The 45,855-nt window shown below is 67.4% G+C and carries 40 protein-coding genes (1 of these 40 cut by a window edge); 25 read left to right on the top strand and 15 right to left on the bottom strand.

The genetic code is table 11. The features are described 5' to 3' along the window. Positions 1–1,293 (top strand): hypothetical protein (locus VGK32_14010; GenBank protein HEY3382886.1); only part of this gene is annotated, 1,293 nt, incomplete at its 5' end. A 216-nt stretch (positions 1,294–1,509) separates the two neighbouring features. Continuing rightward, entirely contained in the window at positions 1,510–2,133 is a 624-nt protein-coding gene (locus VGK32_14005; protein HEY3382885.1) for a hypothetical protein, read from the top strand. Positions 2,134–2,376: 243 nt separating this feature from the next. On the opposite strand, the gene VGK32_14000 is transcribed toward VGK32_14005, so the two are convergent. Together VGK32_14000 and VGK32_13995 are read right to left on the bottom strand one after the other, a co-directional pair. Continuing rightward, the gene (locus VGK32_14000; GenBank protein HEY3382884.1) at positions 2,377–2,535 is read right to left on the bottom strand and encodes a hypothetical protein; all 159 of its coding nucleotides are present in this window, start codon (positions 2,533–2,535) and stop codon (positions 2,377–2,379) included. A gap of 396 nt (positions 2,536–2,931) precedes the next feature. Then, positions 2,932–4,365 (bottom strand): amidohydrolase family protein, encoded by a 1,434-nt coding sequence (locus tag VGK32_13995; GenBank protein ID HEY3382883.1) that lies wholly within the window; start codon positions 4,363–4,365, stop codon positions 2,932–2,934. A 167-nt stretch (positions 4,366–4,532) separates the two neighbouring features. Here VGK32_13995 and VGK32_13990 point away from each other — a divergent pair, with 167 nt between their 5' ends. The 3 genes from VGK32_13990 to VGK32_13980 all read left to right on the top strand — a co-directional run bounded on the left by VGK32_13990 (position 4,533) and on the right by VGK32_13980 (position 9,471). Beyond that, positions 4,533–5,303 (top strand): alpha/beta fold hydrolase, encoded by a 771-nt coding sequence (locus VGK32_13990; protein HEY3382882.1) that lies wholly within the window; start codon positions 4,533–4,535, stop codon positions 5,301–5,303. A 70-nt stretch (positions 5,304–5,373) separates the two neighbouring features. Then, the gene (locus VGK32_13985; protein ID HEY3382881.1) at positions 5,374–8,097 is read left to right on the top strand and encodes an amidohydrolase family protein; all 2,724 of its coding nucleotides are present in this window, start codon (positions 5,374–5,376) and stop codon (positions 8,095–8,097) included. A gap of 9 nt (positions 8,098–8,106) precedes the next feature. Then, positions 8,107–9,471, top strand: a complete 1,365-nt coding sequence (locus VGK32_13980; GenBank protein HEY3382880.1) for an amidohydrolase family protein — start codon at positions 8,107–8,109, stop codon at positions 9,469–9,471. Positions 9,472–9,561: 90 nt separating this feature from the next. Here the strand turns inward: VGK32_13980 and VGK32_13975 are convergent, their stop codons facing one another. After that, the gene (locus VGK32_13975; protein ID HEY3382879.1) at positions 9,562–11,715 is read right to left on the bottom strand and encodes a hypothetical protein; all 2,154 of its coding nucleotides are present in this window, start codon (positions 11,713–11,715) and stop codon (positions 9,562–9,564) included. A gap of 74 nt (positions 11,716–11,789) precedes the next feature. Here VGK32_13975 and VGK32_13970 point away from each other — a divergent pair, with 74 nt between their 5' ends. Then, complete coding sequence (locus tag VGK32_13970; protein ID HEY3382878.1) at positions 11,790–13,508, top strand: DUF885 domain-containing protein; 1,719 nt, start codon at positions 11,790–11,792, stop codon at positions 13,506–13,508. 53 nt (positions 13,509–13,561) lie between these two features. Here the strand turns inward: VGK32_13970 and VGK32_13965 are convergent, their stop codons facing one another. Further along, positions 13,562–15,646, bottom strand: a complete 2,085-nt coding sequence (locus VGK32_13965; GenBank protein ID HEY3382877.1) for a M28 family peptidase — start codon at positions 15,644–15,646, stop codon at positions 13,562–13,564. A gap of 251 nt (positions 15,647–15,897) precedes the next feature. Here VGK32_13965 and hisI point away from each other — a divergent pair, with 251 nt between their 5' ends. From hisI to VGK32_13905, 12 genes are all read left to right on the top strand, one after another. Continuing rightward, positions 15,898–16,242 (top strand): phosphoribosyl-AMP cyclohydrolase, encoded by a 345-nt coding sequence (gene hisI / locus VGK32_13960; protein HEY3382876.1) that lies wholly within the window; start codon positions 15,898–15,900, stop codon positions 16,240–16,242. Next, positions 16,239–17,123, top strand: coding sequence for an ATP phosphoribosyltransferase (gene hisG / locus VGK32_13955; GenBank protein ID HEY3382875.1), 885 nt, complete (start codon positions 16,239–16,241; stop codon positions 17,121–17,123). Before hisI ends, hisG begins: the two co-directional genes overlap by 4 nt. Before the next feature lie 9 nt (positions 17,124–17,132). Next, entirely contained in the window at positions 17,133–18,380 is a 1,248-nt protein-coding gene (hisD, locus tag VGK32_13950; protein HEY3382874.1) for a histidinol dehydrogenase, read from the top strand. A gap of 20 nt (positions 18,381–18,400) precedes the next feature. Beyond that, positions 18,401–19,435 carry a histidinol-phosphate transaminase gene (locus VGK32_13945; protein ID HEY3382873.1) on the top strand — a complete coding sequence of 345 codons (1,035 nt, stop codon included), beginning with the start codon at positions 18,401–18,403 and terminating at the stop codon, positions 19,433–19,435. Then, positions 19,420–20,007: an imidazoleglycerol-phosphate dehydratase HisB gene (hisB, locus tag VGK32_13940; protein HEY3382872.1), complete on the top strand. Its 588-nt coding sequence runs from the start codon at positions 19,420–19,422 to the stop codon at positions 20,005–20,007. Before VGK32_13945 ends, hisB begins: the two co-directional genes overlap by 16 nt. Continuing rightward, positions 20,004–20,648, top strand: a complete 645-nt coding sequence (gene hisH / locus VGK32_13935; protein HEY3382871.1) for an imidazole glycerol phosphate synthase subunit HisH — start codon at positions 20,004–20,006, stop codon at positions 20,646–20,648. Before hisB ends, hisH begins: the two co-directional genes overlap by 4 nt. 9 nt (positions 20,649–20,657) lie before the next feature. Next, positions 20,658–21,413, top strand: a complete 756-nt coding sequence (gene hisF / locus VGK32_13930; GenBank protein HEY3382870.1) for an imidazole glycerol phosphate synthase subunit HisF — start codon at positions 20,658–20,660, stop codon at positions 21,411–21,413. A gap of 5 nt (positions 21,414–21,418) precedes the next feature. Next, the gene (locus VGK32_13925; protein HEY3382869.1) at positions 21,419–22,105 is read left to right on the top strand and encodes a HisA/HisF-related TIM barrel protein; all 687 of its coding nucleotides are present in this window, start codon (positions 21,419–21,421) and stop codon (positions 22,103–22,105) included. 61 nt (positions 22,106–22,166) lie between these two features. Further along, positions 22,167–22,922: a DUF4097 family beta strand repeat-containing protein gene (locus VGK32_13920; protein ID HEY3382868.1), complete on the top strand. Its 756-nt coding sequence runs from the start codon at positions 22,167–22,169 to the stop codon at positions 22,920–22,922. A 119-nt stretch (positions 22,923–23,041) separates the two neighbouring features. Then, positions 23,042–23,488, top strand: coding sequence for a large-conductance mechanosensitive channel protein MscL (gene mscL, locus VGK32_13915; protein ID HEY3382867.1), 447 nt, complete (start codon positions 23,042–23,044; stop codon positions 23,486–23,488). An 88-nt stretch (positions 23,489–23,576) separates the two neighbouring features. Continuing rightward, positions 23,577–24,200: a hypothetical protein gene (locus VGK32_13910; protein ID HEY3382866.1), complete on the top strand. Its 624-nt coding sequence runs from the start codon at positions 23,577–23,579 to the stop codon at positions 24,198–24,200. 47 nt (positions 24,201–24,247) lie between these two features. After that, positions 24,248–24,670 (top strand): helix-turn-helix transcriptional regulator, encoded by a 423-nt coding sequence (locus tag VGK32_13905; GenBank protein HEY3382865.1) that lies wholly within the window; start codon positions 24,248–24,250, stop codon positions 24,668–24,670. Between the two features lie 29 nt (positions 24,671–24,699). On the opposite strand, the gene VGK32_13900 is transcribed toward VGK32_13905, so the two are convergent. From VGK32_13900 to VGK32_13865, 8 genes are all read right to left on the bottom strand, one after another. Further along, complete coding sequence (locus tag VGK32_13900; GenBank protein HEY3382864.1) at positions 24,700–25,818, bottom strand: ABC transporter permease; 1,119 nt, start codon at positions 25,816–25,818, stop codon at positions 24,700–24,702. A gap of 13 nt (positions 25,819–25,831) precedes the next feature. Further along, complete coding sequence (locus tag VGK32_13895; protein HEY3382863.1) at positions 25,832–26,947, bottom strand: ABC transporter permease; 1,116 nt, start codon at positions 26,945–26,947, stop codon at positions 25,832–25,834. Beyond that, complete coding sequence (locus tag VGK32_13890) at positions 26,944–27,873, bottom strand: ABC transporter ATP-binding protein (GenBank protein ID HEY3382862.1); 930 nt, start codon at positions 27,871–27,873, stop codon at positions 26,944–26,946. The genes VGK32_13895 and VGK32_13890 overlap by 4 nt, the downstream gene beginning before the upstream one ends. 67 nt (positions 27,874–27,940) lie before the next feature. Beyond that, positions 27,941–29,275, bottom strand: coding sequence for a TolC family protein (locus tag VGK32_13885; protein HEY3382861.1), 1,335 nt, complete (start codon positions 29,273–29,275; stop codon positions 27,941–27,943). Continuing rightward, a complete protein-coding gene (locus VGK32_13880) occupies positions 29,272–30,195 on the bottom strand; it encodes an ABC transporter ATP-binding protein (GenBank protein ID HEY3382860.1) in 924 nt (307 codons plus the stop codon). Before VGK32_13880 ends, VGK32_13885 begins: the two co-directional genes overlap by 4 nt. Positions 30,196–30,205: 10 nt before the next feature. Then, the gene (locus VGK32_13875) at positions 30,206–31,231 is read right to left on the bottom strand and encodes an HlyD family efflux transporter periplasmic adaptor subunit (GenBank protein ID HEY3382859.1); all 1,026 of its coding nucleotides are present in this window, start codon (positions 31,229–31,231) and stop codon (positions 30,206–30,208) included. After that, complete coding sequence (locus tag VGK32_13870) at positions 31,228–31,947, bottom strand: TetR/AcrR family transcriptional regulator (protein HEY3382858.1); 720 nt, start codon at positions 31,945–31,947, stop codon at positions 31,228–31,230. The genes VGK32_13875 and VGK32_13870 overlap by 4 nt, the downstream gene beginning before the upstream one ends. Positions 31,948–32,012: 65 nt before the next feature. Then, positions 32,013–34,292: an ATP-dependent RecD-like DNA helicase gene (locus VGK32_13865; protein HEY3382857.1), complete on the bottom strand. Its 2,280-nt coding sequence runs from the start codon at positions 34,290–34,292 to the stop codon at positions 32,013–32,015. A 78-nt stretch (positions 34,293–34,370) separates the two neighbouring features. On the opposite strand from VGK32_13865, the gene VGK32_13860 reads away from it, so the two are divergent. Both VGK32_13860 and VGK32_13855 read left to right on the top strand, forming a co-directional pair. After that, positions 34,371–35,300: a TIGR01777 family oxidoreductase gene (locus VGK32_13860; GenBank protein HEY3382856.1), complete on the top strand. Its 930-nt coding sequence runs from the start codon at positions 34,371–34,373 to the stop codon at positions 35,298–35,300. 24 nt (positions 35,301–35,324) lie between these two features. After that, the gene (locus tag VGK32_13855) at positions 35,325–36,713 is read left to right on the top strand and encodes a M14 family zinc carboxypeptidase (GenBank protein HEY3382855.1); all 1,389 of its coding nucleotides are present in this window, start codon (positions 35,325–35,327) and stop codon (positions 36,711–36,713) included. Here the strand turns inward: VGK32_13855 and VGK32_13850 are convergent. Both VGK32_13850 and gabT read right to left on the bottom strand, forming a co-directional pair. After that, a complete protein-coding gene (locus tag VGK32_13850; protein HEY3382854.1) occupies positions 36,710–38,149 on the bottom strand; it encodes an aldehyde dehydrogenase family protein in 1,440 nt (479 codons plus the stop codon). The genes VGK32_13855 and VGK32_13850 overlap by 4 nt on opposite strands. A gap of 36 nt (positions 38,150–38,185) precedes the next feature. Further along, positions 38,186–39,520, bottom strand: coding sequence for a 4-aminobutyrate--2-oxoglutarate transaminase (gene gabT, locus VGK32_13845; GenBank protein ID HEY3382853.1), 1,335 nt, complete (start codon positions 39,518–39,520; stop codon positions 38,186–38,188). Positions 39,521–39,701: 181 nt separating this feature from the next. Here gabT and VGK32_13840 point away from each other — a divergent pair, with 181 nt between their 5' ends. The 5 genes from VGK32_13840 to VGK32_13820 all read left to right on the top strand — a co-directional run bounded on the left by VGK32_13840 (position 39,702) and on the right by VGK32_13820 (position 43,295). Continuing rightward, the gene (locus tag VGK32_13840; GenBank protein ID HEY3382852.1) at positions 39,702–40,775 is read left to right on the top strand and encodes a M14 family metallopeptidase; all 1,074 of its coding nucleotides are present in this window, start codon (positions 39,702–39,704) and stop codon (positions 40,773–40,775) included. Between the two features lie 9 nt (positions 40,776–40,784). After that, positions 40,785–41,711: a 2-dehydropantoate 2-reductase gene (locus VGK32_13835; protein HEY3382851.1), complete on the top strand. Its 927-nt coding sequence runs from the start codon at positions 40,785–40,787 to the stop codon at positions 41,709–41,711. Between the two features lie 23 nt (positions 41,712–41,734). Next, the gene (locus tag VGK32_13830; GenBank protein HEY3382850.1) at positions 41,735–42,538 is read left to right on the top strand and encodes a sulfite exporter TauE/SafE family protein; all 804 of its coding nucleotides are present in this window, start codon (positions 41,735–41,737) and stop codon (positions 42,536–42,538) included. Then, positions 42,538–42,834, top strand: a complete 297-nt coding sequence (locus VGK32_13825; protein ID HEY3382849.1) for a DUF1634 domain-containing protein — start codon at positions 42,538–42,540, stop codon at positions 42,832–42,834. The genes VGK32_13830 and VGK32_13825 overlap by 1 nt, the downstream gene beginning before the upstream one ends. A 116-nt stretch (positions 42,835–42,950) precedes the next feature. Then, positions 42,951–43,295: a cupin domain-containing protein gene (locus tag VGK32_13820; protein ID HEY3382848.1), complete on the top strand. Its 345-nt coding sequence runs from the start codon at positions 42,951–42,953 to the stop codon at positions 43,293–43,295. A gap of 76 nt (positions 43,296–43,371) precedes the next feature. On the opposite strand, the gene VGK32_13815 is transcribed toward VGK32_13820, so the two are convergent. Continuing rightward, on the bottom strand, positions 43,372–45,855 hold the 3' portion of the coding sequence (locus VGK32_13815) for an N-6 DNA methylase (GenBank protein HEY3382847.1). The gene runs 966 nt beyond the window's last position; 2,484 of the gene's 3,450 nt are visible here — the last part of the coding sequence; its start codon lies off the right edge, out of view — the gene reads right to left on this strand; its stop codon occupies positions 43,372–43,374.

The raw sequence follows: 45,855 nt of genomic DNA, 5'->3' as shown, positions 1-45,855 counted from the left end.
GTGGTGACGGTTCCGAACGGCGGGCTGTGGTCTCCGTACCGGGCGATCCCGAACGGCCAAGGGGGCCTCCTGGTGCAACTGATCCGGCGGCTGGTGTGGCCGGGCGGCGACTACTGGCGGTGGGACGCCGTGGTGGTGGGGGTGGATGAGAGCGGAGCCCTCACCGGGAGCACGGCGCTCGGGGCCGACTGGGGTGAGATCGTCGTGGGCGAGAACGGGACCATCGTGGCGACGTCGCAAGTGGAGTACTCCACCGAGCCATCGTGGGGCGGCGGGGCGAAACGGCATGTGGGGATGCTCATGCCGCTGCAGGCGAACGGCAATCCTGGCGGGCTGGCGAGCTTCTACGGTCCGTCGGGTTCGTGCGGGTGGATCTGGGACAACATCGGCCAGCAGTGGTTCTACAACGGCGACTGCGGCCAGCCGGTCCTCAGCATCACCTCGGTCGCCGCCCGCGGCAGCGACGTCCTTGTGACGTTGAACGACGGGCAGGTGCTTGCGCCCGGTCCGCTCGGGCAGATGCGGCTCTCGTATCTGGTGCCCGCGACCGACGGCACGTATCTCGGCGGCGGCGCGGGAGCCGGGACCAACGGGGACTTGGTGAACATTACCGTGACGTCCGAGGAACCCGCCTCGCCCTTCGCGCCCTGGTCTGCGGGAGGCAATCCGGCATACGCATTTGCTGCGGCAGTTCCCTACATCGTACAGGTCGACTTCCAGACTGGATACTGCGGCAGCAGTAACGAGTGGAGAGTCGGCGCCTGTCCGGGGGACGTGCTGTCGTCGAGCGAGCAGGCGCTCGTGAGGAGCGTAACCCTCCAGGCAATGCGAGACGCCTATCAAGGCTATGACGTGACCTTCACCACCGGAAATCCGAGTGCGCCACGGCACATACATGTGACGGAGACGGTGAGCCCGGACGTCCCCCATAGCGAGATCGCACCGCCTGGGTACACTCCGCGCCTCAAGTTCGAGAGTGATGTCTACTTCCCCAATGTGTGGAGCACGTTGATGTCCGTCATTGGATGTCCTACCCTCGCGGACGCGTGCCTGCAGACGAAGAACCTCTCCCGCGGGGACGTGCTCAGGGCCTTCGGCAGAGGCATGGGCAACACCGCCGCACATGAACTTGGACATCAACCCCCGTACTTCTTCACGGCCGACATAGTCAACGAGAAGTGCACGGATTGCTACGACAGCCAAAGCGCGGCTTGGCGCGCGCACTTCTTCGGCCCGCTCCATTGGTCGGACTTTGCCAAGAACAAGATGCGGTTCCTGGTGTCGAACAAGTGATGTCTCGGGAGTACGGATGGAGACGACGATTTGTCCGCCGCCTGAGTGTCACACGGCGCGCCCGCCTGACGACGGGTCCGGAGGATGACGCGATGGTGACGATAGGGAGAGGCGGTGGGCGGCGGAATCGAACGCTCGGGGCGGCGCCGGGCCGCGACGTCGCCGGATTGGAACCGCCAGCAGCAGTGATTGTCGTCTGTGAGGCAGGAGGAACCCGTGGATAGACAGCTGGGAGCAGAGCAGAAACCGGGACGCGGCCGGAGGCTCGGGAGGGGTGTGTTGGTGGCCTACCTGAGCACGGGAGCGGCGTTGGCCGTCGTCCGCGTCTCACTGAACGCCTGGGCAGAGTATCGGTCTATCTCCCAGCAAATGACTGAGACAGTCTATAACCTCTACTGGTTGTTGCGCCCTGAGATACTCCTCGCCGAGTACGACCTCCTCGGCGTGACTAGAATCGAGAACTGGACGCTGCGAGTCTTGTTCTGGTCTTCGCTTCTGACGCTCGGGAGCTTCATCATGGCGACGCCGATCCTGCTGGTGGGGTGGCTGAGGCAGCGGCGTCGCTACGTGGTGACCGGTGCGACGTTAGCTGTCGCACGCCTCGCGTTGCTCGCATGCGTGACCCACCGATTCAGCTCCGATACCGTGAATGAGGTGTTTCACCGCCTCCGGTGGGCGCTGTTCCCCGAAGCCCTCTTGGTCACCCATACTGTACTCGGCCAGATGTCCATCTCCCGGATGATGATCCTGTTGGTGGGTGGAGCGCTTCTGACTCTCGGGAGCTTCATCCTTGCGACGCCGATCCTGTTGGTGGGCTGGCTGAGGCAACGGCGTCGGTAGAACGCGGGGCGTGGTCGCTCACCGAGGGCCGCGCCGCTGGCGGAAGTCACGGTGGTCAACGCCACGCCCAAACACGGGTGGCGCCGCACCGGCGCGACCCGAAGGGTCTGCTCGGCTCACAGACTCCAAACCTCAGAACGCCCCGGTGCTGCGATCAGATCGCGCGCTCTTGAACCGCCGAACTCCGCCGCAGCGCATTGTGCAGGGCGCGACGCTGGCGGACGGCACGCACCGGATCTACACCTACGAGAGCACGGGCGAGTCCCGCAGCCACGATGTGATCCGCGCGTTCGAGCAGGACGGCCGCGAGGCGTGGACGGCGGCGGGGGGCGCGGTGATGCAGGTGTCGGGCGACCCGTCGGGCGGCGTGGTCGCGCTCGTCCACGACTGGGAGGCGTTCACGACGCGCCTGCTGGTCTTCGGCCCGAACGGCGGAGGGGGCACTGGGCCTGAGCGAGTCGGTCCCTTCGCGATCGATCCCAACGGCCCGCTCTATTATGTGGACCCGGACACCCACACGCTCGTCGGCCTGGACATCGGTCTGGGCGGTGGGCCGGGCGCGACGCTATCTGGGACGCCCGGCTACCCGACGGTGCTCCTTGACGGCTCGGTGGTGGTGCCGAGCGTCGTGGATCCGGAGCAACTCCAGTTAACGTTCGTGCGGAGCACGGGGGCGGTGGAGACGCAGGTGGTGACGGTTCCGAACGGCGGGCTGTGGTCTCCGTACCGGGCGATCCCGAACGGCCAAGGGGGCCTCCTGGTGCAACTGATCCGGCGGATGGTGTGGCCGGGCGGCGACTACTGGCGGTGGGACGCCGTGGTGGTGGGGGTGGATGAGAGCGGAGCCCTCCCCGCCCTCCTTGCCTGCCCCAACAGCATGCCCCTGTCCAGCACCTCCCCACCCTTCACTATCAGTCGGATGCGTTGCAGCTGTCCGATGTCTCGCAGCGGGTCTCCATCGACCGCGATGAAGTCCGCAGCGAAGCCGGGCCTGATCTGTCCCAGGGTCGACTCCGCTCCGACCATCTCCGCGCAGTTCATCGTCGCGGCGCGGATCGCGTCGGCCGGAGTCAGGCCGGCTGCTACGAGCAGGGCGAGTTCGCGATGGACGCCGGCGCCAGGCACGTTGTAGCCGGCCGCGTGCACATCGACACCGGTGACCAGGCGGACGCCGGCGGCGACGAGGTCCCGCACCGCCCGGGTCCGGTTCTCGGCGGCACGACCGGCCCGGTCGGCCCCAGGCCAGGCCGCAGGGTGCGCTCTCGCCACCAATTCATTGCGCCAGCGCTCAGGAAGCAACGTCACGCCCACGTCGCCCTTCAGCAATCCGCCGGCCAGGATGCCGTTGAACGATCCAAGCATGGGCACCAGGAATGCACACCGGCCGGCCGGGCGCGCCGCGCGGCTGGAAAAAACCGGGGCCGGGAGCTGCCACGCCTCGTCCTCCATCGCCTGCGGATCCACCTGGGGAGTCGTCGCACCTGAAGCCGGCGTTCGCTCGATCTCGTCGCGCGTCTTCGTCAGGAAGGCGAGCCCGTCGACCGCATCGACGCCGATGGTGAACAACTGGGCCGTTGATACCGTGCCGGCCTGCCCGCTCACTCGCATCCTCGCCGAGTGGGCGGACCGCACGATAACGCGGTACATCTCGGCATCGGTCCTGGAGGAGACGGTCACCCAATCGGCGCCGAGCGACGACTGCTCGAGGACTTCGCGGCGCGCCGTCACGACGTCTGGCACGCGGCGCGTCGAGAATCCAGGCGGGCCTTGCTGGTCGAGCATCGCGCCGCCGACCCACAACCGGGGGGCGACGATGTCGCCGCTGGTGGATCGTGCGCGCTGCGACGCAGCCCATGGCAGCGGCGCACCGACCGTGCGGTACATCGTCACACCGTGCGCCAACGCCATGGCGTAGTAGAAGTCGGCGTCCACCGAGGCGTCGGGCGCCGCGGTCGCGTACATGTCGCCGAGACCGGGGACCAGCGTCGCTCCCGCCAGATCGAGCCGCTGCGCACCATTCGGGAGTGCGGCAGGCAGCGCCGACAGGATGGCGGTGATACGGCGTCCTTCAACCAGCACGCCCGCGGCGGGCACGTAGGCCCCCGTCCGGACATCGAGCACGCGGGCACCGGTGATCAACAAGGACGACGCGGCCGGCTCAGGAGCTGCCGCGAGCGCGACGGCCAGGATGCCGGCAAGACACGAGCTGATCAAGACAGCTTTGCGGTCCATCAGGACGAAAGTATACTTTGCGCCGACCGCCCCCTGGAGAATCCCTCGACCCCGAACTCCGCCGTCGACCTTCCGCACATCGGGCGGGCTCAAATCGATCCGTGTCAGAAGCGACCCAAAACGCGGGGCGACGCGCAATCCGCGTCTGGAGAAAGAGAGGGCGACACATGGGCACGAGAAGAGCGTGTTGGGTGGGTGGGTTGCTGCTGATATCCCTGTTTGTGGGTGTGACTCCGTCGGCGGCGGTGACGCCGGGCAAGATCACGAAAGAGGTCTTCACCTTCGGGGAGCAGACCGTCAGCTACTACCTCTTCGTCCCAAAGAGCGCCACCCTCGCCGGCTCGGCGCCGATGGTCGTTCTGCTCCATGGTTCGGGCCGGAACGGTTCGACCCTCGCCGAGCCCTGGAAGAAGCTCGCTGACAAGGAAGGGATCGTGCTCGTCGCGCCCGATGCGCAGAACTCGCAAGGCTGGCATGTCCCCAATGACGGTCCGGCGCCGCTCTGCGCGCTGGTCGATGCTCTCCGGAAATCGCTGCCCGTCGTCAATCCGCGCCGCGTCTACCTGTTCGGCCACTCGGCCGGTGCGGTGTTTGTCCTCTACATGGCCATGCTGGAGTCGGAGTTCTTCGCCGCCGGCGCCCTGCACGCGGGCGCCTGGCGGTCGCCGCAGGAGTTCAGGGCCGTCGAGGCCGCGGAACGAAGGATCCCTCTGGCCCTCACCGTCGGCGACGCGGACCGGTTCTTCCCGCAGGCCGACGTCACTGCAACGGCCGACGCGCTGAAAAAGGCCGGCATGCCGGTGCAGTTGGAGATCATCAAGCACCACGACCACAACTACTACATCATGTCGGACCAGGTGAACGCGTGGGCCTGGGCGGCACTCAAGAACCACGTCCTCGACGAAGATCCGAAGTACACACCTCGCCAGTTCCAGTAGCAGGACACGGCCCTCAGTAGATCCGGACCGGTCAATGATGCTGTCGGAGGCAATTGTGAAGTGTCGAACCATGGCTCGAATGCTCGCCGCGCCCCTTGTGGTGGGGTGCGCCCTCGGTGCGGTCGTCCACCTGCAGGCGCAGGTCCAGACCCGCACGTCCCCCCCGACGATCGTGATCAAAGGGGGGACGATCCTGACCGTGACCAAGGGAACGATTCCGGACGGCATGGTGATCGTCCGCGACGGGAAGATCGCGGCGGTAGGGACGAATCTTGCGATCCCGCCGGGTGCCGAGGTCGTCGATGCCGCCGGCAAGTTCGTCGCGCCGGGCATCATCGACGAGCACTCGCACATCGCCGAGGACTCGACCAACGAGGGCGGTACGACGGTCAGCTCGATGACCAACGTGCTCGACGTGCTCGATCCGGGCGACGTGGACATCTATCGCGACGTCGCGGGCGGGGTCACCGTGGCCAGCGTCTTCCACGGGAGCGCCAACCCCATCGGCGGCACGAACACGATCATCAAGCTGCGCTGGGGCAAGACGCGCGCGGAGGACCTTGTCTTCGACGCGGGGCTGCCCGGCCTCAAGTTCGCGCTCGGCGAGAACCCGAAGCAGATCCGACTGTCGGGCCAGGCCGGGCCCTCCCGGTATCCGGCCAGCCGGCCCGGTGTCGAGTACGTGATTCGCGAAGCCTTCACGCGCGCCAGGGCCTACCAGCGCGCCTGGCAGGACTACGAGAAGCGAAAGAAGGCCGGAGAGGACGTCCTCGCGCCGCGCCGCGACCTGCAGCTCGACCCGCTGGTCGAGGTGCTCGAGGGCAGGCGCCTGGCGCACGTTCACGCCTATCGCGCCGACGAGATGCTGATGATGCTGCGCCTGGCCGAGGAGTTCGGCTTCAAGGTCACGACCTTCGAGCATGGCCTCGAAGGCTACAAGGTGGCGAAGGAGCTGGCCGCGCACGGCGCCGGCGTCGGGACCTTCTCCGACTGGTGGGGATTCAAGGTGGAGGCGATTGACGCCATCCCCTACAACGCCGCGTTGATGCTGAAGGCCGGCGTCGTCGTGTCGATCGACTCGGATAGCGCCGAGCATGCGCGCCGCCTCAACACGGAGGCCGCCAAGATGATGCACTGGGGCGGCATCACCGAACAGCAGGCGATGGAACTGGTGACGATCAACCCGGCCAGACAGCTTCACCTCGAGAAGCGTGTCGGGTCGATCGAAGCCGGCAAGGACGCGGACCTCGTCATCTGGACGAGACATCCGCTGAGTTCGTACGCCGTTGTCGAACGGACGTACATCGACGGTGCGCTGTACTACGATCGGCAGGCGGACCTCGAGCGCGTCGCGAAGGTCGAGAAGGAGAAAGCGGTCCTCGTCGCCGCGGAGAAGGCGGAGCGCGAGAGCGCCACACGTCGCTCAGGAGAGGTGGCGGCGGGGGGGCTGGCGGCAGGTGGGCCGGTTGCCGCAGCCGACGCGAAATCGTCTGGAGGCGCAGGCGACCAGAGACCCGGGACCGCGGCAGCTGCCGATCTGGCCAGACTCGCGCCGAAGATGACGATCGGTGCGACGACCAAAGGCGTGTTGGTCATCACGAACGCGAAGGTCCACCCTGTGTCGAAGCCGAGCATCGACCGGGGAACGATCGTGATTCGCGACGGCCGGATCGAGGCTGTCGGCGCGAGCGTGAACGTGCCAGCCGGCGCCAAGGTGATCGACGCGGGCGGCGCCGACGTCTACCCGGGGTGGATCAACGCGCGCACGACGATCGGCCTGTCGGAGCCAGGCCCGCGGGGCTACGAGGACACGACCGAGATGCTCGACTACAACCCGCAACTCCGCACGGTCGTGGCGTACCACAACGACAGCGACTCCATTCCCGTCGCGCGCGCCAACGGCGTGACGACGGTGGCCGTGTTCCCGAATGGAGGGACGCTCGGCGGCCAGGTGCCGGTGATGAACCTCGACGGCTGGACCTGGGAGGAGAGCACGCTCACGCCAATCGCCGGCCTCAGCTTCCAGTTCCCCGGCATTGGCGCCTCCGGCCGCGGCACCTTCGGCAGAGGCGCGCCAACAGGCGGACCCGAGCGGACCTACGACGACCTCAAGCGCGAGCGCGACGCGAAGCTCGACTCGCTGATTCGCCTATTCGATCAGGCTCGGGCCTACGCACGAGCGGCGGGGCCGGACCGACAGGTGGACTGGACGCTCGAAGCCCTGGTTCCAGTCGTCCAGGAGCGGCTCCCGCTGTTCACCATTGCGACACGGGCGCAGGACATCAAGGATGCGATCGAGTTTGCCGGGCGAGCGAATGTGAAGATCGTGATCTGTGCCGGGCCCGAGGCCGCACTCGTGGCGCCGCTGCTCAAGGAGAAGAACGTCCCGGTGATCCTCGGTTCGGTGCTCTCGTTGCCGACACGGGAGGATCAGTTCCACGCTGCCAGCTACCAGGCGGCAGCCGAGCTGAAGAAAGCGGGCGTGAAGTTTGCGTTTGCCACGGGCGACAACGCCAACGTCCGGCAGGTGCCGTATCTTGCGGCCATGTCGGTGGCGTGGGGGCTTTCGCGCGAGGAGGCCATCCGCGCGCTGACGGTCGACGCCGCGGAGATACTCGGGGTCTCCGACCGTATCGGCACCATCGAGCCGGGCAAGGTTGCCAACCTGCTCATCGCGAAGGGCGATCCCCTGGAAGTCCGCACCGAGGTGACGCACGTGATCATCAATGGCCAGGACGTCGAGCTGGCGAACAAGCACCGGTCGCTCTTCGAGCGCTACCTGGGGCGGCAGTAGGAGGCAATCATGAACACGACACGCACCCGTATGCTGCTGGCCTCCGTCCTGTGCGCCGCGCTCGTCCTCGTCGCGCGCGCCGAGGCGCCGCACGTCTACGCGATCACCGGCGCACGCCTCGTCACCGCGGTGGGCGCGCCGATTGACGCGGGCACCATCATCGTTCGCAACGGGTTGATCGAAGCCGTCGGCGTCGCCGTCGCGGCTCCAGCCGACGCGCTGATCATCGACGGCAAGGGCCTGACCGTCTACCCGGGCCTCATCGACATGGGCACGGCAGCCGGATTGTCGATTCCGGCCAATGACCCGCCGCGAGACGCGAAGACACTGCTGGAGATCGAGCGGATCCGGCGTCAGACGCTGCTTCGGCCGCAACTCGAGGCGGCAACGTGTCTGAGGACCGATGCGCCCGACCTCAGGCGGCTCGCCGGGGCCGGCATCACGACGGTGCTGGCAACGCCGGCCGGCGAGATGATCAAGGGACGAAGCTCACTCATCAACATCGTGGCACCAGAAGATGCGCCGCAGATCGGCAATGTCGCCGACGAACGCCGCGGACTGTACGTCGTGCGCACTCCGGTCGCGCTGCACGTATCGTTTCCGATGCGGGAGGGAGGCGGGACGTATCCCGCATCACTGATGGGCGCCATCGCCTTCGTGCGCCAGGCATTCCTGGACGGCGGGCACTATCAGCTCGAGACCGCGCGGTCGGAACGGCTCAAGAAGGGCGCGCGGCCGGCGTTCGACGCGTCGCTCGATGCGCTGCAGCCGGCACTGTCCGGCAAGATGCCAGTAGCCTTCCAGGTGGGAACGGCACTCGAGATCCGGCGGGCGCTGGCGCTGGCGAAGGAGTTCAAGCTCGATCCGATCATCGCTGGCGCGATTGGGGCCGACCAGGCCGTGCAGGATCTCAAGGCGCAGAAGGCGCGCGTGCTCTACAGCGTGAACTATCCCGTCCGGCCGAGGACTCTGGCGCCGGATGCGGACGAGTCGATCCAGACGCTGCGTGAGCGGGCGAACGCGCCGAAGGTGCCGGCTGCGCTGGAAAAGGCGGGCATCCTGTTCGCGTTCGAATCTGCGGGTCTGAACGATCCAAAGGACTTCGTCCGAAACGTGGCGAAGGCAGTCAAGGCGGGGCTGTCGGCCGACGCAGCCGTCAAGGCACTGACAATTGGCGCCGCGACGATCGCCGGCGCGGCGGACCGTCTCGGATCGCTGGAGAAGGGGAAGATCGCCAACCTGCTCGTGACCGACGGCGATCTGTTCGACGAGAAGACGAAGGTCAGGCACGTCTTCGTGGACGGCCGACTGGTCGCCGTTGACGCCGAACCGCCGGCTGCGTCTGCCAGAAGAGGCCGGATGGGCGGGATGTAAAACGCGATACGGCAAACGGAGAATGGCAGGGCGCGGGCCAGCCGCCCCGCCCGGTCATTCTCCGTTCGCTATTGCCATCCTGTCGCCGCGTCAGCCGACCTTGAGCTCGTCGACGAGCCTCGAGAGTTCGGCCTCTTCCTTCGCGCGCTGCTGCTGGAGCGTCGCGGTCTCGCGCTGCAGCGTTTCGAGTCGAGTCTCCTGCTCGTCCAGTTGCCGTGTGTAACGGCTGAGCAACGCCTTTTCCTCCGAACTTCCCTTCAGCGCTTTCATGTTCTCGCGCAGGCGCGCCTGATCCTGCGTGATCCGGTCCGTCTCGGCCTTCCTGGCTGCGAGGTCACGGTCGATCGACGCGAGCGCCTGCTTTTTGGCGATGACCGGCCGCAGCGCGGCCTCGAGCGCCTGGTTCTCGCCCTGGCTGCGGATGAGCAGCAGCAATTCGCTGTCGTCGATCGACATGAGGCCGTAGCGCTGCTCGAGCGGGTGGATCTCGTCCACCGTGAGTGTCGCCCCCTTCTTCGGTTCGACCGTCACACGGAACCGGTTGTAGCCGGCTGATGTCTCCGCCGGTTGTGGCGCGCCGGCGGCGAACTTCCATCCCGGGCGAGCAGGATGCTCGATCACCAGAGTGCGCGAGGTCTTGTCGTCGTTGTTGATGGTGTAGACGCGTCGCTCCTGCTCTTGCGATGTCTGGATGAGGACGCCGTGATTTACGCGAATGGCCTGCACCTGGCGCGGCCCGCCGTCACTTCTCGCGTTCACGCGGACGGCAGTGTCGGCGGCATACGACAGGAGGCGCCTGTCGCCGGGCGTCATCGCCGACATCAGGCCCTCACCGGCAAACGCCTCGGACTCGATGACCGTGAAGCTCCCGGCGTCGAGCGTGAGTCCCGTGGAATTGGTGAGCCACGCCGCGCGCAGCGGCACGCCGTTCTGGCTGGTTGGATTCCAGACCGTTACCTTCTCGAGGCTGACCTCGCCGTTCACGATCGGGACGAGCGCCGACTGATTCTTCCGGACGGTGATCGGCTCCTTGATCTGATACTCGAAGAAGTCGCCCATCTCGCGGCCGGCGGCGACCGGCTCGATCCGCCCCATGCCCTCCGACACGGCCGAGCGGAACCTCGCAGCCGGGGCCGGCGGCGGCGGCGCACTGGGAAGCCCACCGACCACGCCACCGACCACGCCGCCCGGAACACCCACGAAGGGGGCCTCCGCCATCACCCGCATGCTCTTGTCCGCCTCGGCCTCCGCCGGACGATTCGATGCCTCGTGTGTCTGCGGCGTCAACTGCACGGAAGACGGCAGCGGGACGACGGGCCGCCGGACGTAGAACGGTTGCGAAATCTGCTGGATGAACGACTGCGGCTGTCCGGCGACGAGCGACATCTCCACCTTCGTCCAGTCCTCGCCGATCGTGTTGTCCACGATGGCCCATCCCTGGAGAAGCGGCTTGGCACCAGCCTTCGACGGCACGATCAGTCGATAGGTCGTCTTCCAGACGGGCACCTCGCTGACGTAGCTCACGAAGAGCGAACGCTCACCCGACCCGGCAGTCGAGATGGTCATGCGGCGCACGGCCTGTTGCTGGGCGGACGCGAGCACCCCCAGATAGCGCGAGACCTGCTGGTTCAGATCGCGATCGACGAGACGAACGGACACCGCCGGGGAGAGCTCGACCACCCGCACCTCGCCGGCGTCGCTGACGATCGATAGTTCGTCCACCTCCTGCGTCTGGTTCTCGGCCCGTGTCCTGGTGCGCTTCTCGACCGCGAGCAGCCGACCACTGAACACGCCCCCAGACGATCTCGCCTCTACCCGCGCGCCCCGCAGGGCCCCGAGGAACTGCGCAACGGTTGTCGCTTCGCCGATTGGCAGGTTCATCGACCCGAGACGCTGGTTGAGCGGCGCTTCCGAGTTGTAGTTGATGGCCGTAATCCGACCGCCGCCGAGATCGAGCGTCGTCAGCGACGTGAGGACGTCGTTCAGTTGGTCGCTTGTGAATTCGATGGTGACCGACTGATTGCCCCGGACCGGGCCCACGTGCTCGAAGTAGCCGATGCCGTTCTTGTAAAGCACGACGCGCTTGACAGGCAGCGAGTCGGGGGATGGCGCCGTTGTCGCGACCGGCGCCGCGGCGGCGGGAGCCTGCGTCGGGGCCGTTGGCCTGGCCGGCTGGCCTGGGGCGGCCCGAGCAAATGAGGCGACTGGCACCAGCAGCAGGAAACAGAGCAGCAATATCGGCATACAGCACTCCTGAAGGGCGCGCTCATGACGCCGGGACCATTTTACCCGTCGAACTGACGTAGAATCCTGGCAATATGCGCACCCTGCTTCTCGTCTGCCTGCTGTCGGGCATTGCGCCGGGATCCGCATGGTCTGGCTCGCCCGACGTGCAGACCATCGTCCATGGATACATCGAGCGGTACTTCTCGACCTATCCGAGTCTGGCGACGCAGGCCGGTCGGCACGACTTCGACACGCAACTCGAAGATCTGTCGCCGGTGCGGCGGTCGGCGTGGCTCCGCTTCAACCGGGATACGCTCGAGCAGTTGACGCCGGCGATGCAGGCGCCCGGAGTGTCGCTGGACGACCGGCTCGACGGAGAGGCGCTGACCGGACAACTCCAGCGCGAGATCCTGGCGCTCGACGTGTTGCACCGGCCCGAGCGCGACCCGCTCTACTGGACGTCCATCGTCGAGAACGCGAGTACATTCCTGCTGGTGCGCGACGATCTGCCGCTCGCCGACCGACTCGAGCGTGTGGTGAAGCGCACGAGGTTGATGCCGCGGCTGGCCAGGCAGGCACGTGAGGCCCTTGCGACGTCCGGTCCAAAGACCATCGCGCCCGAGCTGTGTCGCATTTCCGCGGAGCAGGCGCGCTCGTCTGCCGACTTCTTTGCGACCGGTCTCGCGAGCGTAGCGAAGGGCCTGCCGGCAACCGAGGCGTCACTTCGCACGGCGGGCGCAGCGGCGGCCGCGGAACTTCGCGACCTGGCGCAGTTTCTCGACACACGTGCGGCGTCAGCCACTGGGTCTCCTCGTCTCAGCGCCGACTATGCGGCAGCGTTTCGATGGACCACCGGCATCGAGGAACCGCTGCCCGCGGTGCTGGCACGCGCTCGCGCCGATTTCGCGGCCAAACAGGTGGAAGCTGCGGCCTACGGCCGCCAGGTCTGGAAGTCGATCATCGCGAGCGAGCAGCCTCCGACCGACGATCGCGAGGTCTTGAAGCGATTGTTCGAGCGCGTCGCGGCCGACGGGGATCGCAACACGAAAGAGTACGTCGAGAACTGGCTGGATACGATCAAGCGGCTCGAGGCGTTCGTCAGGGAGCATCGCATCATGACGCTGCCCGATCCGGTCACGCTCTTCGTTTCGACGTCACCGTCGTACTTCCTCAGTCAGAGCGTCGGTGGCGTGTACGCGGCGGGCCCCTACGCCCCCGAGGCGAAGACGCTCTACTTCCTGCCCGTCCCGGCCGACTCTGCCACACCCGCCCAGGCGGCGTCGTTCTTCCGCGACTTCAACCGCGACTTCAACACGATGATTGCCGCGCACGAGCTCATTCCCGGCCACTACACACAGCTGAAGTACGCGGCGCGGCATCCACACCAGGTTCGCGCGCTGTTTGCCGACGATGTTTACGTTGAGGGATGGGGAACGTTCTGCGAACGCCTGCTGCTCGACGAGGGGTGGGGTTCGCCACTCGCGCGACTGGCGCACCTGAAGAAGCAGCTCGAGAACATCGCCCGGACGATCGTGGACATCAGCGTCCACACCGGCGGGATGTCACGCGACGAGGTGCTGCGGTTCGTGAAAGAGGATGCGCTACAGGGCGACCAACTGGCATCCAACATGTGGATGCGCAGCATCACCAGTCCCGTGCAGTTGACGACGTATTACCTCGGGTACCGCGAGATACGCGCCGTCTACGACCAGGCCCGCGCCACGAAGGGCCAGCAGTTCGACCTGCGGGCGTTCATGGACGGCATGATGCGGCTCGGCCCCGTCGCCGCCCGCCACTACCTGGTTTCGTAGGGGCGGGCCTCACGCCTTCGCCGATCGGCTTCGGCGATGCAAGCCGTGCCCGCCTATTTCAGCGTGACCGCCCCGATCCTGGCGAGCAGTTCGATGTACTCCGCCACCACCTTCAGATCGACAGGCCCGAACTCCGCGCTGACCGCGCTCCGAATCTCACTGACCGTCCGCTTCCCGTTGATGAAGTTGGCCACCTCGTACGCCACGTCGTCGCCCCGAGGGAGGCGCGCGATCGCGAGCGTGACCGCCGCCGCGCCGGCCTTTTCACGCACCCAGTCGACCGACGGTGTCAACGGACCCTTCAGGGATACGGTTCGTTCGGGCACGCGCGTGTCGCCCCCGGTGCCGGCCGGCCGCATGGGGGGAAGCATCCGCCTCAGACTTCCGCGAACCTCGTCGACAACCTGCGCTCCGGGCGACCCGGCCGGGGCGTAGCCGAATCGCGAGAGCGAATCGAGGCGCCGCTCCTCCCGCCGGCCGGACTCGACCGCGAGTGCGACCGCGTCGAGCGGGTCGGCCGGCTTGCCGAATGCATACACCGAGGCTCGCGCCACATCGTCGGCCATGCGGCGCATGGCGCCGCCAAGCATCAGATACGGAAGGGCGGCGTCGCCGGCGCTCGATGGGGCCGTGAGTCGCGACAGGTAGTAGCCGCTCGTCGCCGCGATGAAGGCAGATCGCTTGATCTTCGTCGGATCGACGTTGTCGACGATGTCCTTGTTGGTATGGATGTAGATATCGGGCCAATCGCGCAGGTAGATGGTTGGAACCCCGAAGCTTCCGTCCTGGTAGATCCAGTGGTCGCTGCCGCTCTCGTACTCGGTGACGTCCGCCCACAGCGCGTCCTTCGGGCCGTTCGGTTCGCGGACCGCGTCGGCGAAGTCGCCATCGGCCGTGCCCTGGTACGCCCCGTCGATGACGTAGCGTCCGAATGTCTCGACGACATCGTCGGTCACGCTCGAGATCGACCAGGGAGAGCGCGTGATGTGCAGGACCGACTTGGTCACGAACGGGTTGCCGCCGACCATGTCGAGGTGGATCGCCGCGGTGATCCGCGAAGCGATGTCCGGGTACTTTGCCAGGTACGCGATGGTTCCCGTCATCTCGGACGGAAAGACGAAGCGAATCGTCCGGAGCGGCGGTGGAATCGTCCGGGTGTCCACCAGCTTCCTGACAACCCGTCCAATCTCGAGGATGGCGGCACAGCCGCTGGCGTCGTCGTTTGCCGCGGGCTTCTGGTGATCGAAGTGGCAGCTGTACACGATCTCGCCGCGGGAGGGATCGGTTCCCGGAATCGTTGCGACCACCGTCTCGTATGGGATGGTGTCGTCGTTTCCCGCGCGGACCACGGCATGGAGCACGATCTTCTCGCCTGAGGCGAGCCGGCGCTGCAGGTCGCGCGCTTCGCGCACCGAGACCATGAGCGCAAACGCATTGGCGCGTCCGCGCGAATCGAGGTGGCCCCACCGAATCAGGTCGATGTCATCGCGCCACCAGCCGGTCTTCTGGTTCGAGTTGTAGCTGATGAGACCGGCGGCGCCGCGCTCCTCGACGGCAAGCCGGTGAGCGACGCCTGGCGACCCATCGCAGAGCACGAGGCGGCCTTTCACCTCACGACCCTCGTAGTCGCGGGGGGACGTGCCGGCGCCCACGTCCACCAACTCGGCGGTGAGGTCGGCGCTCTCGCTATTGTCCGCGACCAGCATCTTCAGATCATCGAACGATCCGATGCGCCGGGCGTGCGGCGAGGTCTCCGTCAACTCGCCGCCTTCCACCCGCCACCCGCGGTTTCCCCGCATCGTGCCGAACCATGTCTTGCCGTCGCCGGGGAACTGCTCGACATGGACGTCGCTCAGGCCATAAGCCCGCGCCCGCGCCATCACCCACTCGGCGGCTTCGTGGTAACCCGGAGTGGCAGGCACCCGGTGAATGCCGGCCAACGTGGCGACGTGGTCGCGCATCAGCGTGCCGGAGAGTTCCGCGTCGAGTGCCCGCAGGACGTTGGGAGGCAAGAGCAGCTCGGCTGCGGTTCTGGCCGGAGGCCCGCCCTGCGCGCGCACGGGATCCGCGCGAACGACGAGCAGGGTCAGTGCGCAGACGACAACCAGAAAGGCCGAGCGAGTTCGCAGTGACGTCATGAAGCAGAGTATAGCGAATAGCGCGCGGGCAGGGACGCGCGGCTGCACGCCCAGTTTGACACCCGAGCCACTGCCCGGTATTCTGGATGAAGAGATGCGACTCGTCCATCGCGCCCACCGCCATCACCATCACCGCTCGAGCAGCGGTCCGGCGGACGTGTGCGCATGAAATAGCTCTCAGGAAGAGCAGCAACAACGACATGCGGCCTCGCCGGTTTCGGCGAGGCCGTTTTTTTTGCCCGGAGGAAGACGTGGATTTCAGCAAGCTGGCAGGGCTCATTCCGGCCGTGGTGCAGGACGCGCAGAGTGGCGAGGTCTTGATGGTCGGGTTCATGAACGACGAGGCGCTCGCGCTCACCCGCGACACGGGCTACGCCACGTTCTTCAGCCGGACGCGCAACAGGTTGTGGATGAAGGGGGAAACGTCGGGCAATCGCCTCGGCGTCCGGCAGATTCTCGTCGATTGCGATCGAGACACGGTGCTCCTCAAGGTCACCCGCGAGGGCGAGGGGAACGTGTGCCACACCGGCGAACGGAGCTGCTTCTTCAGCGAACTTCCGGCAGACGAGGCGGCCCTCGTGCGAGGTGCGCGATGACGCTCAAGCTCGGAATTCCGAAGGGTTCGCTGCAGGATGCCACGGTCCAGTTGTTCGCACGGGCCGGCTTCAACCTCTACGTCAGCTCGCGTTCCTACGCCCCTGGCGTCGACGACCCCGAGCTCGAGTGCCTGCTCATCCGCGCGCAGGAAATGGCCCGCTACGTCGCGGACGGCGTCCTCGACGCGGGTCTGACCGGCCAGGACTGGATTGCCGAGCAACTGGAGGTGAATCCCGCCCGCCGCGTATGTCCGATCGCGGACTTGATCTACGCCAAACAGAGCTTCGGCAAGGTGCGATGGGTGCTGGCGGTGCCCGATGCGTCGCCGGCCCAAACCGCCGCCGATCTCGAAGGGGCGACGATTGCCACCGAGCTGGTGCGCGTCACCGAGCGCTACTTCTCCCGGAAGGGCGTGAAGGTGGACGTCGAGTTCTCGTGGGGCGCCACCGAGGTCAAGCCTCCCGTGCTCGCCGACGCGATCGTCGAAGCCACGGAGACCGGTTCGACGCTGCGCGCCAACCGGCTGCGGATCATCGACACGGTGATGGAGTCGAACACGCAGCTGATCGCGAACCCGGCGGCGCTCGACGACCCATGGAAGCGCGCGAAGATCGAGAGCGTCGCGTTGATGCTGCGGGCCGCGATCGAGGCGCACGGTCGCGTCGGCCTCATGCTGAACGCCAGGACGACGGACGTCGAGGCAATCCTCGGCCTCCTGCCGGCGCTCCAGAGGCCGACGGTGTCGCCACTGAGCGACCCGGATTGGGTGGCGATCAACACGATCATCGACGAGCGGACCGCGCGCGACCTGATTCCGCGCCTCAAGGCCGCCAACGCGCAGGGGATCGTGGAGTATCCGCTGAACAAGATCGTGCTGTAGGAGACGCGCATGCTGCCAATCATCGATTCGTCCGACACGCGCTCGCTGGCCGGCCTGTTCGATCGACGGCCATCAGGCGATCCGGCGGTGCGCCGGCGCGTTGCGGCCATTGTCTCTGCGGTCCGGCGCGGCGGGGATGCGGCGCTTCGGCGCTACGCACGCCGCCTCGATGGATTGACCGGCCCGCTCGAGGTCTCGCCGGGCGAGATGATCGAGGCAGCCCGCACGGTGAAGCCGGCCGTCAGGCGAGCCCTCACCGCCGCCGCCAGGAACATCCGGATTGTCGCGAGGGCTCAGCGTCCACGGACGACGACCATTCGCGTGGCGGATGGATTGACCGTCACCGAGCGGGTGGTTCCGCTGGACCGCGTCGGCTGCTACGTGCCGGCAGGGCGGTACCCGCTCCCCTCGTCGCTGCTGATGACGGCCATCCCCGCGCGGGTCGCCGGCGTGCGCGAGGTGTTCGCGGCGAGCCCACGCCCGGATCCGGTGGTGATGGCAGCCGCCCTGGCTGCAGGCGTCACGCGCCTGTTCCGCGTCGGCGGCGCCCAGGCAATCGCGGCGTTCGCCTACGGCACGAAGACGATTCCAGCCGTGGACAAGATCGTGGGCCCGGGCAACCGGTACGTGGCTGCCGCCAAGGACCTCGTGTCCGGTGAGTGCGCCATCGACTTCCACGCCGGGCCGTCCGAGGTCGTCGTCTTGTCGGATACGATTCCAGCCGCGTGGGTGGCCGCCGATCTCATCGCGCAGGCCGAGCACGATCCCGACGCCCGCGCCATCCTGGTGACCACCCGCCGCGGGTATGCCGTCGAGGTCGCGCGGGAGGTTGCCCTGCGGCTCCCGGCGTCGGGGCCCGCCGCAACGGCGCTCTACGTTCACGGCGCGATCGTCGTCGCCAAGGATCGGGCCGAGGCAGTGGCTCTCGTGAACCGGCTGTCCCCCGAGCACGTGCTGTGTGCCGACATCGATGCTTCGCGCGGCATCACGCGGGCGGGAACAATCTTCGTGGGCGGGACCACGGTGCCGGCAGCAGGAGACTACGCGACGGGGTCGAATCATGTGCTTCCGACCGCCGGTGCCGCCAGGTTCCGTGGCGGCCTGAGCACCGCCGACTTCGTCAGGGTGATTGCCGTGCAGCAGATGAGCGTCGGGCGACTGAACGAGATCGCCCCCACCGTGACGACCTTGGCGCGAGCCGAGGGGCTGGAGGCTCACGCGCGATCGATCGAAGCAAGAATGGTGTCACAGCGGTAGCCGGATCCGAGGGAGCACACATGGACTACCAGCGCGTCGCAGAGCCCGGGGAAGGGCTGCGTCTACATCTGAACGAGAACACCGCCGGCTGCTCGCCCAAGGTGCTCGAGGCAATCCGTGCGATCGGGGCCACCCAGATCTCGTTCTATCCGGACTATGCGCCCGCGCTCGCCGCCTGTGCCGACCTGTTCGGTGTCGCCCTGTCACGACTCGCGCTCGTCAACGGCCTGGACGAGGGCATCTGGGCGACCGCCAGCGCGTGCATTCGAGCGGGCGATGCCGTTGGCGAGGCCATCGTTCCTGAACCCACCTTCGACATGTACGGTGCGTGCGTCAGGGCCGTCGGGGGACGGGTGACCGCGATCCCGCCCGGTCCCGGCTTCCGGTTCCCAATCGAGGAGGTTCAGGCGGCCATCGGGCCGGCCACCCGTGTCGTCTACCTGTGCAGCCCCAACAACCCGACCGGCCTGTCGATCGCCCGCGAGCACGTGTCGGCGATTGCCAGAACCCTCCCGCGCGGTGCGCTGGTGTTTCTCGACGAGGCCTACGTCGACTTCGGCAGCCGTTCATTCCTGCCGCTGCTCGACACGCACGACAACGTCGTCGTCGGGCGGACGTTCGCAAAGGCCTACGGGCTGGCCGCATTGAGGATCGGGTGCCTCATCGCCCAGCCGGCCGCCCTGTCGGTCGTGCAGCGCGCGATTCCGCCCTACAGCTTGAACGCGTGCGCCATCGAAGGCGTCCGCGCGGCGATCGCGGATCGCGAGTACCACGATTGGTACTGCGCGCAGGTGACCGAGTCGCGGGAGTTGATCTACGAGAACTGCGCGAGGTTCGGCCTCACGTGCTGGCGCAGCGACGCGAACTTCGTGTTGGTGCACGCGGGTGATCGGTCGGCCGCACTCGTCCAGGCGCTTGCGGCGCGAGGGGTGTTCATTCGGGACCGCACCGGCGAGCCCGGGTGCACCGGGTGCGTGCGGATCACGGCGGGCGTCGTCGAGCACACGCGGATCTGCCTCGCGGCAATGGAGGAGGTTCTGTGCGCCGAGGAATAGTCGCGCGAGACACCAAAGAGACATCGATCCGGGTGGACTTCCGCATCGAGGGCCGAGGCCGCGCCGCGGTGTCCACCGGGATCCGCTTTCTCGACCACATGCTCGAGCTGGTCGCGCGCCACGGGGCGTTCGACCTGACGATCCAGGCCGACGGAGACCTCGACGTCGATCAGCATCACACCGTCGAGGATGTGGGCATTGCCCTGGGAGAAGCGGTGTCCTCGGCGCTCGGCAGCCGGCGCGGTATCAATCGGGCGGGCTACTTCCTCATGCCCATGGACGAGACGCTCGGCGTGGCCGCGCTCGACCTCGGGGGGCGGTCCTTCGCCGTCGTCGATCTCGGCCTTCGCGCCGTACGGGTTGGCGACCTGCAATCCGAGCTCATCGCGGACTTCTTCGACGGCTTCGCCCGCGGCGTGCGCGGCAACGTGCACGTGAAGGTGCTCTACGGCAGGTCGTCGCACCACCGCGTGGAGGCCGTCTTCAAGGCGTTCGGGCGGGCGCTCCGGACGGCGTGCTCGCGCGATCGGCAACTGCGGCGCACGCTGCCGAGTACCAAGGAGTTGTTGTGATCGCGCTCGTCGATTACGGGGCCGGCAACCTGACATCTGTCCTCAAGGCCTTCACCGCGATCGGCTGCGCGCTGCGCGTCGTTCGCCGGGCCGACGACCTGGGCGAGCCCGCGGCGATTGTCGTGCCGGGCGTCGGCCATTTCGGGGCGACCTCATCGCTCGACGGCCGGTGGCGCGACGCTCTCGCGGCTCACGTCGACGCCGGTCGGCCGCTGCTCGGCATCTGCCTTGGCATGCAGTGGCTGTTCGACGCGAGCGAGGAAGCGCCGGATTGCGCCGGTCTCGGCCTCCTGCGCGGCACGTGCCACCGCCTCTCGCCGCCTGCCGGGCCGCGGCCGGACGGCGCACGGCTGAAGGTTCCCCACGTGGGATGGAACCAGTTGCGAATCCTGCGGCCCTCGGCGGCCCTCGCCGGCATCGCCGACGGGTCGCACGTCTACTTCACGCACTCGTATGCGGCACCCGTCACGGAGGCCTGTGTCGCACTGACAACGCACGGGGAGGCGTTTGCGGCGGTCGTGGTGAGAGAGACGGTATGGGGGACCCAGTTCCATCCCGAGAAATCGGGTGAAGCCGGCCTGCGGATTCTCCGCAATTTCGTCTCGCTCGTCGCGCCGGCCTCGGCGCCGGCGGTTCTCTGAGAGGTCATCGTGCTGGCGAAACGCATCATCGCGTGCCTCGACGTTCGGGACGGACAGGTCGTCAAGGGGATCCGCTTCGAGCAACTGCGGCAGGCCGGTGACCCGGCCGACCTCGCGCGGCGCTACAACCGGGAGGGCATCGACGAACTGGTCATCCTCGATGTGACGGCCAGTCTCGAATCGAGGCGCGCCATCGAGGCCACCATTCGCGCCGTCGCCGTCGAGACGTTCATTCCGCTGGCCGTCGGCGGTGGGATTCGCGGCCTGGAGGACGCGGCGGCGGTGATAGAAGCCGGCGCGGACAAGGTCAGCCTGAACACCGCGGCGCTTCGCGATCCCGCCATCATCACCGATGTCGCGAGTCGGTTCGGCAGCCAGGCGGTGGTCGTCGCGATTGATGCAGCCCGGCAGCCGCAGGGTTACGCGGTCTACGCGAGGAGCGCCCGGACGGCCACGGGCCGCGACGCGGTCGAGTGGGCGCGCGAGGCCGAAGCTCGTGGGGCCGGCGAGATCCTGCTCACGTCGATCGATCGAGACGGCACGCGCGCCGGCTTCGAGTGCGACTTGACCGCGGCCGTCTCCGAGGCCGTGTCCATTCCCGTCATCGCGTCCGGCGGGGCCGGCCGCTTCGAAGACTTTGCAGAGGTCTTCGGGCGCGGCCGTGCGGATGCCGCGCTGGCCGCCTCGATCTTCCATTATCAGGAGTCTGGCGTGGGCGACCTCAAACGATTTCTTGCGGAGAACGGGATACCGGTGCGAATCTAGACCCAATGCTCATCCCTAGCATCGACCTCAAGGGCGGCAAGGTTGTGCAACTCGTCCAGGGGGACCGCGTCGCGATTGAACGCACCGACGTCTTTCGCTGGGTGCGCCGCTTCAAGGACTTCCCACAGGTCCAGTTGATCGACCTCGACGCCGCGATGGGCACGGGCACCAACGACGAACTCGTCAGGAAGGTGTCAGCCAAGCTGGCGTGCCGCGTCGGCGGCGGCATCCGATCGGTGGATCGGGCGCGCCAGGTGATGGAGGCAGGCGCCAAGAAGATCATTCTCAGTTCCGCGCTCTTCATGGAAGGCCATCCCGACCTGGCCTTTGCCGCGAAGGTGTGCGAGGCGGTCGGGCGTGAACACGTGGTTGCGGCCGTGGATACGAAAGGCGGGCGCCTCGTCATTCACGGCTGGCGGACGACGCTCGCGCTGTCGCCCCTCGACGCGATCAAGGTGCTCGAGCCGTACTGCGACGAGTTCCTCTATACCGACGTCGATCACGAGGGGTTGATGCAGGGGATGGACATGGAGGTCGTCAAGGCGGTGCGCGCGGCCACCAAGCGGCGCGTCTGCGCGGCGGGCGGCATCACCACGCAGGAGGAGGTGAACACGCTCGACGCGATGGGAGTGGACGCCGTGGTTGGCATGGCCATCTACACGGGCACGATGGAACTCCTGCCACCCAAGTAACGGCCGGCAAACCTTCCGCGACGGCTTCTCGTCTATGCCGTCAGCAGAAGGAGGCCTTCCGATGAAAGCCGTTCGCTGTATCTTCGCCCTTGCCGTCTGCGCCTGCCTGATTCCCGTTCTGGCGTCAGCGTCTGAAACCGAGCGATTCCACAAGGTGGTTCCGATCGGCGCCGGAGGCTCCCTCACGCTGCACAATTTCTCGGGTGCCGTCCGGATTGTCGGGGCTGACGTGAGCGAGATCACGATCGACGCGGTGCGCGTGGCGCCGCGCGACCGGCTCGACCACATCAAGCTCGTCGTCGAGGCCACGGGCTCCTCGGTGGCAATTGACGCCAACAAGCGAGACGATGGCTGGGAGGGCGGCCACCGGAACAACGTCGTGGACACGACGTTCGACATCCAGGTGCCCAGAAGCGTCTCGCTCGACATCAACGTCTTCAGCAGCCCGGTCAATGTGAAGGACGTCACGGGCGCGCAGTCCATCCACACCTTCTCGGGCACGATCGAGGCCGAGAACGCACCTGCCCGGTTCTCCGCGAAGACCTTCTCGGGCGCTGTGCGGCTGCACCTGGCTGGGCAGGCATCGAGTCCCGATCTCGACCTCGAGACGTTCTCGGGCGACATCGGCGTGAACATGCCGGAAAGCGCCAGCGCCAGCGTCCGCTTCGATTCGTTCCGTGGGCGGCTCACGAGTGATCTCCCGTTGACGGTGCACAGCCAGAAGCGCGGCCACCTGAGGGCCGACCTCGGTGGAGGCGATGCTCGGCACACGGTCAACCTCAAGACGTTCTCCGGCGACGTGACGATCACGAAGTAGCGAAGAACACAGGAATCCTCTTTACTCCGCGCCCTCCCCTTGCCACACTACCCTCGGTCTCCCGGTCGAACTGCGCCTGCGGAGGCGCCAGTCACTTCTGCTGCGAGAGGGGCACGGAGATGCTGAAAGAATTCAAGGAATTCGCCATGAAGGGGAACGTCCTCGACATGGCCGTCGGCATCGTGATCGGAGCTGCGTTCGGGAAGATCGTGACCTCGTTCGTGAACGACGTCCTGATGCCGCCAATCGGGATGCTGCTGGGCAAGATCGACTTCTCGAACCTGTTCGTCACGCTATCCGGCGGGAGCTTTGCCACCGTGGCAGAGGCGAAGGCGAAGGGTGCCGTCACGCTGAACTACGGCCTCTTCGTCAATTCGGTCATCGACTTCCTGATCGTCGCGTTCGCGATCTTCCTCGTGATCAAACAGATCAACCGGATGCGTGCCACGGCGCCGGCGCCGGCAGCCCCGGCCACGAAGGAGTGCCCGTTCTGCACGTCGGCCATCGCGGTCAAGGCCGTCCGCTGCCCGCAGTGCACGGCCGACATCAGCCGCGCTGGAGCGTGACCGACAACGCAGAGGCTCAGGCCTCCTCTCGGCGCCCGGCTGGTTCGAATTGTGTGAATCCCGGGCGCGTGAAGTACCCTATCGGGTGATGAGACTCGCACTTGCCGTGATCGCGGTCTGTCTGGCCGCGGTTCCGGCAGCCCATGCCCAGTCTGATTCCGCATTGGCGGTCGGCGTGGCCGTGTCGATCTACGACACGACCAGCGCCAACGCCAAGAATCCGGTTGGCTTCGGCCTGGTCGCGCGGCTGCGGCGGGGTTCAGGCTTTGGCGCGACGATGGGCCTCGACTGGTTCAAGTCCGAGATCCAGACGACCATTGGCGGAGAGCAGACGCCAGTTGGAACGGTTCGCATCCGTCCGCTGATGTTCGGCGTTTCCTACGCGAGGCAGTACGCAAAGCTCTCGATCGGCGGCTCGCTGGTTGCGGGCTATGCGTTCAACACCTTGAGAGAGACGGATCGGGCACGGGCGGCCTACCGTGACCGGCTCGACGTGCCCGATGCCGGCTTCCACGCAGCGAACTGCTTCGCGTGGCGGCCCGATGTCTCGTTGTGGTACGAAATGGGCAACCACATCGGGGTGCTCGCGTCGCTGTCGTACATCGGCGCGCGACCGACCATCACGACCACGAGCCGGCTCGGCCGGCACGACGAGTCGGTCAACGTTGGCGCCGCGATGCTCACCTTCGGCGTCGTCTACGGCATCTTCTGAACGGTCGGGTCGCCATGTCGAACGGGGGCGTTGTGAGCAAGTCGCCTGTGACGCGCAGGAAGGAGCAGCCGGCGCTGTTTCGGCTGTCGGAAGCGGCGCGGCTGCTGAGCACGAGCGGATCGACGCTGAAGCAGTGGATCCAACGCGGGCGCATCCGCTCGGTGAAGACCCCCGGTGGACACCACCGCATTCCACGTTCGGAAGTTGAGCGATTGAGCGGCGTCCGCACATCGCAGGGCCGCCTGCCGGACCGCGAGGCGCTGGCAGCCATCAGCGGTCGTAACAAGCTCTTCGGCACCATCACGCGGATCCGCTATGGCGGCCTGCTCGCCGAGGTCACCATTGCCATCGGCGAACAGACGCTGACCGCCATCATCACGAGCGCCTCCTGCCGAACGCTCGGCCTCAAGACGGGCATGCCCGCCTACGGCCTGGTGAAGGCCACCGAGGTGATGATCATCCGCGCGTGAACGCCGCCTCCCGCCGGTCAGTCGACATCCTACGTCGCGCGCTTGGTTGACCGCAGGGTGGCCAGTCCGAGGATTGCGACGCCCCAGACCAGCAGGGCGAGGGCCTGGGGCCAGAGCACGTCGAGTCCAACGCCTTTGAGGAAGATTCCCCGCACGATGACCAGGTAGTATCGCAGCGGGATGAGGTACGTCAGCGGCTGGATCGCCGCCGGCATGTTCTCGATGGGGAACACGAAACCGGACAGGTAGATCATCGGCGTGAGGAAGAAGAACACCGCGGTCATCATCGCCTGCTGCTGGTTGTCCGAGATCGTCGAGACGAACAAGCCGAGACCGAGCGTGCTGAGGAGGAACACGAGGCTCAGGCAGAACAGGAGCGGAAAACTGCCGAGCAGCGGCACCTTGAACCACAGCACCGCGACGCCGGTGACCAGGAAGATGTCGACCGCGCCGATGAGGCCGTAGGGCAGGAGCTTTCCGACAATCAGTTCCCACCGGCGCAGCGGCGTCACGTTCAACTGCTCGAGGGTTCCCAGTTCCTTCTCTCGCACGATGCCCATCGATGCGAGGACGATCGTCATCACGATCAGCAGGATGGCGAGCACACCCGGGATCATGAAGAACTTGCTCTCGAGTTGGGGGTTGAACCAGACGCGTACATCGGCCTGGAGGCCGCCGGGCGGCCGGCCGCCGGGGACACGCGCGAAGGCCAGTTCCTGCGCGTAGCCGGCGACCAGCGTCGAGGCATAGCCGAGCGCGATGTTCGTCGAGTTCGCATCCGTGCCGTCCGCGACGACCTGGACCGCCGTCGGCCTTCCGGCTCCCACCTTCTGGCCGTACCCGACCGGAATCGACAGCGCCATCCAGGCGCGGCCGTCCTCGAGGTTGGACACCACCTCGTTGACGTTCGAAACGACGGACGTGACGGTGAAGTACGGGGAACCCTCGAATCGCTGGACGAGATCCCGGCTCGCGGCCGACCGATCCGCATCGGCCACGATCACCGGGACGTTCTGCACGTCGGTCGTCGCGGCGTATCCGAGCACGATCAGCTGCAGAATTGGCGCCACGAACACGATCGGCAACATGCGCTTGTCCTGGCGCAGTTCCAGCAGCTCTTTCCAGATCAGGAACAACAGGCGTCGCATGATCCCTCCGTGCCTATCCCCGCTCCCGCGCCAACCGAATGGACGCAAGGCCGAGCACCAGCACCGCGTATGCCGTCATCGCCACGACCTGCTGCCACACGAGCGCGAGCCCAATGCCCTTGAGCACGATGCCGCGAAGTGCAACCAGGAAGTACCGCGCCGGCACGGCGTAGGTCACGATCTGGATCGGTCGCGGCATGTTCTGAATCGGGAAGATGAACCCCGACAGCAGGAACGTCGGCAGGAAGGCGAGAATGAGCGCGACCTGGAACGCCACCAACTGCGAGTCGGCGATCGTGGACACGAGCAGGCCGGTACCGAGGGCACCGAGCAGGAAGAGCGTCGTGGCCAGCAGGAGCGACCACCAGGATCCCCGCATCGGCAATTCGAAGAGCCACATCGCGGCGACGACGATCGCCATGGACGAGATGAGCGACAATCCGAGGTAGGGCAGCGTCTTGCCGATGACGTACGAGGGCGTGCCGATCGGCGCCATGCGAACCTGCTCCCACGTGCCGCGCTCCTTCTCGCGCACGACCGAGAGCGCGGTCGAGATCGTGGCGGTGATCATCCCGATGAACGCGATCAGGCCGGGGACCAGGAAGAGAGTGCTGCGAAGTTCCGGGTTGAACCAGATTCGGGGCTCGACGGTGACGGGCGGTGTGAGCGAGAGGCCGCGCTGCTCGAGGATCAGGTTGGTCGAGACGGTGCGCACGATCGTCAGCGAGTACCCCATCACCGTGGCCGCGGTGTTTGCGTTGTCGCCGTTGATGATGATCTGCACCGGCGCGATTTCGCCGCGTCGCATCGCGCGGCCCGTGTTCTCCGGAATGATGAGCGCCGCCCGGACGTCGTTGGCGTCCATCACGTGCCGGAGATCTTCGGGCGAGCGGATGGCGGCCGCAAAGTCGAAGTACCCGGAGTTCAGGAACGCCGACACCAGCGTCCGACTCTCCGTGCTGCCGTCGCGGTCCTGCACCGCCAGCGCGACGTGCTTGATGTCGAAGTTCAGCGCGTACCCGTAGAGCAGCAGGAAGAAGACCGGGATGAACAGCAGAATCATGAGCGTGCGCCGGTCGCGGATGATCTGCCTGAGTTCCTTCTTGCCGACCGCCAGCGCCTTCTTCATGCCCGCGCCGCCTTTTCCACCACGTCGAGAAACACGTCCTCGAGCGACGGTTGAACGGACTCCAACGACTCCACGCCGAGACCGGACGCCTCCAGGCGCCCGACAAGGTCAGCCGCTCCGAACGAACCTGGACGAAGCACCGCGTGCACCGCGGTGCCGAACATGCTGCTCTCCTCGACTTCCGTCATCGCGTCGAGCGCGCGCATCACCTCCACCGGGCGCCCGGTGCGGATCTCGATAATGGGACGGTCCGCGAACACGTGCTTCAGCTCGGCGATCGTGCCGAGCGCTGCGATCTTCCCGGCGTGGATCACGGCCAGTCGGTGACAGTACTCGGCTTCGTCCAGGTAGTGCGTCGTGACGAGCACGGTGACGCCGGACTTCGACAGCTGATCGATCAGCCGCCAGAACTGCCGTCGCGAGATTGGATCCACGCCCCCAGTCGGCTCGTCGAGGAAGAGGATTGGCGGCTCGTGGAGGATGGCGCAGCCGAGCGCCAGCCGCTGACGGAAACCGCCGGGCAGGTCGCGCGGAAGGCTCGTCTCGCGACCCTCGAGTCCAGCCATCTCGAGGGCGAAGCGTCGACGCTCGGCAAACCGCGCCGGCGCCACGCCGTAGAGCTCGGCGTAGAGACGGATGTTCTGATCGACGGTCAGCAACTCGTACAGCGAGAACTTCTGCGACATGTAGCCGATCCTGGCCTTCACGCCCTCGGGATTCCGGCTCACGTCCTCCCCGCCGACGATGGCCGCTCCGGAAGTCGGCTTCAGCAGGCCGCACAGCATCCGGATCGTCGTCGACTTGCCGGCGCCGTTGCTGCCGAGGAAGCCAAAGATCTCCCCGGTCTTCACCGTGAACGACACGTGATCCACCGCAACGAAATCGCCGAACCGGCGGGTCAGTTCCTTGACGACGATGGCATCCATGACAGTTCAGCCGTTCTTCGAGACAGGGATCGCAGGGCCGGCGCGCGGTCGCGCCGGCAACGGCACGCTATCGGCCGAGCGAACGGTTCAATCGCGCTTCGGCGAGTCGGACGTTGGCCAGCGCCTGGGTGCGATCGAGGCCCGCCTGCAGCAGCGCCACCTGCGCGTCGAGCACCTCGGTGCTCGTCGCCACGCCGGCGGCGAACCGATCGCCGACCACGCGCCTGGCCTCGGTCGCGGCGCGCACGGCGTCTCGGGCCGCGGTCACCGCGGCCGTGGCCGACTCGAGATCGAGCCGGCGCTGCCGCACATCGACGTCCAGCACGCTGTCGAACTCGGCCAGGCGCTCGCGCATCACCGCCTGCGCCGCTGTTGCCTCCGCGACCTCCGCGCGCACGCGCCCGAAGTCCCACAACGTCCAGGTGAAGTTCACGCTCGCGTCCCACGAGTCATTCCATTCCCCGGCGCGCGGGAAGATCCGGGGATTCGGGCGGGCGACGTCGAAGCCGGCACCGACGCTCAACACCGGTCGCCTGTTCGCGACTGCCGCCTCGCGGCGCTCGCCGGCTCCCTTGATGCGCGTTTCAATCGCGCCTCGATCGGGCCTGGCCTTCCGCGCCTCCGCGACGAGAACCGAGGCGGTTGCCACCGGCGCGGGCGCGCTCTCCAGCGTCGCGTCGACGTCGAGCGGCGCGTCGGGCGCGGCGCCGGTCAGGCGCCGGAGATCGGCCAGCGCCTGTTCACGCATGTTCCGCACCTGGATGAGCAGCATCTGCTGACGCGATCGCTGTGCTTCCATCGACAGCACGTCGTTTGGCGGGACGAGTCCCACCTTCAGCCGGTTGCGCATGTCCTCGAGCGATGCATCCATGCGCTTCAGCGACTCCTCGACGACGCGCACCGACTCGTTGGCGGTGACGACCGCCCAGAACCCCCGCGTCACCTCGAGCGTGAGGTCGTTGCGCGCGGTTGCGAGGTCGAGACCGGTGGCCTCCAGTTCGGCGCGGGCGGCCCGCTCGAGGGCATCGGTCCGGCCGAAGGTGTAGATCGGCCACTGGAAGTCGAGGCGCGTGCGGAGGTTGTCCGGCACATCCGGATAGATGATTCGCGGCGCGCTCCCAGGGACCGCGATCCCAAATTCCTGAACGTGATTGGTGCGGGTGTAGCCGGCTTGTGCCGAGACGAGCGGCAGGCTCGCGACACGGCGCGACTCGACGGCCGCGGCCGCACCCTGCTGGCGCGCGCCAATCTCCGCGAGCCGATGGCTGGTTGCCAGTCCGCGTTCGATCGCCTGTTCGAGCGTGATCCGGGAAGACGCCTGGGCCCCATCGTCCGCTCGGCCCAATCCCGCTCCCGCAGCGACTGCCACGAACATCGCGACGATTCCCACGTGCAGCTTCATACCTGGGCCACCCTGTTGATGAAGACGTCCTCCAGCGACGCCGGAATCTCCCGGACGCTCGTCACCGTCACGCCGCGTCCGCGCAGCGTGCGCTCGACAATCTCGATCGCGCGTGCCGCGTCGTCCCCGGAGCAGCGGACGTGCGCGCGCTCGCCGAAGCTCTGGACGTCCGCGACGCCAGGTTCCGCCCTCAGGACGGCGATCGCCTCGGCCTGCGGCGAGGCGAGCACCTCGATCATCACGCCGGGCAGGCTGTCGCGGAGCGCGGCCGGCGTATCCACGACAAGCAGCCGCCCGCCCGAGAACAACCCGACGCGCGAGCAGCGCTCGGCCTCGTCCAGGTACGGTGTCGCCATCAGAATGGTGATGCCCTGTGACAGGAACTCCGACAGCAATTTCCAGAACTCGCGGCGAGAGACCGGATCCACGCCGGTCGTCGGCTCGTCGAGCAGGATGATCTGCGGCTCGTGCACGAGCGTGCAGGCGAGCGCCAGTTTCTGCTTCATCCCGCCGCTCAGCCGCTCGGCGAGGCGCTGACGGAACGGTGTGAGCTGCGTCATGTCGAGCAACCGGTTGCGGCGCTCCTCGAAGTGGCTCAACCCGTGGATCTCGGCGAAGAACGCGATGTTCTCGTCGACGCTCAGGTCGCCGTAGAGGCTGAACCGCTGCGAGAAGTAACCGGCGGTTCGGGTGACGGCCGAGTGGTGGCGAACCGGATCGTGCCCGAGCACCTGGATGCGTCCCGCGTCGGTGTTGAGCAGCCCGCAGATCAGACGGATCGTCGTCGTCTTGCCCGCGCCGTCCGGGCCGATGAGGCCGAACATCTCGCCCCGGCGGATCTCCAGTGACACGTCGTTCACCGCGACGATCTGGCCGAAGCGCTTGCTCACACGATCGAGGGTGACGGCAATGTCGGACATGGCGCCAGCCCTACCTGGCCGCCAGCGGGACGTCGGCTTCGACCGGCATACCCTGCTTCAGCACGCCCTTCTGGTTGTCCACCGACACCTTGATCCGGTAGACCAGCTTCGAGCGTTCCTCAGCCGTCTGGACGTTGCGCGGCGTGAACTCGGCCTTCGGCGAGATGAACGTCACCGTGCCGCCGATCCCGCCGCCCCCGGCATCGGTGAAGATCGTCGCCGCCTGGCCGATGTGGACCCGAGGAACGGCCGGCTCGTCGATGTAGATGTTGGCCCACGCGTGGTCGAGATCGACGATTGTGACGATGGGCGTTCGAGGAGCGAGGATTTCGCCGACGTCCGCAAGTTTCTGCGTGACGATGCCGGTGACTGGCGCGACGACGGTGGCGTCCTTGATGTTCTGCTGCAGCGTGGCGATCTGCGCCTCGGTCGCCGCGAGCCGAGCCCTGGCTCCGGCGATCTCCTCTGGCCGTGCGCCGTTGCGAAGCCGGACGACGGTCTCGCGGGCCGCGCGGACGCGCTCGTCGGCGGCCTGCAGGCGAGCCTTCGACACATCCCGCCGCGTCGCCGCATCGTCGCGCTGCTTCTGCGAGCCGGAGTTCGACTTGAGCAGGCTTTCGAAGCGGACGAGATCTGTCTCGGCCGACGACAGGTCGTCGCGGACCGCGACGACGTCCGCTTCCGCAGTTCTCACCTGGGCTTCGGCCTGGCGGATGTCCTCCGATCGGGCGCCGGCGAGGAGGAGGGCGAGTTGTGCTTTCGCCTGGTCACGGTCCGCGGTTGCCCGCCGCAACGCCAGTTCGGCGTCGGTCGTGTCGATCTGCGCGAGGATGTCGCCGTTCGCCACGCGGCTTCCCTCGACGACCTTCAGATCCAGGAGGCGGCCGCCGACCTGCGCCGAGATCTGAACTTCGGTGGCCTCGACGTTTCCGGAGGCGCGAACCCGGTCGGATGGCGTCTTGGGCTTGCACCCGGCGAGCGGTAGGGCCAGCGACAGGACCATGGAAACGAGGATGACGGGGTTGATGGGCTTCATGCGTGATCTCCAGATCGGGACGTGCGGCGGCGGCGGGTGGTGGTGGTGGCAACGGTCCCCACGGGCCCTGCGGCGGATCGCGGGGCGGCGAGCGGACACGAGGCGCCGGTGGTCAGCACCGTCAGGGCGCCGGTCTTCAGGTAGGCGATGAAGGCGTCCGGGTCGAAGGCCGGGGCGTCGACGAGGCGGTGCTTCTGCAGCGCCTGACGGACAGGGGCGGTGGCGCGGAAGAAGATGACCGGAGCGATGAGCGTGAAGTACGTGAGCACGGGATTGGTGGGCCGGAAGACGCCAGCGGCAGCGCCCTGGGCGAGAATCGCGCTGAGGTTTCCGAACAGGGCGGCCATGAGGCCCAGCGTGTCTCGGTCGAGACGGCGGGCGCCGTCGGCCATCTCGCGCATCATCATCGGGGGGAAGTGGGTCCGGGCGACGGCTTCCGCGTTCAAAGCATCGATGAACGCCTCGATTTTGCGTGCGGGTGTCTCGTCGGACTCGACGATTGTCCGGGTCCTTGCGCCGAGGGCGCGGAACATCTCGCGGAGGATTTCGAGGTAGACGCCCTGTTTGCTCTTGAAGTGGTAGTAGATCATGGCCTTATTGAGGCCTGAGCGGCGGGCGATGTCGTCTACCGAGGCACCGTCGAACCCGCGGGCCGCGAACTCGGTGGTGGCGGCGGCGAGGATGGCGTTCCGGCTGTCGGCGGCGGGTCTCTTCACGGCGGCTCCGTTGGTGCGACCGGTCTGTCTATATGACTAACCGGTTGGTCACACTAACCATTTAGTTAACACCCGAACGCCCGGCGTGTCAAGTGCGGTCCGTCCGCCTGCATCCACTCCTTCAGCTTCGACCACCGCCGGCGCGCCTGGCGCCCGCTCACCGCAATCGCCAGCGCCTTGCGCTGGCCGACGATCACGACCAGCCGCTTGCCGCGCGTCACCCCGGTGTACAGCAGGTTCCGCTGCAGCATCGGATAGTGCTCGGTCGCCACCGGCATCACCACGGCCGGATACTCCGAGCCCTGCGACTTGTGCACCGTCGTGGCGTAGGCGAGCACGAGGCGATCGAGATCGGAGCAGTCATACGGAACCGCGCGGCCGTCGAAGTCCACCACGAGCTCGGCCCGATCCGGGTCGAGCGCCGTGATGAAGCCGACATCGCCGTTGTACACATCCCTGTCGTAGTCGTTCTCGACCTGCATCACCTTGTCGCCGACCGAGAAGGTCCAGCCGAACCGCTCGATGCGCGCCTCACGGCCGGGGTTGAGGAGCTGCTGCAGCTCGAGATTCAACGCGCGCGCGCCGAGCGCGCCCCGGTTCATCGGACACAACACCTGCACGTCGCGGATGGGATCGAGGCCAAACCGCGCGGGAATCCGCTCGTGGACGATCTGCAGCAACCGGCGGACACCCTGCTCCGGCTCGTCGATTTCACTGAAGTAGAAGTCGGAGTCCGTCGCGCCTGCCGTCACCTCGGGCAACTCGCCCCGGTTGATGCGGTGCGCGTTGACGATGATCCGGCTCTCGCTCGCCTGGCGGAAGACCTCGGTGAGCCGCACGACAGGAACGGCCGCTGAATCGATGATGTCCGCCAGCACCTGGCCCGGGCCGACCGACGGCAACTGGTCCACGTCGCCGACGAGAATCACGGCCGCGTGCGGCGGCACGGCACGCAGCAGCGCGTGCATCAGCGGGACGTCCACCATCGACGTCTCGTCCACCACCAGCAGGTCGCACTCGAGCAGATTCGATTCCTGGCGCCGGAACCCGCCGCTCCGGGGATCGACCTCCAGCGTCCGATGGATGGTCTTCGCCTCGAGCCCCGTCGTCTCGGACATGCGCTTGGCCGCGCGTCCGGTGGGCGCGCACAGGGCCAGACGGACGCCGCGCACGCGGAGCACCGTCAGGATGGCATTGAGCAGCGTGGTCTTGCCGACGCCGGGTCCGCCCGTGATGACGAGAACCTTCGACGTCGCGGCGAGGCGAACAGCCTCGGCCTGCATCGCCGCCAACGTCATGCCGAGCTGCGCTTCCACCCAGGGCACGGCGCGCGCCGTGTCGATCGGTTTCCACGGCACGTGGCCGGCAGCCAGCGCACGAAGACGCGCCGCGATCGTCCGCTCGGCGGCATACAACCCGGACAGGAACACGCACGGCGCGCCATCGACCGTATCGTGGACCACCGTGCCGCCGGCCGTCTCGAGATCCAGCGCCTCGGCGACGAGCGCCTGCGGGATCTCCAGCAGCCTCGACGCCGCCCCGTGGAGATCGGCGAGCGGCAGCCCGCAGTGCCCCTCGTCCATCGCCTCGGTCAGCGTGTACCCGATCCCCGCTCTCGCGCGGATCATCGAGGTCTTCTCGACGCCGAGCGTGCCGGCAATTCGATCTGCCGTGAGAAACCCGATGCCCCTGATGTCGGCAGCGAGCCGGTACGGGTTCTCGCTGATGATCGCGATGGCGTCTGGACCGTAGGTCTTGAAGATCCGCACGGCCCGCGACGTGCCGACGCCGTGCGAGTGCAGAAAGACCATGATCTCACGCACGGCCTTCTGATCGCGCCACGCCTCGACCATGCGCTGCGCGCGCACGGGACCGATGCCCTCGACCGTGCGGAGTCGCTCCGGCCCGCCGTCGATGACGTCGAAGACAGCGGTTCCGAACGCGCCCACCAGGCGCTTGGCGAAATGCGGGCCGATGCCCTTGATGAGTCCCGAACCCAGGTATTTCTCGATCCCCTCGACGGTCGTCGGCGCGACGGCGTTGAGCACGCGAGCGCTGAACTGCACACCGTGCTGGCGGTCGTTCTGCCAGCTGCCCTCGGCCTGGACGAACTCACCGGCGGAGATCGAGGCCGCGTGCCCGACGAGGGTGACGAGCTCGCGGCGGCCGCGCACCTGCACGCGAAGCACCGAGAAGCCGTTCTCCTCGTTGTGAAAGGTGACTCGTTCGACGGTTCCGGCCAGATGGTCGCCAGGCGCCGGGGCGTCGAGGAGCCGCGGTTGATGCGGTTCGGCACCGCCCGAAGCGTCCGGCCGCCGGAGGGGCGTCGGATGCAGAGGTTTCACGCGGACGACGGTAGCATCACGAGGCTTGCGGCTCAAGGGCGGTAGAATGGTCCATCGGTCCAAACCAGGAGGAGCCGCGTGAAGGTAACCCTCGCCGGCGGCAGCGGATTCCTCGGCCGCGCTCTCCAGCGCCGGTTGCTGGCAGATGGCCACCAGGTGCTCGTCCTCTCGCGCCGCGGCAGCGGCGGGACGCCGCCGTGGTCGGCGCCCGTCACCACGTTCGCCTGGGATCCCGACGGCACCGCCGGGAACTGGGCATCTGCGCTCGAGCACGCGGACGCGATCGTCAACCTGGCCGGCGAGTCCATTGCGGGCGGGCGCTGGAACAGACAGCGCAAGGCCCGCATCCTCGACAGCCGACTCGACGCGACCCGAAGCCTCGTCCAGGCCGTCGCCGGCCTCACGCATCGCCCGCGCGTTCTCATCAACGCGTCGGCGCAGGGCTTCTATGGCGATCGCGGAGACGAGGAATTGACGGAGGAGTCGCCGGCGGGCGACGACTTCCTCGCGCACGTGTGCACGTTCTGGGAGGGAGAGGCCAGCAAGGCTGCGTCGGCGCTTCGCGTCGTGCTGCTCCGGACCGGCATCGTGCTGGCGGCCGACGGCGGGGCGCTGCCGCGGATGGTGCTGCCGTTCAAGTTGTGTGTCGGGGGACCACTGGGATCCGGCCGGCAGTTCATGTCATGGATCCACGTGGACGACTGGGTCGGGATGACCACCTGGGCGCTGGGCAACGAGGCGATCAGCGGCGCGATCAACCTCGGGTCACCGAATCCCGTCCGGAACAGGGCGTTCTCCATCGCACTCGGCCGCGTGCTCCACCGCCCGAGCTTCATGCCCGCTCCCGGCTTCGCCCTTCGCATCGCGGTGGGCGAGATGGCGGACCCGTTGCTCCTGGCGAGCACGAAAATGACACCGGCGCGCGCCCTCGAGGGCGGATACCGGTTCGGTCACCATGACGCCGGCGAGGCGCTCGAGAGCCTGTTCCACCCTCCGCTCCCGGTCTGACGGTCCCTGTACATACTTACGGCCATGAATCGACACGCACGCCGCGCCGTTCTCGCGCTATCCGCGATCACCGTCCTGAGCATCCCTGTCGGCGTATCCTTCGCCGCGGTGCAGGATCCCCAGCGCGACGCGCTTGGTGTCGCGCGAATCTGGGAGGCCGAGCATGTCGACGTGGGGCCGCCGGCCCTCCTCGATCACGCCCGCCTGCTGGTCAGCCTGGACACGGCGTTGGCCGAAGGGGCCGGGCTCTACAAGATGGAGCAAATCGGGCGCTCGGAAGAGGGGCGTTCGATCAACCACATCTGGTTCGGCACCGGCCCGATGCACGTGCTCCTGTGGTCGCAGATGCACGGCGACGAGCCGACCGCCACGTCGGCGCTCATCGACATCCTGCGCATGGTGGCTCACCACCAGGCGGACCCGGCGGTGCAGCGACTGCTCCGGCAGTTGACGGTTCACGTCGTGCCGATGCTCAACCCCGATGGCGCCCAGCGCTTCCAGCGGCGCAACGCACAGGGAATCGACATCAACCGCGATGCCCTGCTCCTGCAGGCGCCCGAGGGCCGCGCGCTCAAGGCGCTCCGCGATCGGCTGCAGCCCGCGCTCGGCTTCAACCTGCACAATCAGAACTGGCGCACGTCGGCCGGCAAGTCGAAGCCGGCCTCGATATCCCTGCTCGCCGTGGCATTCGACGAGGCCCGCACGGAGACCCCGGGGAGACTGCTCGCCAAGCGCACCTGCGCCGTCATCCGGCAATCCGTGGAGGCGCTGGCGCCCGGGCAGGTTGCGCGATACGACGACGAGTTCGAGGTCCGCGCGTTCGGGGACAACGTGACGAAGTGGGGCACGCCGATCGTGCTGATCGAAACCGGCCCCTATGCAGGGGACGCGGCCGACCGTGAACTGATCAAGCTGAACGTCGTCGCGATCCTGACGGCGCTCGACGCACTCGCCACGAACGCCGTGCAGGGCGCCGATGCGAACCTCTACGCCTCGCTTCCGATCAACGACTCGAACCTCTACACGATCATCATCAAGAACGCGTCGATCGTTCCGGGGACCGGGATCGCGCCGTTCACCGGCGACCTCGCCCTCGGTTCGAGTCGGGTGGTGAAGGTGGCAGGTCCGAAGGGCGATCGACAGGCGGTCCAGGCGCTCCGTGTCGAGGATCTGGGTGACATGCGCGTGTTCGCCGCGCTCGAAACGGTGGACGCGACGGGCCTCATCGCGGTGACGAACCAGGGCTGGAAGGAAGGGGAGGCCGTCCAGGTGATGGACTGGAAGGCCTTCAAGCCGGAGCGGCCGCTGGCGGTTGGCGCGAACAAGGACATCGCCCTGCTGCGCCAGATCGGCACCGGCAGCTACACGGTCGTCCGGATCATCCGCATGGAACGGGTCCTGGGACCGTCCTAGCCCTGCGCGACGTCACGATTGATCACGATGAGCTTCGGTTCGGTCATCTCCTCGATCGTGTAGCGAGGACCTTCGCGGCCGATGCCCGAGTCCTTCACGCCGCCGTACGGCATGTGGTCGATGCGCCAGGCGGAGACGTCGTTGACGATGACTCCACCGACCTCGAGTGCGTCCATCGCGACGAGCGTGCGGAGCAGGTCGTTCGTGAACACGCCTGCCTGCAGCCCGAAGGACGACCGGTTGACCCGGGCGATCGCGTCGGCGAAATCGTCGAACGGGTAGAGGCCCACAACCGGCGCGAAGACCTCCTGCGCGCAGACCTTCGCGGTTTCCGGCACGCCCGTGAGCACGGTCGGCGCGAACAGCGCCGGCCCCAGCCGCGTGCCGCCGGTCAGCACGTGCGCACCCTCCCGCACGGCTTCCTTCACCCATTCGTCGACGCGAGCGGCCTCCGGCTCTTCGATCATCGGTCCGATGTCGGTCGCCGGATCCATCGGGTCGCCCACCTTCAGCATCTCGACACGTGCGACGAGGGCGGCCGCAAAGCGGTCGAACAGGCGGCGGTGAACGTAGACGCGCTGCACCGAGATGCAGCTTTGACCGGCCAGTGCGAATCCGCCAACCGCAACCCGGCGAACGGCGAAATCGAGGTCCGCGGTTTCGTCGACGATGACGCCGGCGTTTCCGCCGAGCTCCAGGATGACCTTCTTCCGGCCGGCCCTCGCCTTCATGCCCCACCCGACGCTGGACGACCCCGTGAACGTCAGCAGCTTGTAACGTTCATCGGTCACCAGGCGATCCCCGGTCCGACGCGACATCGGCAGCACGCTCAGCGCGCCCTTCGGCACTCCGGCGTGGTCGAGGGCCTCGGCGAGGATCAACGCCGACAGCGGCGTCTTGCTGGCAGGCTTGAGCACGATTGGATTGCCCGCGGCAATCGCCGGCGCGAGCTTGTGGGCCGTGAGATTGAAAGGGAAGTTGAAGGGCGAGATGGCCGCGACCGGACCGATCGGATAGCGCCTGGTGAAGGCGATTCTGTTCCGGCCGTGCGGTGCGAGATCCATCGGGATCACTTCACCGCCGATGCGTCGCGCCTCCTCCGCCGCCACCTGGAACGTCATCGTCCCGCGATCCGCCTCGCCCAGTGCGTCGCGGATGGCCTTCCCCGCCTCGCCGGCAATCGTGCGGCCAATCTCCTCGCGCCGCTCGGTGAGTTCCTTGAACGCGCGCATCAGGATGTTCGCCCGTTCGTATGCGGGCAGGCGCCACATCTCGGCCGCGGCAGCCACGGCGGCCACGGTCGCCCGCTCGAACTCTGGGTCACCCGCCAGCCAGGTCGAACCGACCGTCGAGTTGTCGTACGGGTTGACCACGGGAAGCGCGTGCGCGGAACGCTCCCATGAACCGGCCAGGAGAAACGGATGTTCGCTCGCCATGACCACGCCTCTCAGTAGAAGAACGGCATTCGCCGTTCAGGCCCGCACGTCGGCCAGGCAGCTCTCGAGGACGTCGAGGGCCTCGTCGAGTTCGGCGTCTGAGATCACCAGCGGCACGAGGCTCCTGAGGACATTCCCGTAGGTGCCCGCGGTAATCAACAGCACGCCACGCTGCCACGCGAGCCTGGCGACCGCGGACGTCGCGTCCTTGGCTGGCGCCCTCGTCGCGCGGTCAGCGACCAGTTCGATTCCCACCATGGCCCCAAGCCGCCGCACGTCGCCAACGACAGGGAACCGTTGCAGCCAGGTCCTCGCCCGGTCTTCCATCCGCGCGCCGATTGCCTCGGCACGGGCCAGCATCGAGCCGTCCTCGAACAGATCCAGCACGGCGTGCGCGGCGGCGACGGCCAGCGGATTCCCGGCGAAGGTCCCGCCAAGGCCGCCGACCTCGGGTGAGTCCATCAGGTCCGCGCGGCCAACGACGGCTCCGAGCGGAAGGCCGCCCGCCAGGGACTTCGCCATGACCAGGATGTCGGGCTCGAACCCCGAGTGCTCGCAGGCGAACATCCGTCCTGTACGCCCGAAGCCCGACTGCACCTCGTCGGCCACGACGACGATACCGTGGCTGCGGCAGAGCGAGGCGAGGCGGGGCAGGAAGTCGCGCGGCGGCACCACGAAGCCGCCCTCGCCGAGGACGGGCTCGACGACGACCGCGGCAATCGACGCGGGATCGAAGTACCGCTTGAAGTGATCCGCGATCGCATCGACACAGGCGGTCGCGCACTCTTCCGGTGTCCGCTTGTACGCGCAGCGATAGCAGTACGCGTATGGCACACGGTGGACCTCGCCGGGGAACGGGCCGAATCCGGCCTTGTAGGGATGGACCTTGCTCGTCATCGAGAGGGTGAGCAGCGACCTGCCGTGGAAGGCATCCTCGAATACCAGCACGCCCGGGCGTCCCGTCGCGTGTCTCGCGATCTTCACCGCGTTCTCGACCACCTCGGCGCCGGTGTTCAGAAACATCGCCTTCTTCGCAAACGATCCCGGGGTCAGCCGGATGAGCCGCTCGGCCAGCGCGATGTAGTTCTCGTAGGGTGCGACGGAGAAGCAGGTGTGCGTGAAGCGCTCGAGTTGGGCCCGCACGGCGGCGGCCACGGCGGGCGCCGAGTGCCCGACGTTCAGCGTGCCGATGCCGCCCGCAAGATCAATATAACGGTTGCCGTCCAGGTCCTCGACAATCGCACCTTCGGCCCTTGCGGCCACGATCGGCGTCGCGTGATAGAGGCCACGCGGCACGGCCGCCTCACGACGGGCCATGACGGCCTCGGAGTTCGGCCCTGGAATCTTCGTGACCTGCCGGATTGCGCTCATCAGTGGCTGCTTCCTGCGCGTGAGTGGATCCGCGCGATTCTACCTCGAACGGACCATGCCATTGCTTTCCCGCCCCGCGCGACCGATACTGCCCTGCGCCGGAGCCTCCCGGCGTTGTGGCGCAAGCCTCGCGACCTGCTGGCGCACGCCACCTGGATCGCGATGATGATCGGAGTTCACCATGAAGACCATGCTCGTTCGCGCAATTCTGCTACTCACCGTGATCGGGGTTGTCACCGCCGCTGCCGCGGCGCAGACGGCCGACCCGAGGCCGACCGTCCCCGGCGGGACGGCCCCGGCGGCGCGCGGCCAGAAGGTCACGGGCATCATTGCGGTGCCCGCCGGGAGCGACGCCGCCACGAACATCCCGGTGGCCGTGGTCAACGGTGCGCGGCCCGGTCCCGTCCTGGCGCTGGTGGCCGGCGCTCACGGCACGGAGTATTCGTCGATCATCGCGCTCGAGAAGATGATTGCGCTTCTCGAGCCCGCCCAGATCGCCGGTACGGTCATCGTCGTGCCGCTCGTGAACCTGGCGTCGTTCGAGCAGAAGATCGCGCACGTCAATCCGGTGGACGGCAAGAGCATGAACCGGTTCTACCCGGGGAATCCGAACGGGTCGCAAACCGAACGCGCAGCCTACCTGATCACGAAACAGGTGGTCGAACCGAGCGACCATCTGATCGATCTGCACGGAGGGGATCTCGACGAGAGCCTCAGACCCTACAGTTACTGGACGGTCACCGGCAACCAGAAACAGGATCAGATCGCACGCGAGATGGCGCTCGCCTTCGGACTCGACACGATCATCATCTCCGCCGACCGCCCGAAGGATCCGGCGCAGTCGCGCTACCTCGAGAACACGGCGAGCACGCGCGGCAAGCCGTCACTGACGGCCGAGGCGGGGCACGCAGGCACCGTGGAGACCGACGATGTGAATGCGCTCATCAACGGGTGCCTGAGCGTGATGCGATACCTGAAGATGCTGCCGGGCGTGCCGACGATCATCGACAATCCGGTCTGGATCGAGCGAATCGCCGGCATCACCAGCGAGCAGACGGGCGTATTCTATCCGCTGGTCAAGCGCGGAACCTACGTGCAGAAGGGCAGGCTCGTAGGTTACGTGACGGATTACGTCGGGAAGACCGTGTTCGAGGCTCGCGCTCCTGAATCGGGCGTCGTGCTCTACCTCCGGGCGGTGCCGTCCATGACGAAGGGCGAGACGGTGGCGAACATCGGCGTTGTGAAGAAGGATTAGCTGAACCCCATGCGAATTGCGGTTGTCGGCGCAGGTGCGGTCGGGGGCTACTACGGCGGGCGGCTCGCGCAGGCGGGGCACGAGGTCGTGTTCATCGCGCGTGGAACAAACCTCCGGGCTGTTCGTGAGCGAGGCGTGCGCGTTCGAAGCCAGCTCGGTGACTTCGTGGTCGCGGCCCGGGCCGAAGCCGACGCGGCCCTGGTCGGCGCGGTCGATCTCGTGATCCTCGCCGTGAAGACGTATTCGAACCGCGAGGCGCTCCTGTTGCTGCCACCCCTCGTCGGTCCGGACACGGCCGTGCTGACGCTGCAGAACGGCGTGGACAGCGCCGACGAGGTCGCGGCGGTCGTGGGCGCGGGGCACGTTCTCGCCGGCGCCACGTACATCGGCGCCACGCTGACCGCGCCAGGCGAGATCGAACACGTCGGCACGGTTCGTCGGATCGTGTTTGGCGAAGCAGCCGGCGATCGGGTGATCAGCGAAAGGGTCTCGCGCGTCCACGAGGTGCTGGCCGGAGCGGACATCCAGTCGGAAGCCGCCGCCGACAGCCGCATCCCCATCTGGGAGAAGTTCATCTTCCTCGCCCCAGTCGCGGCGCTGACGGCTGCGGCCCGGCTGGCGGTTGGTCCCGCCTGGGCACAGCCGGCGTTCCGTGACGCGTTCCACCGCGCGATGGGCGAGGTCGAGCAGCTTGCGCGCCACGCCGGCGTCGCGGTGGCCGACGACGTCCGGGAACAGAAGATGCGGTACATGGACAACAGCCCGGCGACCATGCGGTCGTCGATGATGGTCGATCTCGTCTCGGGCAGACCGCTGGAGCTCCAGGCGCTGGTCGGAACCGTGATCCGGCGCGGCCGCGCCGCGGCGATCGATACGCCGGTGATGGCGACGCTGTACGGCGTGCTGAAGCCCTTCGAGTTCGGCACCCCGCAGTGATGCCGGACATCTCGCCATTCCTCGTGACCGTACTCTTCCTGGCAGGCGGCGGTGCGGGCGTGCTCGGCGCACTCCTCGGTCTTGGCGGTGGCGTCTTTCTCGTCCCGTTCCTGGTGTTGGTGCTCCATCTGCCCATGCGGCTGGCGGTCGGCATCAGCCTGACCACCGTCATCGCGACCTCGAGCGTGGTCACCTCCGGCCGGCTGGGCCGCTCCCTGGTGAATCTCCGGCTCGGCATGCTGCTCGAGGTGGCGACCACCGCTGGCGGTCTCGCCGGCGGCATCACCGCAGCCTCGCTCTCGACACCGACGCTCGAACGCCTGTTCGGGATCGTCGCCATGCTCTCTGCGGTCGCCATGCTGACGCGGCTCGAGCGACGAAACGTGATTCTCGACCCTGCGGCGGATCCCGGCCGGCTCGGCGGGCGGTACTACGAAGCCGAGAGCGGCGCAGTGGTCTCGTACCAGGTCAGGCGGGTGCCGCTGGCGATGGTCGTGTCGTTCGTGGCCGGGAGCGTCTCGTCGCTCCTCGGGTTGGGCGGCGGCATCCTCAAGGTCCCGGCGCTGAACATCTGGTGCGGAGTGCCGATGAGGGCCGCGGCGGCCACGAGCGCGTTCATGATTGGCGTGACGGCCACCGCTGGCGCGGTGATCTACTACGGCCGCGGTGAGGTCGTCGCGTGGATGGCGGCGGCCACGGTGCTCGGCGTCATGGTCGGATCCCGGGCTGGCTTCGCGGTCGGCGCCAGGGCTCGCGCCAAATGGCTGAAGATCCTGCTGGCGGCCGTCCTCGTGGCTGTCTCGATGCTCATGCTGGTGAAGTCGTGATGATCGCTCCAGACGTCGGACGACTCGAACGGTGGTTGGGCCGTGTGCTGCGGATTGGCGTGACGACCAGCACCACGCTGCTTGCGGTCGGCCTCGTGCTTCAACTGGCTGGCGGGAATGCCCGCCTGGCCGGCCTCCTGACCACGGCGGGCTTGCTGGTCCTGATGGCCACGCCGGTTGGGCGCGTGGTGATCTCGGTCGCCGAATACGTCCTGGAACGCGACTGGCCGTTCTTCGCTCTCACCACGACGGTGTTGGCCATCCTGCTCGGCAGCCTGGTCGTGGCGCTACTGTAAGGGTATACGGCAGCCGCCGAAACACAGGCCACGCTCCTCCGATCCGCGGTGTGTCGCCTACAATGGCGCCCTCGGATCGGCCAACCTGCCGGGACGCGACAGAGAAGGGGAGTGACATGATCAAGAGACAACAGGACATGCGCATCGAGATGCGAGACCAGATCCGCGGCGGTGACGGCACCATCCGCTGCATCAACCTGCTCGAGAAGAGCGAGTGCTTCGGGAAGGTGAACCTCTGCGCCCTCCTGAACCTGGAGAAGGGTCAGTCGATCGGGGTGCACGCGCACGGACCCGATGCGGAAATCTACTACCTGTTGAGCGGCCGGCTGACGGCCACGGACAACGGCGTCGATACCTGTCTCGAAGCCGGAGATGCGATGCTGACCGGGAACGGTGAAACTCACAGCGTTCGCAACGACGGCGACCAGTTGGCGGTCCTGATGGCCGTCGTGCTTGCCTGAGTCGAGCTGGCCGTGAGGACGCCCCTCGGTGCCGCCGCCGTCGCGGCCGTGCTGCCGGGCCAAAGAGGGGCGGGCTTCAGCGGAGATCAGCCCACGCGTCGGCGACTTGACGTCTGATGGCAGCGTCGATCAGCGGAAACGTACCGAGGATGTGCTCGAGTTCCGCCGCCGTCACCCGATAGACCGCCGCCGCCTCAGCCTGCAATTGCACGTACGCCGCGTCGGTTTCCGGCTCACGGCTTGTCGACAAACGGGCCGCGAGCGACGCAATCCGGTGTCGTTGGGGCGACGCGACGCTGGGTCCAGGCACGGGCAACCGGGCGATGATGCCGGCGCTCACATGCGTGGTGACGCGTTGCCGAACGAGGTAGTTCGCCATCAGGCTGTTGAACATACCGCACAGGAACTGCTGGTCCTCGTCGCTGAGCGGCGTTCGCGCACAGAACAGTGTGTGCACCGTCACGCACCCGCCAGGAACGATCGCGGCGATGAGCGTCAGCCTGTTCGTCGCGCTCGCGACGTCACGATAGGCCAGCCGCGGCCTGCCGAAGGTGGGGGACTGGCGGAGCAGTCGATGTGCGGCTGCTGCGGCGATACGAGCGCCGTCCGCCGGCACGACCACGCGAAACGGTTGGAGATGCTTGCCCTCCAGCACCGGAAGACCCTCTGGGCTGCTGTCGAAGTGCGGGCGGTCGTCGCTGGCGTTCAACTCGCGGCCGAACTCGACGCCCCACCCGTCACGGGACGCAAGGGACGGAAACGCGTGCGCCACGCGTTCGAGGATTTCGAGATCCAGCCGCGTCCGCAGGTCGGGAATCGCGAGATCGTCCGCTGACACCCGCTGCAGCAGGCCGCGGGTGACGATGAACGGCCACCGAGGTCCGGATCCGCTCGGGCCCTCTCCAATCGCATCGAGGACCGCCGGATCCCGTTGCCCCAGCCAGCAGGGAATGGCGTCGGTCCGTCCGCCCGTGCTGGCCGTGAAGACCAGGAAACGCACGCTGCGATGAATCGGGAAGATCGCGTTGGCATTCTCGAAGGAGATGAGTGAATCGACGCGACAGCGATCGAGCAGCAGGCGGCGCAGGGGCGCGCACCCGGAATCGGCGGCCAGCCCCCACGGCACGACAAGGCCAATCCGTCCGGCGTCCCTGGCCAGCCGGACGGCACGTTCCACGAACAACTGGTACAGATTCGCGTGACCCGCGCCCTGCGCCCGGTAGAGCCCGGAGTCGCGGGCAAAGCGAAGGAGCCGGCCGCTCTCCACCTTGCCCCCCCTGCGGGCAGCCGCGTCGCGGTCGTCGCCGCGCACCATGTCCCAAGGAGGGTTGCCGATCACTGCGTCGAACCCCGGCCGCGCCAGCGGCGTCCCGTCGGCGGAGAAGAACACCTCAGGGAACTCGAGCACCCAGTGGAAGAATCGACGCTGCCGCGCGGCCTCGCGCGCCTCGTCGAGCCGGGACGCGGACAGCGCCAACGGCAGGGAGGGGCGCCCGCGCAGGACCTGATCCGCCAGCGCACCGAACAGGCGGCCGCCATCAGTGACGCGGCGATCCATGAAGCTGAACGCGCACCAGAGATCCGCCAGCGTTCTCCACCGCGCCAGCGGCGAGGCCTCGCCCGCCATGGCGCCGAGAAGCCTCTCCTTCTCCCGCACGATCGCCAACGTGTCGTCCGGCAGCGCGGCAACGCGGTCGCGATCCGGCCAGACCGCCCGGATGTCAGGCCCCGTCGGCTCGTCGCCGAACAGAGGCAGCCGGCCGCCGACATCGCCAGACCGCTCCGCTCTTCCGGCGCAACCGGGCGGGCATCGCCGCAGGTCGTCGAGCGATGCACCGACGAGGCTGTCACCGACGCGCAGGTGGTGATCCAGGAACGTCAGCGGCCGATCGGGTGCGAGCGTCGTCAACCACAGCGAGAGCCGCGCAAGCTGGACGGCGACCGGATTTCGGTCCACGCCGTACACGCACCGCTGCACGATCAGGCGCCTGAACCCACGGCGATCCTCGTCCGACACATCGTTCGGCTGGCAACCGCCGCCCTCGATGACCGCCGCCTCGTACGCGGCGGCGAGGAACCGACAGGCGGCAACCAGAAAGGCGCCGCTGCCCATCGCGGGATCGACAATCCGGAGGCGGAGGATGTCTTCGGTCGTCGCGTGCGCGACGAGCGGCTCGAGCGTCTGCCGCACCAGGTGGCTGGTAATCGATCGCGGCGTGTAGAACGTGCCCGTGGCCTTGCGCGTCCGGCCGCCCGGCTCGAGGCGCACCCGCACTCCACCTCGCAGTCGGCGGTTCGGTGCGCGCGCTGGCGCTGGAGCCGTGTCGGGCTCGAGGCGCGGACGGTAGTCGAGTACGCTTTCGTACACCGCACCAAGCTGTTCGACGCCCAGGTCGCGATACACGATGCGCGCCCGGGCCGCACCCGATCGCCCCGGCGCCGTGGACAACGCCAGCACCACCCTCCGCGCCGACTCGTCGCTCACGCGACCGTGCTCGCCGAGCGGCGTCGACGCGGGCGCGAACAGGCGACCGTTGAACGGTGTCACGCGCAGGTCGCC

This window comes from Vicinamibacterales bacterium (assembly GCA_036504215.1).
Classification (GTDB): Bacteria; Acidobacteriota; Vicinamibacteria; order Vicinamibacterales; family Fen-181; genus FEN-299.
The sequence above is the reverse complement of the archived record's forward strand: the minus strand, read 5'-3'. Positions and strand labels throughout refer to the sequence as shown.

Bases quoted from the DNA above. Each gene is read 5' to 3' on its own strand.
- VGK32_13995 (HEY3382883.1), bottom strand. From the start codon at position 4,365: ATGGACCGCAAAGCTGTCTTGATCAGCTCGTGTCTTGCCGGCATCCTG.
- VGK32_13980 (HEY3382880.1), top strand. From the start codon at position 8,107: ATGAACACGACACGCACCCGTATGCTGCTGGCCTCCGTCCTGTGCGCC.
- VGK32_13820 (HEY3382848.1), top strand. From the start codon at position 42,951: ATGATCAAGAGACAACAGGACATGCGCATCGAGATGCGAGACCAGATC.
- VGK32_13910 (HEY3382866.1), top strand. From the start codon at position 23,577: ATGAGACTCGCACTTGCCGTGATCGCGGTCTGTCTGGCCGCGGTTCCG.
- hisG (HEY3382875.1), top strand. From the start codon at position 16,239: ATGACGCTCAAGCTCGGAATTCCGAAGGGTTCGCTGCAGGATGCCACG.
- mscL (HEY3382867.1), top strand. From the start codon at position 23,042: ATGCTGAAAGAATTCAAGGAATTCGCCATGAAGGGGAACGTCCTCGAC.
- VGK32_13965 (HEY3382877.1), bottom strand. From the start codon at position 15,646: ATGACGTCACTGCGAACTCGCTCGGCCTTTCTGGTTGTCGTCTGCGCA.
- VGK32_13900 (HEY3382864.1), bottom strand. From the start codon at position 25,818: ATGCGACGCCTGTTGTTCCTGATCTGGAAAGAGCTGCTGGAACTGCGC.
- VGK32_13880 (HEY3382860.1), bottom strand. From the start codon at position 30,195: ATGTCCGACATTGCCGTCACCCTCGATCGTGTGAGCAAGCGCTTCGGC.
- VGK32_13920 (HEY3382868.1), top strand. From the start codon at position 22,167: ATGAAAGCCGTTCGCTGTATCTTCGCCCTTGCCGTCTGCGCCTGCCTG.
- VGK32_13985 (HEY3382881.1), top strand. From the start codon at position 5,374: ATGGCTCGAATGCTCGCCGCGCCCCTTGTGGTGGGGTGCGCCCTCGGT.
- VGK32_13850 (HEY3382854.1), bottom strand. From the start codon at position 38,149: ATGGCGAGCGAACATCCGTTTCTCCTGGCCGGTTCATGGGAGCGTTCC.
- VGK32_13925 (HEY3382869.1), top strand. From the start codon at position 21,419: ATGCTCATCCCTAGCATCGACCTCAAGGGCGGCAAGGTTGTGCAACTC.
- VGK32_13975 (HEY3382879.1), bottom strand. From the start codon at position 11,715: ATGCCGATATTGCTGCTCTGTTTCCTGCTGCTGGTGCCAGTCGCCTCA.
- VGK32_13990 (HEY3382882.1), top strand. From the start codon at position 4,533: ATGGGCACGAGAAGAGCGTGTTGGGTGGGTGGGTTGCTGCTGATATCC.
- VGK32_13840 (HEY3382852.1), top strand. From the start codon at position 39,702: ATGAAGACCATGCTCGTTCGCGCAATTCTGCTACTCACCGTGATCGGG.
- VGK32_13835 (HEY3382851.1), top strand. From the start codon at position 40,785: ATGCGAATTGCGGTTGTCGGCGCAGGTGCGGTCGGGGGCTACTACGGC.
- VGK32_13895 (HEY3382863.1), bottom strand. From the start codon at position 26,947: ATGAAGAAGGCGCTGGCGGTCGGCAAGAAGGAACTCAGGCAGATCATC.
- VGK32_13875 (HEY3382859.1), bottom strand. From the start codon at position 31,231: ATGAAGCCCATCAACCCCGTCATCCTCGTTTCCATGGTCCTGTCGCTG.
- VGK32_13855 (HEY3382855.1), top strand. From the start codon at position 35,325: ATGAATCGACACGCACGCCGCGCCGTTCTCGCGCTATCCGCGATCACC.
- VGK32_13945 (HEY3382873.1), top strand. From the start codon at position 18,401: ATGGACTACCAGCGCGTCGCAGAGCCCGGGGAAGGGCTGCGTCTACAT.
- hisD (HEY3382874.1), top strand. From the start codon at position 17,133: ATGCTGCCAATCATCGATTCGTCCGACACGCGCTCGCTGGCCGGCCTG.
- VGK32_13885 (HEY3382861.1), bottom strand. From the start codon at position 29,275: ATGAAGCTGCACGTGGGAATCGTCGCGATGTTCGTGGCAGTCGCTGCG.
- VGK32_13970 (HEY3382878.1), top strand. From the start codon at position 11,790: ATGCGCACCCTGCTTCTCGTCTGCCTGCTGTCGGGCATTGCGCCGGGA.
- VGK32_13890 (HEY3382862.1), bottom strand. From the start codon at position 27,873: ATGGATGCCATCGTCGTCAAGGAACTGACCCGCCGGTTCGGCGATTTC.
- gabT (HEY3382853.1), bottom strand. From the start codon at position 39,520: ATGAGCGCAATCCGGCAGGTCACGAAGATTCCAGGGCCGAACTCCGAG.
- VGK32_13825 (HEY3382849.1), top strand. From the start codon at position 42,538: ATGATCGCTCCAGACGTCGGACGACTCGAACGGTGGTTGGGCCGTGTG.